Below are 57,671 nucleotides of genomic sequence, written 5' to 3'. Positions count from 1 at the left end.
CTGGTACTTCCAGCTGGTCCTGGGCTGGTCGCCGCTGCGTGCCGGTCTCGCGGGACTGCCCGGTGGCCTGTCGGCGGCGGTCGGCGGGGTGCTGGCGGCCGGGTTGATCACCCGATGGGGCCGGGCCAGGGTGGTGGCGCTGGGCCTGGCGATGGCCGCCGCGGCCTTCGCCTGCTACAGCCGGGTCGGGCTCGACACCCCCTACCTCTACTTTCTCGTTCCCATGATCGTCTGCGGGGTGGGCATCGGGCTGACGTTCGCGGTTACCAACGACACGGTGCTCGCGAGCGTGCCCAGGGAGCGGGCCGGTGCCGCGGCGGCGATCTCCGAGACCTCCTTCGAACTGGGCGGCGCGTTGGGCATCGCGATCTTGGGCAGCATCCTGACCGGTGTCTACCGGGGCGACCTCCGGCTCCCGGCGGGGGTGCCGGGCGAGGCGACCGCCGCCGCGGCGGAGTCGCTGCCCACCGCTCTGAGGGCCGCCGCGGCGCTCCCGGCCGAGCTGGGGGAGGTCGTCGCCGAGGCGGCCAGGCGGGCCTTCGTCACCTCGGTCGGGGTGACCTCGCTCGCCGCCGCGGTGCTGATCGCGGTCCTCGCCGCGGTCTCGCTCGCCGGTCTGCGCGGCGTGCCCGACGTGATCCCCGAAGAACTCCTTTCCGAACCGCGTAGCTGACCTGTAAGGCGCACGGATCAGGTGGGTGCCGCGGCCCGCCACAATGGGAGCGATTTCACTCGTGGCAGGAGAGCCGTGGAATCAGGAAAGGGGAAGCGGATGGGATGCGTGCTTGTCACCGGGGCCTCGCGGGGGCTCGGTGCCGCCATCGCCGCGCGGCTCGCCGAGGACGGCTGGACCGTCGCCGTCAACTACGCCCACGACACCGCGGGTGCCACGGCCGTCGCCGAGCGTATCTCCGCGGCCGGGGGCCGGGCGTGCGTGGCCCGCTTCGACGTGACGGACGAGGAGTCGGTACGCCGGGGGATCGCGGAGGTGACCGAGCAGGCGGGGCCGGTCGAGGTCGTGGTCAACAACGCGACCGGCCCCCAGCCGCTGGTTCCCCTCGCCGAGCAGACCTGGGAGCATCACCTCGACCAGCTCCGGTTCTTCGTCAAGGCGCCGCTGCTGATCCTGCGGGCCGTGCTGCCCGCGATGCGCGAGGCCGGCTCGGGCCGGATCGTCAACGTGGGCAGCGAGGTCGTCGATCTGGGCAACGTGGAGATGGGGCACTATGTCGCGGCCAAGGCGGCGATGCACGGCCTGACCCGTTCCTGGGCCAACGAACTCGGGCGGTACGGCATCACCGTCAACACCGTCGAGCCCGGCTGGATACCGGTGGAGCGCCACGAGGGAATGGACGTCGAGGAGTACCGCGCGGGCCTGCCGCTGGGCCGGATGGGGGTGCCCGCCGAGGTGGCCGACGCGATCGCCTTCCTGGCCTCGCCCGGCGGCCGTTTCATCACCGGCCAGCGCCTGGCGGTCAACGGCGGCAACACCATGTCCTGAGACCCACGGGTCACCGCCGTCCCGTCCCCAGGTCACGTCGATCCCGCTTCCGGCCGGCACTCGTTCCCGGCCCGCGGTTCACGTGTCCCCCCGGCCGCCCCCGGCGCCCCCTGTCCGAGCCGTCGCGAGGGCGTCGGCCATCGGCCCGTGTCCTGACGAGTCGCCGGCCCGCCCGGCTCGGACAATGCCCGGCCAAATCTTGAGAGCGCTCTCAGAAGGGTGGAGTTTGGGCCGTCCGGCCAGGGGCGATGTGGCTGTATCGCGTTGTGAACGGCCTGGTGGGCGGGGTTTGCGAGCCGTAGGTCAGGTATCGAACAGGTGTTCAATCGAGAGAGCGCTCTCGCGAAACTATTGACTCGGCAGCGTCACAGCGTCAGGATCTGCGAAGTGCGGACTCGGGGGCCGCCACGACCGTCGCTGTGCCTGGAGAACGGACCTTCGATGATCAGACCCTTCGCCCGGCAGGGCGCCAACCGAAGCCGGCTCGCGGTGCTGGCGAGCCTCACAGTCCTGGCGGCCGGTGTCGCCGGGATCCCGAGCGCGGGCGCCGAGACCGCGACGGGCGGCCGGCAACCGGTGATCGGCAAACCGGCCCTGGACGCCCGCGGCTGCGCCCGCATCGAGAAGAAGCTGCCCACCCTCGCCGAGTGGCCCAAGGTCGACAGCGCCATCGGGCAGAACCGGTCGGACGAGAAGCGGGTGGCGAAGATCCTCGCGGGCATGACGCTCGCCGAGAAGGTCGGCCAGATGACCCAGCCGGAGATCACCGCGATCACTCCCGACGAGGTCAAGCAGTACTTCATCGGCTCGGTGCTCAACGGCGGCGGCGCGTGGCCCAACCGTGACAAGCACGCCGCGCCGAAGGCCTGGCTCGACCTCGCCGACGCCTACTGGAATGCCTCCGTCTCCACCCGGACGAAGATCCCCGTCATCTGGGGCATCGACGCCGTCCACGGAAACAACAACGTCTACGGCGCGACGGTCTTCCCGCACAACATCGGCCTGGGCGCCGCGCAGGACCCGTGCCTGGTGCGTGACATCGGGGCGGCGACCGCCAGGCAGATCCGCGCGACCGGCCAGGACTGGGCGTTCGCGCCCACCCTCGCCGTGCCCCTCGACGACCGGTGGGGCCGTACCTACGAGGGCTTCTCGGAGGACCCCCGGATCACCCGCGCGTACGGCTACGAGGCGGTCAAGGGACTGCAGGGCAGGCATCCGCGCGGTATCGGCTCCGACGGCGTCATCGCCACCGCGAAGCACTTCATCGGTGACGGCGGCACCGTCAAGGGTGTGGACCAGGGCGTCAACCCCTCGTCCGAGGCCGAGATGATCAACGTGCACGGCCAGGGCTACTACAGCGCGCTCGCGGCCGGCGCCCAGAGCGTGATGGCGTCGTTCAACAGCTGGACCAACGCCGACCTCGGTATCAACGAGGGCAAGCTGCACGGCAGCAAGCGAGCCCTCACCGACATCCTCAAGCAGAAGATCGGCTTCGACGGCATCGTCGTCTCCGACTGGAACGGCATCGGCCAGGTCGCCGGGTGCACCAACGCGAGCTGCCCGCAGGCGATCAACGCGGGCATCGACGTGGTCATGGTGCCCAACGACTGGAAGGCGTTCATCGCCAACACGATCGCCCAGGTCCAGAGCGGTGAGATCCCGATGGCGCGCATCGACGACGCGGTGACCCGCATCCTGCGCGTGAAGCTGCGCACCAACGTGCTCGACGGGCCGAAGCCCTCCAAGCGCGCCTTCGCCGGTTCCACCGACGCGCTGCAGGCGAGGAAGCTCGCCAGGGAGGCGGCGCGCAAGTCGCAGGTCCTGCTCAAGAACAACGGCAAGGTCCTGCCGCTGGCCGCGAACTCCAAGGTCCTCGTGGTCGGCAAGAGCGCCGACAGCCTGCAGAACCAGACCGGCGGCTGGACCCTCACCTGGCAGGGCACCGGTAACGTCAACGCCGACTTCCCAGTGGGCACGACGATCCTCGGCGGCCTGCGCGAGGCGCTCGGCGCGGCCAACGTCACCTTCAACGAGACCGGCGAGGGCGTCGATCCCTCAGCGTACGACGCGGTCATCGCGGTGATCGGCGAGACGCCGTATGCCGAGGGCGTCGGGGATCTCGCGCGGCGCTCGCTGGAGGCCGCCAAGATCTACCCCGCCGACCTCGCCGTGCTGGAGCGGGTCAGCGGCAAGGGTGCGCCCGTCGTCACCGTCTATGTCAGTGGCCGGCCGCTCTGGGTCAACAAGGAGCTCAACCGCTCCGACGCCTTCGTCGCCGCGTGGCTGCCGGGTACCGAGGGCGGCGGCGTCGCCGACGTGCTCGTCCGGGGCAGGTACCGCGACGGTTTCACCGGAAAGCTGCCCTACTCCTGGCCCAAGAGCGCCTGCCAGACGCCGCTCAACGCGGGCACCGAGGGCTACGACCCGCTCTTCCCGCTCGGCTACGGCCTGCGCGACGGCCAGACGGGGGCGGTCGGCACGCTCGACGAGACCGCGCCCGAGTTCGGCTGTGGCGGGCAGGGCGGCGGCGGTGAGGCGAGCGAGGATCTGGAGATCTTCAACCGGACCGACATCGCGCCCTACAAGAGCTTCATCGGTTCGGCGGAGAACTGGGGCGGCACCGAGATCGGTGCCGACGGCCAGGCGTCGCACGCCGAGATCTCCGTGGTGCAGTCAGACGTCAACGTGCAGCAGGACGGTCTGAAGGCGACCTGGAGCGGCACGGGCCCGGCCCAGATCTACCTGCAGGACCCGGCGGGCGGCTCCGATCTTCGGGGCTATCTCAACTCCGAGGCGGCTCTGGTCTTCGACACGATCGTCCACCAGGCCCCGGCCGCCAGGACCGTGCTCAGCGTGCACTGTGTCTATCCGTGCTTCTCCGAGGTGGTGGCGACCTCCCTCTTCCAGGGACTCCCGGCCGGGAGCAAGGCGACGGTCAAGATTCCCATCGCCTGCTTCGCCGCGGGGGGCCTCGACCTTGAGGTGGTCAACACCCCGTTCCTCGTCTACACCGACGGAGCCTTCTCCGCCTCGTTCGCCAACGTCCGCTGGGTGCCGAAGGCGGCCAACGACCCCGACGCCAAGAAGTGTGAGGACCTGACCTAAAGACCGGACAAGGTTGCCGGGCAGGCTATGAGCCCGGAAGTCACGATCAGCTGAGGCCGGAGGGGCGTCCCCCTCCGGCCTCTGTGCTTCCTGGAGAACACCAGGTGTGAGTACCGGAGGGCAGGGCGAGTCTCACGAATTGGGAACTACGCCGAACTGACAGGACGTTTCACCGCGTCTCGCACAATCGTGGTCCGCATCGTGGCATTGAGGTGACGGCGATCATTGTTCTACACCAGCACGATCGGCTCGCCGACCTGGCCCGACCTGGCCGCACCGCTGTCCGGTGGTCCACGGCTTGAGAACCGCGCCCGTCCTCTATCGCATGACGGAAGCCGAGGGTTCAATGATGTCTTGAATCCAACGGCGGCACTGTGTAACAAGTGAAGCCGGGTTCCCGGAAAGATTTGGTCAAGATTCCCAAGACGAATGAGTCGAGACAGGGGGGAGGCGCTTAAAAAACGGGCACAACCACCTCGTTAACCCGTAAAGCGGAGGTACAGCCCTGGTGAGAAGATCGAGGGCCGGGTTCGCCTTGGTTTCCATGGCGGTTGTTTCCGCCATGGCCGGCGGGCTCACGGGATGTGCACGTGCGGAGTTCACCTACGTCCGCCACGACGACGGGCAGACATACTTCAAGGTTCCGGCGGCCTGGCAGAAGGTCGACCAGACGGCGCTGGACAAGGCGACCATCGGAGCCGACCTCGAATCGGCCACCGCGCAACTGCGCAAACAGCTCATCTGGTCGACCGCCTACGACGCCCACAGCAAGCCGTCTCCAGATCACCTGCTCGGCTACGGCACCGAGGACGAACCATTCGTCTTCGCCCGGATCGCCAAGCTCCTCCCCGAGGAGCAGGACGCGCTCTCCCTGAACAGCATGCGCAACTCCGTCCTGCCCGTCACCGAGACGATGCGCAAGGAGTACGCGGAGATCCCCGGCTACCCGCTGAAGGACTTCGAGCTTCTCGCCGACGAGGTGCTCCAGCCCGGAGACGGCCTGCGCGGGGTGCACGTGCGGTTCAACTACGCGATCGAGGGCGCCGGGACGGAGACCTTCGACCTCACCTCCTATCTGGCCCCGGACGGCAAGCAGATCTCCACCCTGCTGATCCGCTGCTCGGCCGCCTGCTACCGGAAGCGCGCCGGGGAGTTCGACAGGATCGCGCAATCCTTCAAGGTCAAACGACTCACCGGGTGAGGAGAAGCCCGTACATGAAGTCACCTCCGCAGCCCCCCACCTTCGAAGGACTACGGGCCCCCGGCTCGGGTCCGACGGACCCGCATCCCGACAAGCGTAAGAAGATGCCGTTCTGGGATCGGATCAAATTCCTCCTCATCCTGACGATCATTTACTTCATCCTGGTATGGAGTGAGATGGCCTCATTCGAGGGCATCATGACGTTCCAGGATGCAATGATCACCACCGCTCTCGCGGCGCCGTGGATCTTCTGGTTCCTGGGCGCCGAGTTCCTGCGCCAGCTCCACTTCTTCGTCAGCGAGCGCTCCGCCGGATACAACCGATTCTGGACGCGCGGTGTGTTCGGCGGCTTCGAGCGCTGGACCCACCGCCGCTTCTCCGACTGGAATCGCTTCAGGATGGCACGTGCCATCAAGTGGCTGTTCTGGATCGCGGTGCTCGCACTCATCCTCGGCGAGGTGCTGGACACCTCTCCCGCGCTCGCGTTGTTCCAGGCGCCCGCGCTGCTCTGGCAGGCGCTGCCGTACATGGCGCAGCTCGCCTTCGCGTTCTTCTTCATCGCCTTCCAGTTCATCGGCCTGTTCTGGCTGCTGTCGCGGGGCGGCGTGGAGACCTACTTCCCCGACGACATCAAGACCCGCTTCACCGACGTCTGGGGCCAGGACCACGTCGTCGAGCGGGTCAAGGAGAACATCGTCTTCCTGGAGCGGCCGGACGCGATCGAGGAGCGCGGTGGCTACGTGCCCAGCGGCCTGCTGCTGTGGGGCCCGCCGGGCACCGGCAAGACCCTGATGGCCGAGGCCGTGGCCGGGGAGACCGGCAAGCCGTACGTGTTCGTCGACCCCGGCGCGTTCGTCAACATGTTCATGGGCATCGGCATCCTGAAGGTGAAGTCGCTGTTCAGGAAGCTTCGCAAGCTCTCGCTGCGGTACGGGGGCGTGATCGTCTTCTTCGACGAGGCCGACTCCCTCGGACGGCGTGGCTCGCTGGCGCAGCAGGGGCCCAGGGGCGGCCCCGGATTCTCCCCGCACGCCGCCGGGTGCCACGGATTCGGCTACCTCAGCGAGGACACCCGCTGCTTGCTGACCCGCAAGGGCGCGGCGGAGCAAAAGGAACCGGACACCGGCCGCAGCCGCTTCATGATGGGCGGCATGGGCGGCGGGGGCGGCGACCCGGGCACGCTGCAGGCGCTGCTCACCGAGCTGTCGGGCCTGAAGAAGCCCCGGGGCATCGTCAACCGGCATGTGCGAAGGCTCTTCGGCATGCGGCCCAAGCCGCCGCCGAAGTACCGGATCCTGGTCATGATGGCCACCAACATGCCCAACTCGCTGGACGAGGCGCTGCTGCGGCCGGGCCGCATCGACCGCATCTACAAGGTGGGCTACCCCTCGAAGGCGGGCCGGGTCCGTACCTACCGGGGCTACTTCGACAAGGTCGACCACGAGCTGACCGACGAGCAGCTGGACAAGCTGGCGACGATCACGCCCTACGCCACCGGTGCCACGATCAAGGACCTGGTGAACGAGTCGCTGATCACCGCGATCCGCGACGGCCGGGAGGTCATCACCTGGTCGGACGTGACCAGGGCCAAACGGCTCAAGCAACTCGGGCCGCCCGAGGACGTGGAGTACATCGAGCGCGAGCGGCACGCGGTCGCGGTGCACGAGGCCTGCCACGCCGTGGCGGCCTACCGCACCCGCTACCACCTCGAGATCGACATCGCCACGATAGAGAAGGGCGCCGACTATCTCGGCATGGTCGCGAGCATCAAGCCCGAGGACCAGTTCACCCGCTGGAAGTCCGAGCACGAGGCCGACATCATGGTCTCGCTCGCCTCCCTGGCGGGGGAGCGGATGTTCTTCGGCGAGGACAACTCCTCCGGCGTCTCGGGTGACCTGTTCTCCGCGACGTACCTCACCGCGCTGATGGAGGCGCACTGGGGCATGGGCCGCGGGGTGACCTCGGTGCCCGCGCTGCAGGAGCTGGAGATCATGGGCGGCAAGTCGATGCCCAAGCCCGGCGGCGGGGGGATCGGCTTCACCAAGGTGCCGGGCGGCGGGCAGCCGCTCGCCCCCGACGTGCTGGGCGAGCGCATCGAGTTCAACCTGGTGCGCCTGCTGGACCGGACCGAGGAACTGCTGCGGGAGCACCGGAGAGACGTCCTGTGCCTGGCCCACGCGCTGGAGACGCACAAGACGCTCAACGGTGACGACGTGGTCGCGATCCTGGAGCGGAGGCCGGGGCCGCTGGTCGACGGCTCGGTCTATCTCTCGGACGACTTCTACGCCGAGATCGAGGAGTATCACCTGGAGGCGGCGCGGGCGCATCGCGAGCACAGCCACGTGTCGCGCACCCTGCCCGTCCCGGCGGCCCTGCTCAGGCTCGAACCCGCCGTCGCGGTGGTGCAGGGAGCGGTCGTGCAGGGAGCGGTGGTGACGGGCAACGGCCGCGGCGCCACGATGTCGGCCGGGCCGGCCCCGGCGGTCGCGGCCGAGCCGGACTTCGTGCCGTGGGGTGACGGCGGTCCGGTGCCCCGGCTGTCACCGTCACCGCCCGTGCCGTTGCCGCAGCCTCCGCCGTCCGGCGTTCCCGCGCCGCGGGGCGGGCGGCTGAGGATGGTGCTCCTGGTCGTGGCCAGCCTGGTGGCGCTGGCGGCCTTCACCCTGCTGGGTGTGTACACGCTCAATGGCGGGAGTGTCGTGATGGGCGAGGCGGGCTCGCCGGAGTCCGGCACGCTCCCGGTGGTGCTCGTCGCCGTACTGGCCGCGATCGTGGGAGCGGGCATCGTCGCCGCGGTCACCCGGGGATCGCAGGCCGCCAGGGCCAGGGCCGAGGCCCAGCGTGACAGCGCCGTGGAACGGGCACAGTTGCTCGCCGCGGCGATGGACCCCGAGGTCGCCATGCGGGTCCTCGGCTACAAGGGCACCGATGAGCGGCCCCCGCGCTGACGGCTCCGAACACGCACAGCCCGCCGGGCCGAGGCCGCGGGCGGGCTGTGCGGCCGGGAGGTTCCGGGGGAGCCGGTGAGCCGGTTCCCCCGGAGGCCCGTCAGTCGAACTCGCCGTCCTTCACGCCGCCGACGAAGGCGTCCCACTCGCTCGGGGTGAACGCCAGAGCCGGGCCGCCCGGATCCTTGGAGTCGCGGACGAGGTAAAGCCGATCGGCGTCGGCCTTGTGTCGGGCGACGGCCGGATCACCGGGGACGACCGCCACCTCCACGCAGTCGCCTCCGTTGGTGCTGCGACCGCTCTTACGCCACTCGGCGTCGGACAGATCCATCGTGGACCCTCGCACTTTGTCTTCCTTCTACGGCTAGGGGGAGGAAAACCTTCTCGCCATCTGGGCGATGAAGGCCGCCGACTCCTCCTGGTCGAGTGCCATCTCGCAGAGGCTCTCGAACATGGAGGCGTATCGGCTGACCTGCTCCGGGTCGTCCGGCACGAGCCCGCTCGAGGCCTGCTCCAGATAGAGCAGGTCGGGAACCTCGGGCTCGGGGAAGCTGAGCAGGCAGAACTTGCCGTCCATCGCCGCATGCGCCCCCGCGGAGAACGGGGCGACCCGGATCTCCACGTTGGGCAGCGCGCCGAGGTGGACGAGATGTTCCAACTGCTCCGACATGACGTCGCGCCCGCCGATCTGACGCCGGATCACTGCTTCGTCGAGCACCGCGACGAGGTGGATCGGGTCACCGGGTCCGTGTAGCAACCGCTGGCGCGAGATGCGTACGGAGACCGTCTCCTCGACCTGGGAGGGGGTCTGGACAATGGAGGTCGCCTCGATCACCGCGCGTGCGTACGGTTCGGTCTGCATCAGGCCGGGAACGACGAGCGGCTCGTACGAGCGCACGAGCGACGCCTCCGCCTCCAGCCCGATGTAGGAGTCGAAGCCCGGTTTGAGGGCTTGGCGGTGGGGGTGCCACCAGCCTCGCCGCCGGGCCTCCACGGCCATCTGGATCAGGGAGTCACGTGCCTCCCCGGTCACGCCGTACACATCGGTGAGGGCCGACACGTCCGAGGGGCGGGGACGGGTCAGGCCCGTCTCGTATCTCCAGACGGTGGTGTCGGTGGAGCCGATCCGCTCGGCCACCTCCACCCGTGTCAGCCCGCTGTCCTTTCGCAGACGGTTCAGTTCAGCCATCAGGCGGCGATGACGGGCCGTGGGGCTGCGTCGAGAAGCCACGCATCTACCTCCCTCCGTCCTTTGATAGCAAATCTGTGGAATCTCAACATGAGGTATTGCAGTCCTTGATAGAACAGTTCACCGTGAGTGAGTGTGCCATCTCAGACGGCGATGTGCATGGAATCAACAACCCTCTCCTAATCAGGAGGGGGCTTGAGGCGCGGTGATGCGCTTCGAAGCCCCGCGTTGACCAGCCCTGGCCATCACGAACTGGAGGTGTGATCCAGATGGCTACGTTGAACACAAGAGCGCAGACCGACCTTGGGGTGCTTCCTCAGCTCCAAGCTCTCGAATCCGTGGGAGCAGACACGCCCGAGGGTGGGCACGAAACGGCTCACGGACACCGCCCGGCGGCGGTATCTGGTGTTCGACCTGGGCGAGGGGAGATCGAGCGGACCGGCACCCGGTCCGCTCGGCGTCACCCCGAGGGCGCTTCGGTGTCCGAGGGAGCGAACCGTGAGGTTCACCCGGCCGTGTTCGTCCTGGACGCCCGCGGCCACCCGCTCGACCCCTGCCACCCCGCCCGCGCCCGCCGTCTGCTGGCGGCCGGGCGGGCGGTGGTTCACCGCCACACCCCGTTCGTCATTCGTCTCAAAGATCGCGATGCGGCGACCTCGGCCATCGAAGGCGTGCGGGTCGGCATCGACCCTGGCAGCAAGCACACCGGCCTGCCCGTGTCCACCGCCTCCGGTGGCCGAACGAAATGGAACCGTTCCCGTACCGGCGCCGCCAAGTCGCACACGTTGGACGCGCTGCACGTCGGCCACCTGGGAGGCGTCACCGCCTGGCCCTCGGCGGTCCTGGTGGTCAAGGCGACCGGGCGCGGCAGCTACGCCCGCACCCGCACCGACCGCTACGGCTTTCCCCGGCTGCGGCTACCCCGGACCAAGCGGGTCAAGGGGTTCGCCACCGGCGATCTGGTCCGCGCCGTCGTACCGAGCGGCAAGAAGGCCGGGGTCCACCTCGGCCGCGTCGCGATCCGCAGCACCGGCAGTTTCAACATCACCACCCGGCACGGCCTCGTGCAGAGCATTGGCCACCGCCACGTCCGCCTGCTCCAGCGAGCCGATGGCTACGGCTACACCACCCACCCGGAAACGCGGCACCGTGCCGCGTTTTCTTCCCCGCCTGAAGGCGGGGGTCTCCACGCTGGAGGTATCTGATGACGACCGGACGGCAGGCCGTCTCACCTCGATCCACGGTGACCCTCAAGGGGGTTCCGGAGTCGGTGTCGATGGCGCGAAGCCGGGTCAGGGAGCTGCTGGGTGAGGGACACCCCGCGTCCGACGACGTCATTCTCCTGGTGAGCGAGGTGGTGACCAACTCCGTGCTCCATTCGGGTTCCGGAGGGGGCGGGGAGGTCGCGATGACCGTGGCGGTGGGATCGGCCGCGGTGCTGGTCGAGGTCTGTGACGCCGGGTCCGGCGCGTCGATGCCGCACGTGCGCAACGACCCCGAGGCGGAGGGCGGGCGAGGCATGTTCCTGGTGGACCTGCTCGCCGACAACTGGGGCATCCAGGACGACGCTCCCGAGGGCGCCAGGACGCTCTGGTTCGAGGTCGTCTTCTGATCTCGGGACGAAGGGTGTGCGGCTCCTAAAATTTGGGCCTTTGCTAATCAACCTCCCTGCCTGACTCTCGGTGGAGGCACGCGACAAATCCCTAGAGTGCGTGCCTGAGGAGGACGCAGGTGAGACGCCGTCTGATCGTGGTGTTCGCCGCTTTGGCGCTGTTATGTCTTGGTGTGAATGGGGTGGGCGCCTCGGCCGAGCCACAACCGAACAGCCAGTACAAGGTCCAGGGGCCGAGCACCTCCCAGCAGCGAAGCGCGATCGCGGCCACCGGTGCCGCGATCGATCAGGTCGATGCCGACTCGGTCGTGGTCACCGCCAGCGAGGCCGAGGTCGCCGAGATCAGGAAACTCGGCCACACCGTCACGAGGATTCCCAGGTCCTTATCCCCGACCGGGGCCGAACAGCGCCTGGACTTCCCCTCGGCCGACTCCGGCTACCACAACTACGCCGAGATGACCGCCGCGGTGAACCAGATCGTCGCCGACCACCCGACGATCGCCCGCAAGATCAGCTATGGCACCTCGTACGAGGGACGCGACCTGATCGCCGTCAAGATCAGCGACAACGTCAACACGGACGAGAACGAGCCCGAGGTGCTGTTCACGCACCATCAGCACGCTCGCGAGCACATGACCGTCGAGATGGCGCTCTACCTGCTCAACCTGTTCACCGACGGCTACGGCACCGACAGCCGCATCGCCGACCTGGTCAACACCCGCGAGATCTGGATCATGCCGGACCTCAACCCCGACGGTGGCGAGTACGACATCGCCACCGGCTCCTACCGCTCCTGGCGCAAGAACCGGCAGCCCAACTCCGGCTCGTCGTACGTGGGCACCGACCTCAACCGCAACTGGGGCCACCAGTGGGGCTGCTGCGGCGGCTCCTCCGGCTCCACCTCCAGCGACACCTACCGGGGTTCCGCGGCCGAGTCGGCTCCCGAGGTCAGGGCGGTGGCCAACTGGGTGCGCAGCCGGGTCGTCGGCGGCGTGCAGCAGATCAAGTCGCACATCGACTGGCACACCTACGGCGAGCTGATCCTGTGGCCGTACGGCTACACCTACAACGACACCGGCCCCGGCCTGACCCAGGACGACCGCGACGCCCACGCGACCCTGGGCCAGAACATGGCCGCCACCAACAACTACACCCCCCAGCAGGCCAGTGACCTCTACATCACCGACGGTTCGATCGACGACTGGATGTGGGGCGTCTACAAGATCTTCAGCTACACCTTCGAGATGTACCCGACCGGCTCCTCGCCGGGCTTCTACCCCCCCGACGAGCAGATCGTCCCGCAGACCACCCGCAACCGCGAAGCCGTGCTCCGCTTCCTGGAGTACTCCGACTGCGTCTACCGCATCGTCGGCAAGGAGACGCAGTACTGCGGCACCGGCGTCCCGCCGGTGACCGTCTACTCCGACGAGTTCGAGACGGCGGCCGGCTGGACGACCAACCCCTCGGGCACCGACACCGCCACCTTGGGCCAGTGGGAGCGCGGCGTCCCGCAGGCCACCACCTCCAGCGGCGCCAAGCAGCTCGGCACCACGGTCAGCGGCACCAACGACCTGGTCACCGGCAGGCTCGCGGGCACCGCGGCGGGCGACCACGACATCGACGGAGGAGTCACCAGCATTCAGTCACCGGCCATCACCCTGCCGTCGACCGGGACGCTGAACCTGTCGCTGTCGTGGTATCTGGCGCACGGTTCCAACTCCTCCACCGCCGACTTCCTGCGGGTGAAGGTCGTCGGCTCCACCACCACCCAGGTGTTCCAGCAGCTCGGCGCGGCCGCCAACCGCAACGGCGCCTGGGCGGTCGCCACGGCCAACCTCTCCGCCTTCGCGGGCCAGACGGTCCGCATCCTGGTCGAGGCCGCCGACGCCTCGGGTGCCTCCCTGGTGGAGGCCGGCATCGACAACGTCAAGATCACTCAGCAACCCTGACCTCCCTCGGGGCGCCTTCGCGAAAGGGCGCCCCGAGCCCTTCACCGGCAGGCTCGATGCCGGTCAGGCGCGGCAGATCAACTCGCCGTGGAGCAGCGACAGCCAGCCGTCCCGCTCCGCCGCCCAGGCGCGCCAGCCCTCCGAGAGGCGGCGCAGGTCCTCCTCGGTGCTGCCCGAGGCGAGGGCCTGGCGGGCCATGTCGGACTTCAGGATCCGCTCGGCCCACATGCCACCCCACCAGACACGGTCCTCGGGTGTGGCGAAGCACCAGGTCGAGGAGGTGGCCGAGACGTCGGTGAACCCCGCCGCGTGCGCCCAGGAAAGCAGCCGCCGCCCCGCGTCGGGCTCGCCGCCGTTGGCCCTCGCCAATCTCAGGTAGAGGTCCAGCCACTCGTCCAGTTCGGGCATCTCGGGAAACCAGGTGAACGCGGTGTAGTCACTGTCGCGTACCGCGACGATCCCGCCCGGCCTGCAGACCCGCCGCATCTCGCGCAGCGCCAGCACGGGATCGCCGACGTGCTGGAGCACCTGGTGGGCGTGGACGACGTCGAAGGTGTCGTCGGGAAAGCACAGCTCGTGCACGTCCGCCACGGAGAACTCGACGCCGGAGCGCCCGCGCCGCTCCACCTCCGCGCGGGCCAGTCCGAGCGCCTCCTCGCTGGTCTCGGCCGCGGTGACCGTGCCGGGCGCGACACGCTCCGCCAGGTCGGCGGTGATGGTGCCGGGCCCGCAGCCCACGTCCAGCAGCGTCATGCCCGCTCTCAGGTACGGCAGGAGATGGGCCGCCGAGTTCTCCGCGGTGCGCCACCGGTGGGACCTGAGCACCGACTCGTGGTGTCCGTGCGTGTAGACGGCGCCCTTGCCTGTCATGGGAGACCCCTCCTTCTGTCCGCCGATCCCGACCGTAGCAGGAATCTCATATTTCAAGAAGAATCATCTCATTATGTGGTCTCATTGTGTGGTCGTAACGGATTGCGCACCTTTTCATCGCTTGCTGTAACGAGGGAGGGCGCCCACACTCAGATGGGATGTTCGCTGACACAATGGGGGTGATCCTCGTGCACGAGGAGTTCAGCGCTCACGAGACCTGGCCACTGGGGTGCACGCGCTGCGGGCACCTCTGGCAGGAGGAGTACCTCGTCCGCCACCTGACCGACGGACACGGACACGACGTCGTGCTCTGGCTGAGGTCGGGCGTCATGGTCCAGCCACCCTGGTCGGGGCTGAGCTGTCCCGCCTGCGGCTGTGACGGTGTCCGCGTCCTCCCGGCGGGTGCGCATCTCCGGGAGGGCACCCCGCCCCCTGCCGTTTCCACCCCCGGCTCCGTCCCGGCTCTGGACCCCGGTCTGACGACGATCCCCGCGGTGGGAGCCGGTGCCTCGCCCGCCAAGCCCCGGCCGCGCCGCCGCGTGTCGCAGCCGGTCCTGCTGTGCTCCCTCATCGCGATCGCGTTCCTGCTCTTCACCAGCTTCGAGCTCTTCGAACACGTGCTGCCCCGCCACTGAACCCGCCGCCACGGACCGCCGGACCCCGCCGTGGGGCGGGGGCCGGACGGTCACCGGGTGTCAGAGGCGGAAATCCAGGTCGGGGACGATTTCGGCGACGTCCATCTGGGCCTTCTGCAGCCTGCCCGAGTAGTCCCAGTTCATCGCCTGCCAGCGGGTGAACTGGTCGAGAACCCACATCCCCGACTGGCGGCTGCCGTTGCCGGATCTGCCGTTGCCGCCGAAGGGCAGATGAGCCTCCGCGCCGGAGGTGGAGTTGTTGACGCTCACCATGCCCGCGCCGATACCGGCGCGGAAGTGGAACGCCGACTTCGGGTCGGTGGTGTAGATGGAGGAGGAGAGCCCGTAGCCGGGAAGGTTGGCCAACTCGACGGCCTCCTCCAGCGTGCCGAAGGGGGTCACACCGACGATGGGGCCGAAGGTCTCCTCAAGGAAGAGCCGGTCGCCGGGGCGGACGCCGTCCACGACCACCGGGTGGTAGTAGAGGCCGCCCTCCCCGGTGAAGCCGGCGCGTGGGTTGTCCGGGGTGATGCGGCCGGTGGGACCGGAGACGACGGTGTGGTGCGGCTGGATCCAGCCCAGGTACTCCTCGTAGCGCGAGGCGAACCTCTCCTCCAGCAGCGGGCCGCAGAGCACGTCCCCTGCGGGGTCGCCGATCGCCGCCTCCGCCACGGCGCGCGCGTACCGGCGGAGGAACTCCTCGTGGACGCTCTCGTGCACGATCACCGTGCCGAGTGACGTGCAACGCTGCCCGGCGGTGCCGAAGCCCGCGAACAGCGCGCCCTCCACGGCCAGGTCCAGGTCGGCGTCCGGCATGACCACCATCGGGTTCTTGCCGCCCAGCTCCAGGCAGGGGGACTGCAGGTGGCGCCCGCACAGCTCGCCGACGGCGCGGCCCACCGCGGTGGATCCGGTGAACCCGACCTTGTGCACCGTGCCCTCGGCCAGCGCCGACTCCAGGCCCTCGAACGTGGTGGCGCCGTCGGCGAGGACCAGGTTCAGCACGCCGTCGGGCAGCCCGGCCGCCGTGAACAGCCGGTAGAGCGCGTGCGCGGAGGCCGCCGCGTACTCGGCGGGCTTCCACACCACCGCGTTGCCGCACAGCAGCGCCGGGACCAGGTACCAGGACGGCACCGCGACCGGGAAGTTTCCCGCCGTGATCACCGCGGCCACTCCCACGGGGACCCGGAAGGTGAACAGGTTCTTGTCCGGCATCTCCGAGGGAACCGTCTGCCCGTACAGCCGCCTGCCCTCGCCGAGGAAGAAGTCACAGGTGTCGACGATCTCGCGTACCTCGCCCAGCGCCTCGGCGTACGGCTTGCCGATCTCGCGGGTGACCAGGCGGGCCAGTTCCTCGGCGTTGGCCTCCACCAGCCGCCCGATCGAGGCGATCACCCGCCCCCGGACGGGCGCGGGAACCCGAGACCACTCCCGCTGGGCCGCGGTGGCCGTGCGGCACGCGGCGGAGAACGTGCTCGCGTCCGCCAGCCGGACCCGCGCGACCACCTCGTTCAGGCGAGCCGGGTTGACCGACTCGTAGGCGGTGCCGTTGGACGCTTCTTTTCCGCCGATGACGGAGACGATCTCGCTGGTCACCTTCGACCTCCCGGTATGGACCTGTGACCGCATTCTCCCCGCGAAGGGCGAGGCCGTCACATCAGCCGGAAGTCGGCGAAGTCGAACCCCGGGGACACGACACAGCTCACCAGCACGGCCTCGTCGCCGGCGGGGCGGGCGGCCTGCCAGGTGCCGCCGGGCACCACCGCCTGCGGGACCTGGCCCTCCTCCACCAGCGGACCCAGGGTCACGAAGTGGGCGGGCTGGCCCTCGTGGCCGCCGAGGGTCAGGGTCAGCGGGCCGCCCCGGTGCCAGAGCCACACCTCGTCGGAGGCGACCACGTGCGGGCGCGACTCCTCACCGGGTCCCAGCAGGAAGTAGATCCCCGTCGCGGTGGCCCGCGCTCCGGTGTACCCGGGCGGGGTGAGGTCGACGGAGGTTCTCCAGGTCTCGCGGAACCAGCCACCCTCGGGGTGCGGCAGCAGGTCCAGGGTCTCGGCGAGCGGAGGACGGGAAGGGGTCGTCACCGCACCGATTCTAGGGACCCCGCTCCTCGGACGGACCGTGCGCACCGCCGTATTGCCGACGTGGGGGTGCCGGACGGTGCGGGCGTCCCCGCGGCGGAAGCCGTCTGGACGGCCGGCGGGGCGGGCGGGCGAGGGTACGTGGGTACCGGGCGCGACGAGGGCTGCCGATCGGTGCGGGAGTCACCGGGATGACGGAGATCGTCCTGCGGGGTGAGTGGTCCGGATTTGTCGGAGGGGTTGGCTAGGTTCGGTCCGTGATCGAACGGTGGAACCGGGATCAGGTGCTGGCGCTCGCGCCCGACGCCTCGTCCCAGAAAGCGGCCGGGACAATTTCCTCCCCCAGAAAGTGGTCGGGGACCGGAGTCACCGCCGACGCGGTGTGGGGTGAGTGCGCGGGCAGCGGCTCCAAGCCCTACCGGGCCTGCGTCGACCTGTCCGAGCCCGCCTACCGATGCACCTGCCCCAGCAGGAAGTTCCCGTGCAAGCACGCTCTCGGCCTGCTGCTCCTGTGGTCGGCCGACGGTGTCCCCGCCGCGGAGGAGGTCGCCGACTGGGTGGGTGAGTGGCTCGACGGGCGGCGCGACCGCGCGGCCAGGGCGGCGGAGGCCGGCGCGACCCGCGCGGCCAGGTCCGCCGAGGCGGCTCCCGCCGACGGTCGCCGGGCCGCGCTGCGCGAACAGCGCGTGAGTGCCGGCCTGGCGGATCTGGAGCGCTGGCTCGCCGACCAGGTCAGGCAGGGCCTCGCCGGGTCACGGCGCCACGACCACTGGGACGACCTGGTCAAGCGCCTGATCGACGCCCAGGCGCCCGCCGTCGCGGGCTCGCTGTCGCGCCTGCCCGCCGTGCTGGACGGCGATGACTGGCCCGCCCGCCTGCTCAGCGAGTACGCGCTGCTGCACCTGCTCTGCGTGGCCCACCGCAACCTCGCGACTCCGGACGGCGACGGGACCGACGAAGGGACCGGTGACGGCCCGGGGGGCGTGCCGGAGGTCGCGCCCGCGGGGCTCCTGGAAAGGGTGCGCGACCGGGTCGGTTTCTCGGTGACGAAGGAGGAGGCACTCGCGGGGGAGGTCGTCCGCGACCTGTGGGACGTGCTGGGACGGCGCGACGAGGAGCACGACCGGCTGATCGCGCGCCGGGTCTGGCTGCGCGGGCGCCAGACGGGCAGGGCGGCACTGGTGCTCTCGTTCGCACCGGTCGGACAGGCTCTCGACGCCTCGCTCGTCACCGGCACGACCATGGACGCCGACCTGGCGTTCTACCCCGGCTCGACCCCGCTGCGCGCGGTGGTCGCCGCCCGGCACGACGCCGCCCCGGCCGGTCCGCCGCCCGGCCAGAGCATCGAGCGGGCACTGGACGAGGTGGCCGAGGCCCTGGGGGGCGATCCCTGGCTCGACTCCTGGCCGCTCGTGCTGGAGGGGGTGACCCCCGCGGGGAGTGGTTCGCGACTCCTGGCCGGGCCCTCCGGGGGGCTGCCGCTCCACCCGTCCGCGGGAACCCCGTGGCGGCTGGTCGCCACTTCGGGCGGCCGTCCGCTGACCGTCGCCGCCGAATGGACCCCGAGGGGCCTGTGCCCCCTCACGACCTGGGATGAGGAAGGCCGGGTGATCGCCCTGTGAACGCCTCCGCCGACTGGGAGGAGCTGGTGTCCACCGCGCTCGTCGGGACCGACCGGCGCCCGCTGCCCGGGGAGGGGACGAGCGAGGTCGAACTGCTCGGGCGCGCGGCCGTGCACACGCTGCGGATGCGCGCGGGGCGGCGGCCGGTCGCCCCGGGCGAGCCGCCGAGTCTCGCGGCGCCCGAGGAGCAGCCGGAGGTCTCACGCGCCGCGGGCGACCGGCTTGCCCGCGTTCTCGGTGGTGAGCAGCCGAGACTGCTCACCGAGTGGCTGGAGACCGCGGCCGGGCGTGGCTACCGCCTCTCGCCCCACCTGCTGCCCGAGCTTCTCGACCACGCGGTCAGGGACAGGTCGATCCGGCCGTATCTCGGCGTCCTGGCGGGTAACCGGGGGCGCTGGCTGGCGGGGCTGAACCCGGCGTGGGGTTTCCTGCTTGAGGAGGTCACGGGAGTGGCCGTGACCGGCCCCGCGACCGACTCCGCGACCGACTCTGGGCCGACCTCGCAGGTCTGGGAGTTCGGCACCTCGGGTGACCGTCGCGTTCACCTGGGCGAGTTGCGGGCGGCCGATCCGGCGAGGGCCAGGGAACTGCTCGCCGCCACCTGGGAGAAGGAGAGCCCCGACGACAGGGCGGCGTTCCTGGAGGCTCTCACCACGGGGTTGTCGCTTGAGGACGAGCCGTTCCTGGAGTCCGCGCTCGACGACCGCCGCCGCGAGGTCCGCCACCAGGCGGCCGACCTGCTCACCCGGCTCCCCGGATCGCGCCTGGCCCTGCGCATGGCAGAGCGCGTCGCCCGATATCTCACCGTCGCCGGCGGTGAGATCCACGTCGACCCGCCGGTGACCTGCGACAGCGCCATGGAGCGCGACGGCATCCGGGCGAAGACGCCCCGGGGGGCGGGCGAGCGGGGCTGGTGGCTGCAGCAGGCCGTGGCCCGCACCCCGCTGGGCGTCTGGCCCCGGCTGCTCGGCCGGTCGCCCGGGGAGCTGGTCCGGATGAGGATCGTCGACTGGAACCGCGAGGTCATGGCCGGCTGGGTCAGGGCCGCGGTTCTCCAGGAGGACCCGGAGTGGGCCCTGGAGCTCTTCGCCTGGGACCCGATCGCCGACCTGCTGGCCGCGCTGCCCCGCGACAGGCAGGAGATCGTCGCGGCCGACTTCGTACGGCGGCACGGCCTGGACGGCCAACTGATCATGGTTCTCGGCGGGGCCGCGGCCCCGTGGGGTCCGGCCCTGGCCACGGCGGTCCTCCAGAAGATCATCGATGTGTCCGGCACCCAGCCGTGGAACCTCGGCGAGCTGACCAAGCTCGCCGGTGAGCGCATCGATCCGGCACTGCACGACATGGCCGGGCGGCTCTCACCGGAGCCGTCCATCCAGGAGGTCGCAGCCCTCCTGCGTTTCCGTGACGACATGTTGAAGGAGCTCACTCAGTGACAACGGTTCTGCGGGCCCACGCCGAAGACCAGTACGCCGAGGAACTGGCGGTCCTGGCCAAGGGCGACGACCGGGTCCGCCCGCCGGGCTGGAAACTGTCGCCCTGGGCGGTGACCACCTACATCCTCGGTGACGGCGACCAGATCACCCCCAAGTACATCGGGCCGCGGCGCATCGTCGAGGTGGCCGTGGCGACACTCGCCACCGACCGCGCGCTGCTGCTGCTCGGCGTGCCCGGCACCGCCAAGACCTGGCTCTCGGAGCACCTGGCCGCCGCGATCAGCGGTGACTCCACACTCCTCGTGCAGGGCACGGCGGGCACCGCGGAGGAGGCCATCCGCTACGGCTGGAACTACGCCAGGCTGCTGGCCGAGGGGCCGTCCATGGAGGCGCTCACGCCGAGTCCGGTGATGCGGGCGATGGCCGAGGGGCGGCTGGCCCGGGTGGAGGAGCTGACCCGGATGCCCTCCGACGTCCAGGACGCGCTGATCACCGTGCTGTCGGAGAAGACGTTGCCGATTCCCGAGCTCAACCGGGAGGTGCAGGCCGAGCGCGGTTTCAACATCATCGCCACCGCCAACGACCGTGACCGCGGCGTCAACGACCTGTCGAGCGCACTGCGCCGCCGGTTCAACACGGTCGTGCTGCCGGTGCCCGCCACCGCCGAGGAGGAGGTGGACATCGTCTCCCGCAGGGTCGGCCAGCTCGGCCGCTCCCTGGAGCTGCCCGAGACCCTCACCGGGCTGGAGGAGATCCGCCGCGTCGTCACGGTCTTCCGGGAACTGCGCACCGGTGTCACCGAGGACGGCCGCACCAAGGTCAAGTCCCCCAGCGGCACGCTCAGCACCGCCGAGGCCATCTCCGTCCTCACCAACGGCATCGCGCTGGCCGCGCACTTCGGCGACGGGGTGCTCCGCCCCTCCGACGTGGCCGCGGGCATCGCCGGCGCGGTGATCCAGGATCCGGTCTCCGACCGCGTCGTCTGGCGCGAGTACCTGGAGACCGTGGTGCGCGAGCGCCAGGACTGGCGCGACTTCTACCGGGCCTGCCGTGACGCGGGCTGAGGCGGCGACCCCCCGGAGGGGATCGCTCCCGATCTCCGTCCCGGGCTCCGGCCCCGCATCGGATGGTACGCCGGTGATCAGGCCGCGCGGTCGCCATCGCGCCATGCCGCCGGTCGGTGAGACGGCTTCCTCACCTGGCCTCGGTCCCGTATCGGGGGGCATGCCCGAGGCCACCCCGCGCGGTCGTCATCGCGTCACGCCGCCGGTGCCACCGATCGGTGAGACGGCTTCCTCACCGGTCAAGGGGCGACGATGAGCGTCTCCGTGCTGGGGATCCGGCATCACGGACCCGGGTCGGCGCGGTCCCTGTGCGACGAGCTTGACCGCCTCAAGCCGGACATCGTGCTCATCGAGGGCCCGCCCGAGGCGGACGAGCTGGTCGAGCTGGCCCGTGACCCCGACCTCCGGCCACCGGTGGCGCTCCTCGCCCATGTGCCGGGCGAGCCGTCCACCGCCGCGTTCTGGCCGTTCGCGGTGTTCTCCCCCGAGTGGCAGGCGCTCCGCCACGCCGTCGGGGCGGGCATCCCGGTCCGCTTCTGCGACCTGCCGGCCGCGCACAGCCTCGCCTCCCGCCCCGGCGCGACCGGCGACGCCGAGCCGCGGCCAGGAGAGGAGCCGGACACGGGGGTTCCCGGCTTCCATCGTGAGGCGGCGGATGACGCCGTACAGGTCGATCCGATCGGGGCCCTGGCCCGCGCCGCCGGATACGACGACCCGGAACGGTGGTGGGAGGACGCCGTCGAGCACCGCGGCGACACCCCGTTCCACATGATCGCCCAGGCCGTGGAGGCGGTCCGCGAGGGACACGTCGCCGACGGGTACGAGGCGCGGCGCGAGGCCTTCATGCGGCGCACGATCCGCAGGGCGATCCGGGACGGCTTCGAGCGGATCGCCGTGGTCTGCGGAGCCTGGCACGTCCCCGCGCTGGCTGGCACGGCGGGTGAGGGAGCGCCCTGGGGAGCCGGGCTGCCCACCGTGAAGGCCGACGACGCGCTGCTCAAAGGGCTGCCCAAGGTCAGAGCCGAGATCACCTGGGTGCCGTGGACGTACGGGCGGCTGGCCTCCTGGAGCGGGTACGGCGCGGGTGTGACCTCCCCTGGCTGGTACCACCATCTGTTCGCCTCCCCGAACCGCCCCGTCGAGCGGTGGCTGACCGGGGCGGCCGGGGTGCTCCGTGAGGAGGACCTGCCGGTCTCCTCCGCCCACGTCATCGAGGCGGTCCGGCTCGCCGAAAGCCTGGCCGTGCTCAGGGGACGGCCCCTGGCCGGGCTGGCGGAGGTCACCGAGGCGGTCAGGGCGGTGCTGTGCGAGGGCGACGACCTGCCGGTGGAGCTGATCCAGCGGCGCATGGTCGTGGGGGAGCGGCTCGGCCAGGTGCCGGACAGCACCCCGATGGTCCCCCTCCAGCGCCACCTGCGCGAGGAGCAGCGGCGGGTGAGGCTCAAGCCCGAGGCGCTCGACCGTGAGTACGACCTCGACCTGCGCAAACCCCTCGACCTGGAGCGCAGCAGGCTGCTGCACCGGCTCCGCCTGCTCGGCGTCGGCTGGGGCACTCCCCAGGAGAGCCGGAGCAAGGGCACCTTCCGCGAGTCGTGGTCGCTCGCCTGGCGGCCCGAGTTCGACATCGATCTGATCGAGGCGAGTTCCTGGGGCACGACCGTGCCGTCGGCGGCCGCCGCCCGCGTCCGCGACCTCGCCGATGGGGGCGGGACCCCCGGCTCGGGGATGCCGGGCCGGGTCGGCGGTGCGGCCGGGACCGGGGGACCGTCCGGCGGCGGGGCGTCCGGCGGCGTCACGCTGGCCGGGCTCACCGGCCTGGTGGAGCACTGCCTGCTCGCCGACCTGCCGGAGGCGTTGCCGCACGTGCTCGACGCCCTGTCGGCGCGGGCCGCGCTCGACGGCGACGTCACGCACCTGATGGCGGCGCTCCCGGCGATGGTCCGCGCCCAGCGATACGGCGACGTGCGCGGTACCCCAGCCACCGGCCTGACCGCCATCGCCTGGGCGATGCTCACCAGGATCTGCGTCGGCCTCGGTGGCGCCGTCACCGGCCTCGACGACGACGCCGCCCGTGACCTGATCCGTCACATCGACGCCGTCCACACCGCCGTCTCCCTGCTCGAAGCGGTGCCCGCCGGTCCTGGCCTCTTCGGTGGTTCACGGGAGACGGGGGCTCAGGGTGATCCGGGCGCCTCCGCCGGTTCCGTGGGCCTGGACGGTCCGGCGGGCGCGAAGGAGGCGAGGAGCACCGGAGCCTCAGGAGGCGCTGCCCACCCGCAGCAGGAGTCTCCGCAGGGACGGTGGCTGGTGGCGTTGCGCGGGGCCTGCGGCCGCGGCGACCTGCACGGGCTCATCGAGGGCCGGCTCACCAGGATCCTGCTGGACGCGGCCGACCTCGACACGGCCGAGGCGGGCCGTCGGATGTCGCTGGCGATGTCGGCGGGGCACCCGCCGGCCAGGGCGGCGTCCTGGATCGAGGGGTTCCTTTCCGGGGGCGGGCTGCTGCTCGTCCACGACTCCCGGCTGCTCGGGCTGGTCGACGAGTGGCTCACCGGACTCGCCCCGGAGACCTTCGTCGACGTGCTGCCCCTGCTCCGCAGGACGTTCGGCGCCTTCGCCGCGCCCGAGCGGCGTTCGATCGGCTCGCGCGTCCGCTCTCTCGGCTCCGGCGGCGCGGATCGGGCACCGGACGCGGAGGAGTTCGACGAGGAACGCGCGGCGGCGGCCGTGCGGACCGTGCTGGCGATTCTGGGAAGGACGGGGAGCAGCGATGGATGAGCGGTTGCGCCGCTGGCGGATGGTGCTGGGCGGTGACGCCGACGGCACCGGGTGCTCGCTCGCCGGAACCGACGCCCAGATGGACGGGGCACTGGCCGCGCTGTACAACGGCGCCGGCGCCGGCGCGGGGGCGGCCGAGCGGAGCGGCGGCCTGGGCGCCTCCGCGCCCAGGGTGGCGCGCTGGCTGGGTGACATCCGGTCCTACTTCCCCTCGACCGTCGTCCAGGTCATGCAGAAGGACGCCGTCGAGCGGCTGAACCTGACCCGGCTGCTGATGGAGCCGGAGATGCTGGAGGCCGTCGAGCCGGACGTGCACATGGTCGGCACCCTGCTGTCGCTCAACCGGGTGATGCCGGAGAAGGCGCGGGAGTCGGCCAGGGCGCTGGTCGGCAAGGTCGTCTCCGAGTTGGAACGGCGGCTGGTTCAGAAGACGAAGGCCGCCGTGACCGGTGCTCTGGACCGCTCGGCCAGGACCCACCGGCCCAGGCGGGTCGCAGATATCGACTGGGACCGCACGATCCGCGCCAACCTGAGGAACTACCTGCCGGAGCGCAACACCGTGATCCCGTCCAGGCTGGTCGGATACGGCAGGAGGCAGCGGGCGGTCCAGCGAGAGGTGGTGCTCTGCATCGACCAGAGCGGATCGATGGCCGCCTCCGTCGTCTACTCCAGTGTGTTCGGCGCGGTGCTCGCCTCGATGCGCTCGCTGAAGACCTCGCTGGTCGTCTTCGACACGGCGGTCGTCGACCTCACCGACCAGCTCCACGACCCGGTCGAGCTGCTGTTCGGCACCCAGCTCGGCGGCGGCACCGACATCAACCGGGCCATCGCCTACTGCCAGGGCCTCATCACCCGCCCCAACGATTCGATCTTCATCCTGATCAGCGACCTCTACGAGGGCGGCGTGCGGCAGGAGATGCTCCGCAGGGTCGCCCAGATGACCGCGGCGGGCGTCCAGGTGATCGTGCTGCTCGCGCTCTCCGACGAGGGCGCGCCCTTCTACGACCACGACAACGCCGCGGCGCTCGCGGCCATGGGGGTGCCCGCCTTCGCCTGCACCCCCGACGCCTTCCCCGACCTGATGGCCGCGGCGATCGAGCGCCGCGACATCGGCCAGTGGGCCGAGCGCCGGCTGGAGCGCACCGCCACCTGATCCCGTCCTGGTGAAGGAGGCAAGGCCACGGGGGCCCACCTTCGCCAGGACGTCAGGGGCCGAACCCGGACCGAGGGCGGCACCTCGACCCGGTGGCCGGGCACCCGCCGACGGATCAGCCGCCGTCGCGCGCGGCCGTTCTGGGCGGCTCTTTGCCCGGTGGCCTCTCGCCGGCACGTCGAGCCACGGTTCTCCTCAGGAACGTTCCTGGTAGACGTCGGGGATGCCGTCGTGGTCGCGGTCGACGGTTTCGGCCTCGTGGATGCGCCGGTAGACGCGGTTGCGCAGGCGAAGGATCACCGTCGCGGCCAGCGCCGCGATCAGGGAGCCGGTCAGGACCGCCACCTTGACGTAGGCGTCACGCTCGCTGCCGGCGCCGAAGGCCAGCTCCCCGACGAGCAGGGAGACGGTGAACCCGATACCGGCCAGGATGGCCAGCCCGGCCACATCCACCCAGGCCAGGTCCTCGTCCAGATGGGCGTGGGTGAAGCGGGCCACCAACCAGGTCGCGAGCATGATCCCGAGAGGCTTGCCGACCACGAGCCCGGCGACGACACCCACCGCGATCGGGTCGGTCAGGGCGGTCGCCAGACCGCTCAGGCCGCCGAGGCTCACCCCGGCCGACATGAACGCGAACACCGGCACGGCCACCCCGGCCGAGATCGGCCGCAGGCGATGTTCGAAGTGCTCGGCCAGGCCGGGCCCGGCCTCCGGACCACCGGCGCGCTCGCTGCGCAGGACCGGCACGGTGAAGGCCAGCAGCACGCCGGCGACGGTGGCGTGCACGCCCGAGGCGTGCATCAGCGCCCAGGTGGCGGCGGCCAGTGGCAGCAGCAGCCACCAGGCGCGTACCCGGCGCTGTACCAGCATGGCGAAGACCGCCAGCGGCACCAGCGCGCCCAGCAGCGGCAGCACCGACAGGTGCTCGGTGTAGAAGAGGGCGATGATGATGATGGCCACCAGGTCGTCGACCACGGCCAGGGTGAGCAGGAAGGTGCGCAGCGCGGTGGGGAGAAACCGGCCGATGACCGCGAGCACGGCCAGGGCGAACGCGATGTCGGTGGCCGTCGGGATCGCCCAGCCCCGCGCCGCGCCGGAACCGGCACCGAGGGTGAGCAGCAGGTACAGCACGGCCGGGACGATCACCCCGCCGAGTGCGGCCGCGACCGGCACCGCGGCCCGCCGCACCTGGCGCAGGTCACCGGCGACGAACTCGCGTTTCAGCTCCAGGCCGGCCACGAAGAAGAAGATCGCCAGCAACCCGTCGGCGGCCCAGGTCGCCAGGCTCAGATCCAGGTGCAGCGCCGCCGGGCCGATCCTGAAGGCGCGCAGCGCCTCGTAGGTGCCCGACCACGGGGAGTTCGCCCAGATCATGGCGGCCACCGCGCCGGCCAGCAGCAGCGCTCCACCGACGGTCTCCTCGCGGAGGATGCCGGCGATGCGGCGGGCCTCGGGCCACGAGCCCAGGCCGAGCAGGCGGGAGGTGCCAGGCGGGGTTTCGGTCATCGGTGCTCCGTTTTCGGGGTCGGGTCAGTCACTGCCGACCAGACTTCCCGGCGCACCACCGGCCACTGTACCCGCAGGGAGATCGGTCCTCCCCGCGGGGGTGCCGCCGCCCGATCCCAGTTCTCCGGCCAGGTCGCCGGGTTCTACGGGGTCTGCCCGCCGACCGGTTCCCCGATCTCGTCGCCCGGATCGACGACCTGATGGACGCCAACGGCACGGAGTGATTCGAGTTCGGGCTCGACCTGCTCCTGGGAGGTCTGGTCTCCCGCATCCGGGACGCCGGTCCTACGACCAAGGACTGAGGTAGAAGTCCGATGCAGGGGACGGGGCGCCGGGCGTACCGTCGGCCCATGATTACCATGACGGGCGAAAAGCGTGCTGACGGGATATTCGCCTCGCGGCACCGTGCCCTGACCGTCGGGATGGTGGCGCTCATCTCCCTGGTCGCCTTCGAGTACCTGGCGGTGGCCACCGCCATGCCGGTCGTGGCCGACGAGTTGGACGGCCACGCGCTGTACGGGCTGGCGTTCAGCGGGGCGATGGCGGCCGGGGTGATCGCGACGGTACTGGGTGGCCGGTGGGGCGACGTCAGGGGGCCGGTGGGGCCGCTCTGGGCCGGCGTGGCGCTCTTCGCCGCGGGGCTGGTCGTGGCCGGGGCGGCGCCGACGATGGACGTGTTCGTCGTGGGCCGTTTCGTGCAGGGCTTCGGCGGTGGCGTCTTCCAGGTCGCGATGTACGTGCTGGTCTCGCGGGTCTACCCGGCCGAGATACACCCGCGGGTGTTCTCGATCTTCGCGACGGCCTGGGTGGTGCCCTCCATGGTGGGGCCGGTGATCACCGGCCTCGTGGTGGAGTACGCGGGCTGGCGCTGGGTCTTCATCGGCGTGACGGTGATCCTCCTCCCCGCGGCGCTGCTGTTCTGGCGGGGGCTGGCCGCCGCGCCCATGTCGGAGCGGCCGCAGACCGGCCCGCGCTCCTCGATCGCGCGACGGCTGGGCTGGGCGGTGCTGGTCGCGGTCGGCGCGGCACTGATGCAGTACGGCGGCGCGGCGCGCGGCGCCGGGTTGGTCCTGCTCGTCGTCGGTCTGGGCACGCTGGTCGCGGCGCTGCCCCGGCTGCTCCCGGAGGGAACTCTGCGCGCGGCCAGGGGTCTGCCCGCGGTGATCTCGCTGCGGGGCATCGCGGCGGGCGCGGTCATCGGCGGGGAGGCGTTCCTGCCGCTGATGCTCAACCAGGAGCGCGGCCTGTCGCTGACCATGGCCGGGCTCACCCTGACCGGTGGCGCGCTGAGCTGGTCGTTCGGCTCGTGGGTCGTGGGCCGCCGGAGTTTCGACCGGGTCCTGGTGCTGCGCTGCGGCTCGGCGCTGATCGCCGCTGGACTCGTGCTGATGGGCCTGACCGTCTTCGCCGTCGTCCCGGTCGCCGCCGCCTTCCTCGGGGAGATCGTCCTGGGGCTCGGCATGGGCATCGTGTACCCGACGCTGTCGGTGCTCGTCCTGGAGTTGTCACCTCCGGGGCAGGAGGGGGAGAACAGCGCGTCGCTGGGGGTCGCGGAGTCGGTGTACACGGTCGTCTCCGTCGCGGTCGCCGGCGCGCTCCTGGCGGCACTGGGCGCTTCGGCCGTCGCCTACCTGCTCTGTTTCGGGCTGGCGGCGTTGATGGCGACCACCGGGGTCCTGGTCGGCGCCCGGGTCAGAGCCGACGCCTCTGTCCGGGGCTGAGCTCTTCTTGGGGCACCCCTTGCCCGACCTGAGTTCTCTTTGCGCAGAAAGCGCCGGAAATATCGGAAAAACCAGACCAAAACCCACCCCTACCGGCAGGAGGCATTCGCGGGCCGCCGTGGCACCATGGAAGAGCACCGTTCCCGGTGGTGTTGAGAGGAGTCCCGCCTTCGGGCGGGATTCGTGTTTTAGGAGCGAATTCCCCGGGTTCGGAGAGGTCAAGGAGGGGTCATGCCGCGTGTCCGTGAGCTTGAGGTGTTCCGGTTGGTCCTGCCGTACGGCAGGCGGCCGGAGAGCATCCTCGTCCGGCTCACCGACTACGGGGGCATGACCGGGTGGGGCGAGGTCGTCGACGCCGACCCCAAGACCTGGGTCGCGCTGGAGGAGGGGCTCGCGCAGGCGCTGATCGGCGTCGACTGGGAGCACCCCGACGAGCTCGGCGCCGTACCCGGCGGATCCGCCGCCGACATGGCCTGCTGGGACCTGTGGGCGAGGATGCGCGGAGTGCCGCTGGCCCACGCGCTGGGCGGTACCCGTACCTCCCTCATGGCCACCGTCAGGATCGGCGCCGACCGCAACCTGGAGAGCCTGGTCGCCCGGGTGAACCGGCATGTCTGCGCCGGGTACGCCCATGTCACCCTGGACGTCCATCCCGGCTGGGACATCGAGCCGCTGCGCGCCGTCCGCCAGGCGTACCCCGCGCTGGGCATCGCGGTGGACGCCCGCAGTGCCTACCGCGACGTCGCCGCCCTTGAGGCGCTGGACGCCTACACGCTCTCCGCCATCGAACGTCCCTTCGCCGGTCCCGCCGGTCTGGCCGACCACGCCGACCTGCAGCAGCGCGTCGCCGCCCCGGTCCTGCTCGAGATCGCCTCGGCCGCGGAGCTGGGCGAGGCGATCGCCGCGAGGGCGGGCAGGGCGCTGCTGCTCCGCCCGTCGGCCCTGGGCTCCCTGCGCGAGGTGCGGCGGGTGCACGACCGTGCGGTGCGCGCCGGATGGGAGATCGCCTGCGCCGGAGGCCGGGGCACCGGGCTGGCCCGCGCGGCCACCGTCGCCGCGGCCAGCCTGCCCGGCTGCACCCTGCCCTGCGACGTGGCCGAACCGCCGCGCAGCGCGCAGATCGTCGACCCGCCGGTCGGCGCCTCCGGCGGCGTGGTGGCCGTGCCACTCACCCAGCCGGGCCTGGGCCACCGCATCGACGAGGCCCGCGTCCGCCGCCTGGCCAAGGAGTCGTACTCGGCGTAGCGCGACGTTCCCGGCAGCCCTGCTCAGCCGCAGCCTTCGGTGATGCCCTTGGGCGCGGTCGGGTCCGGCTTCGCCGTGCTGCTCGCCTTGGGGAGGGGGGTGCGGGAGGCCGTGGCCTGGGGGGTGGTGGTGAGGGGACGCCTGGTGACGGCCGAGGAGTGCAGGGCCTTCGCGGTGACCGTGCGGATCCTGCTCCAGTCGGGGTAGCCGGTGTTGATCAGCGGCGGGACGAACTGGACGCTGGTCACCTTCGCGTTCTTGACCTTCAGCGCCAGCGGGACCAGGTGCTCCAGCATCGGGCGCGGGATATCGGTCCGCAGCAGTTCCTTGGTGGCCAGCGCGACCTGGTTGAACCGCGACAGCACGGTCGCCGGGTCCGCCTGGGAGAGCAGGGCGCCCAGCACGCACCGCTGGCGTCCCATCCGGGTGTAGTCGTCGCTGTTGGTGCGCGAGCGGGCGAACCACATCGCGTCGGCGCCGCGCAGCTTGCGGGTACCCGCCTTGACCAGGCCCTCGTCGTACTTGCCGAAGACCACGTCCTGGGGCACGGTCACCGTCACTCCGCCGATCGCGTCGATCAGCCGGGCGAAGCCCCACATGTTGGCCAGCGCATACCAGTCGATCTTCAGGCCCAGCGTGTAGCCGACCGTGTCGATGAGCGTCTTCGCTCCCTGTTTCTCGCGGCCCCCGAAGATCTCCGGGTGCGCGTCGGCGTACTCCCAGACGGCGAAGAGCAGGTCCTCGCGCGAGCCGTCCGGGTTGGCCGGGAGCCTGAATCCGCCGGGGAAGCGCCTCGCCATGGGGGAGCCGGGGACGAAGCGGACGTTCTCCAGGTTGCGCGGCAGGCTCAGCAGCACGGTGTTGCCGGTTTCGACGTCCACGCTGGCCACGTTGATGCTGTCGGTCCGCACGCCCACCCGGTGGGTGTCGGCGTCCCCGCCGAGCAGCAGGATGTTCACCCGGTCGCGGCTCGCCCACGGGTCGTCCTCGCCACCCCCGCCGCTGGTGGGGCGTGAAGTGGACGGGGCACTGAAGACGTCGTCCAGTGCCGACTGCGAGACCGCCGCGTACTGCCCGAGGAGGCCGAACGGCAGCAGTACGGCCACCGCGAGCGTTCCCGCCAGGACCCCGGCGACCGCCTGCCCGGCGCCGGGCAGCGTGCCGGGGTTCATCACCACGAACGAGTGCACGACCAGGACGAACCAGGCGACGCCGAGCGCCAGGGAGGCCACCGTGACGCCGGTCAGCCAGGAGGAGGAGACCAGCTGCCCGGCGAGGTCACCGAGGTCGGAGGTGAGCGCGACCCAGAGCAGGGCCAGCAGCAGCGCCGCGTACGCGCACAGCAGCGCCAGCCCGGTCCTTCGCCATCCGGCGCGCAGATGCGCGGCGCCCGGGGCGATGGCGGCCAGCGCCGTCCAGCCGATGACCGCACCGACGCCGGGCGGCTTTGATCTGTCCCGCAATTGCTCCCCGTTTCCTCGCGCTCGACTCGGACTTGACCGCCGCAGGGAGATGGTAGGGGGGCGAAACCAGGTCGCGGGCGACAAGTCGGTGAACAACTCGGGAAGCCGGCAAGGCTTTATCCTGTGATTTTGACTGGAATAAGATTCGGTCATGGCTTTCACCGAGATCGAGTACGGCGTGGCTGACGGCATCGCCACCATCACCCTCGACCGCCCGCACCGCCTCAACGCCTTCACCCACACGATGCGCATCGAGCTGATCGACGCCTTCGACCTGGCCGACGCCGACGACGAGGTGCGCGTCGTGATCGTCACCGGCCGGGGCCGCGCCTTCTGCGCGGGCGCGGACCTCGGGGGTGGCGGTGACACCTTCGACCACGGCAGGAGCGAGGAGATGTTCGGTGGTGGGGACACCGTCGACGGCTCGCCCCGCGACGGCGGCGGCACGGTCGCGCTCCGGATCGCCAGGTCGCTCAAGCCGGTCATCGCCGCGATCAACGGCCCCGCCGTGGGTGTCGGGGTGACGATGACGCTCCCGATGGACATCAGGATCGCCTCCGACACCGCCAGGTTCGGCTTCGTCTTCGCCCGGCGCGGCATCGTGACCGAGGCCGCCTCCAGCTGGTTCCTGCCCCGGCTCGTCGGCATCTCCCAGGCCATGGAGTGGGCCGCGACCGGCAGGGTCTTCCCCGCCGCCGAGGCGCTCCAGGGGCGTCTGGTCTCCAAGGTCGTCGCCCCCGGCGAACTGCTCCCCGCCGCCCACGCGCTGGCCCGCGAGATCGCCGACAACACCTCCGCCGCCTCGGTCGCCGCGATCCGGCGGCTCATGTGGTCGGGCCTGTCGGCCGCCTCCCCCTGGGAGGCCCACCGAGCCGACTCGATTCTGATGCGCGACTTCGGCTCCGCGCCCGACAGCGTCGAGGGCGTCACGGCCTTCCTGGAGAAGCGGCCGGCGAAGTTCCCGATGAAGGTCTCCCACGACCTCCCCGCCGCGGTCCCCTCCTGGCCGGACAACCCCTACGAACGTCCCTGACCCTTCGGGTCTCGCCGTCAGGTCAGGACGCGAGAGGTGGCGTGGGCGGAACGGGAGCCCGCCGAGATGTCGCGCCGGCGATCAGGACGTCACCAGGGGAAGGCGAACAGGCCGTAGTAGGCCGCGGCCACCAGGAGCAGGGCGGTGCCGCCGAGCACCCCGGCGATCGCGAAACTCTGCGGACGGGAGGGCTCCCAGCCCTCCCGCAACCCCGCGACGACGGCCGCCACGCCCGTGACCTCCTGCAGCAGCATCAGCAGCGCCAGGATCCTGATGACCAGCCACCCGGTGAGCACCGCGGGCCACGCCCCGGCCTGGTTGACCGAGAACAGCACGAGCAGTGTGATGAACGCCGCCACCGAGACGAGCAGCCCGGCCCCGGTCCACGCCATCCGGCGGAACCGCCGCCGGACCGGCGGCCAGATCCGGGCGTTGGCCTCCGCGGCGGGTGACCGGCCGCGGAGCCGCACCACCATCTCGGCCACCGGGCCGACCACGTAGCCGACCGCGGCCAGGCAGAGCGTCAGCCCGATGACGGTCCCCCCGGCGTACCAGGGTGCCGCGGGAACGTCGCTGGCCTCCAGGCGCTGGATCGGCGTGGCGCCGGCGATGCGCACCGCGGGTCTGGCCGTGCCGGGCAGGCCCAGGACCCAGTTGGCCAGCGTCTGCAGGTAGCCGGGCGCGAACGGGCCGCCGTGCACGCGCATGCCGTGGTCGGCGCGGTCGAGGTAGCGGATGGTGTAGTCGCTGTTGCCACCCTCGGTGAGCGCGCCGGTCAACGCCATGCTGCTCTCCACGAACGGGATCGAGGGATCGCGCGTGCCGTACAGGGCCAGGACCGGTTGCCGCATCCCGCGCAGCGCGGGCAGGCCGTCGTAGCGCAGGAAGTTCATGTCGACGGCGCCCATGGCGCGGGTGAGCAGCTCGCGTACCCCGCTGGGCGCGTACAGCCGTTCGAGCTGCTCGCCCAGTGCCCAGGTCACCTGCCGCATGGGGGAGACGTTGGGGGCCGACACCAGCACGGTGAACCCGACGGCGCTGCTCCTGGTGGCGGCGATGGGCACCACCCAGCTGCCCTCGCTCACCCCCCAGAGCCCCGCTCTGGCCGGGTCGACGTCGTCGCGGACGAGCAGCTCCTCCAGAACGAGCAGGGCGTCGCGGGCGAGCAGGCCGAAGTCACGGTTGCGGAAGTCGTAGCCCACGGTCCGCTTGTCGTAGACGAGGGTGACGATCCCGGCCCTGGCCAGCCACTCGGCCTGGGTCGTGAACTCTCCTCTGACCCCGGGCCCGGCCCCCTGCACGAAGACCAGCGCCGGGTGGCGTCCGGGGGCGACCGGCGCGCGGATCGTCGCCTCGAGCGGTGTACCGTCCTCGGCCGTGACGGTGATGTCCTGCATGGTGATCCGCCTGGTCGCGACGACCGGCCTGACCTCGTCCGGCGGCTGGGGAGGAAGGGTCTGGAAGACCGGGTCGGCGCGGAGTGGGGTCGGGTCGAACGGCGGCGGCAGGGTGTAGCCCACCGTCGCGAGAACCACGAGGATCAGGCCGGAGGCGACGCTCAGAACGCCACGGCCGGCCTGGTTACCGATCCGATCCCCGATCGTCACTCGCCTCCGTGATCGTCGTTTCCCGGTATCGTTCCCTCCGATCTTCAAGCGTACTCATGGACGAAAACCCTGAGCGGAACGGGCGATCCGAGTGATGTGAGTGGCCACATTTGTCGTTGAGTCCTGTTAGCTTCGTGCGACATGCGGGTGCTGCACACATCGGACTGGCACCTGGGCCGCTCGTTCCACCGGGAGAGTCTCCTGGCCGCCCAGGGTGCCTTCGTCGACCACCTGATCGAGACCGTCAGATCGGAGCGGATCGACGTGGTCGCGGTCTCCGGCGACGTTTACGACCGGGCGCTGCCCTCGGTCGACGCGGTCGAGTTGTGCAACCAGGCGCTGCGGCGGCTGGTCGACACCGGGGCGCGCACCGTGCTGATCAGCGGTAACCACGACTCGGCGCGCCGTCTCGGCTTCGGCGCGCACCTCATCGACGCGGCAGGCGTCCACCTGCGCACCGACCCCGAGCGGGTCGGCGAGCCGGTCGTCGTCGACGACGTCGCCTTCTACGGCATCCCCTACCTGGAGCCCGAGCTGGTGCGCGCCCCCTGGGAGCTGCCCGAGCGCACCCACACCGCCGCGATCGGGCACGCCATGTCCCTGATCCGCGCCGACCTCACCCGGCGCGGACCTCGGTCGGTGGTCCTCGCCCACGCGTTCGTGACCGGGGGACGGGGCAGTGACAGCGAGCGCGACATCAGCGTGGGAGGCGTCGCGCACGTCCCGGTGTCCGCCTTCGACGGTGTCGACTACGTGGCGCTCGGCCATCTGCACGGTCGCCAGCGGATGAGCGAGACCGTCCGCTACTCCGGTTCCCCGATCGCCTACTCCTTCTCCGAGGCCGGCCAGGTGAAGGGGTCCTGGCTGGTCGACATCGGCCCCGGTGGGTACGAGCGCGCGGAGTTCGCCGAGGCCCCGGTGCCCAGGCCGGTCGGCCGGCTCACCGGTCGCATCGACGACCTGCTGGCCGCACCCGAGCACGCCCGCTACGAGGACCACTGGCTCCAGGTGACGCTCGTCGACCGGATCCGGCCCAAGGGCGCGATGGAGCGGCTCAGGTCCCGCTTCCCGCACACGCTCGCCCTGTCCTTCGAACCCGAGGGCGGGGTCGGTGAGACCGCCACCCGGCCCAGGGTGGCCGGGCGCCCCGAGATCGAGGTCGCCCTCGACTTCGTCCGCGAGGTGCGCGGCGAGGCCGCCGACCTCGCCGAGACCGAACTGCTGCAGAGGGCCGTCGAGGCCTCCCGCGCGAAGGAGGCGATGGCGTAGATGCGCCCGCACCGTCTGTGGATCACCGCCTTCGGCTCCTTCCCCGGTGAGGAGCAGGTCGACTTCGACGCCCTCGCCGAGGCGGGGCTCTTCCTGATCCACGGCCCCACGGGGGCGGGTAAGACCACGGTGCTCGACGCGCTCTGCTACGCCCTGTACGGCAGGGTGCCGGGCAGGCGCGACAGCGCCAAGAGCCTGCGCTGCGACCACGCGCCCCCGGGACGTGGGCCCAGCGTGGCACTGGAGGTCACGATCAGGGGGCGCCGGCTGAAGATCACCCGGTCGCCCGGCTGGCAGCGCCCCAAGCTCAGGGGCACCGGCACGACCAGGGAGAACGAGAAGGCACTGCTCGCCGAGTTGGCCCCCTCGGGGGAGTGGGTGGGGCTGACCAACCGGGTCGACGAGGCGGGGGAGTTCATCGGCGCCCTGCTCGGCATGAACGCCGAGCAGTTCCTCCAGGTCGCGATGTTGCCCCAGGGGGATTTCGCGAAGTTCCTCCGTGCGGACGGGGAGGACCGGCGCAAGGTCCTGGAGCGCCTCTTCTCGGTGAAGGTCTACGCCACCGCCGAGTCCTGGCTCGCCGACCGGCGCACCGAGGCGTTCCGCGAGCAGCAGGCCCTCCGCAAGGAGGTCGACTTCGCGGTGAAACGTCTTGAGGAAGCCGCGGGGTCCGCGCTCTCGGCCGCGTTGACCGAGGTCTCGGTGGAGGCCTCAGTGGAGGTCTCGGTGGAGGATGACCCGCTGGGATGGGCCCACGCGGTCGAGGAACTCGCGGCACGGGAGGTCACCCGGCTGAGCGGTGTGGGCCTTGGCAGCGAGGCCGCCGTACGGCAGGCGCGCGAGAGCCTGGAACGTGGCACCGCGCTGGCCGACCGGCGCCGCCGCCACGCCGAGGCGCTGACCAGGAGCCGGGCGCTGGAGGAGACCGCCGAGGAACGGGCGGACCTGGAGACCCTCCTGGAGGAGGCGGCGAGCGCCGACCGGGTGCTGCCGCTGATCCAGGGCGCCGAGCAGCGCGCCGAGGCCGCGACCAAGGCCCGAAGCCTGGCCGCCGACGCCGTCGCCCGCGCACTCCCTCTCCTCGATGCCACCTCCGACGTCGTCCGCGACGACGCCCGGGACCAGGCGGACGTCGACGCGGACCGCCGTCACGCCCTGCTCGGCCATCTGGTCGGGCTGGAACGCGATCGCCGGAGCGAGATCACCCGCCTGGGCGAGCTGCGCGCGGAGGAGTCACGCCTGGCGGAGATCGTCCAGGAGCGGGAGAGGACCGCTCGCGAGATCGTCGAGCTGGCCGCCGCGCAGGCCGTGGCCGACTCCCGCCTGAAGGTCGTCCCCGAGCTCCGGCGGGAGGTGGACGAGCGTCTCACCGCCGCCCGTCTGGACGCCGCCCGCATCCCCGCCGCCGAGTCGGCGGTCGAGGGCGCCGCCACCCGCCTCCGGGCGGCCGAGCAGCGCGACCGCCTCGCCGCCGGCCTGGCCGCGGCCCGCACCGACCTCGCCGCCAGGCTTGCCGCTCTCCCGCCAGGGGGCCGCGATGCCCTCGCCACTCCCGAAACCCATGACCCGCTCGGAGCGGGGCTTCCCCCCGGGAGCGGTGACACGCTTCCGGGCGAGGCCCCTGACGTGCTCGGGACCCGTCGCGAGGGCGCCGGTCCGTCCGCCGAGCCCGGTGAGGTCCGCGAGGTCCTCGCCGCCCGGGAGAGGGAGTGCGGGCGAGCGCTGGCCGGGCTGGAGGGGCTGCGGGTCGAGGAGGTCCGGCTGGCCGAACTCGACGGGCTGATCGCCGTACTTGACGGTGAGCTCGCGGCGGCGGCCCGGCAGGAGGCCGAGGTCCGCGAGCGCCGGGAGGGGCTGCCCGCCGAGGCGGCGGAGGCGACCGTACGGCTGAACGAGGCCAGGGCCGCCGGGGCGGGAATGCCGGTTGCGCGGGCGCGTGCCGAGGCCGCCACCGCGGCGCTCACCGCGGTACGGCGCCGCGAGGCGCTCAGCGCCGAGCTGGAGGTCGCGCGCGCCGCTCAGGTCGAGACCACCGACCTCGCGCAGACGCTCCGCGACCGTTACCAGGACATCCAGCGGTCCAGGATCGAGGGCATGGCCGCCGAGCTCGCCGCCAAGCTCACCCCTGGCGACCCCTGCGCGGTGTGCGGTTCACCCGACCACCCCGCTCCCGCCGCCCCGGCCGACGAGGCGCACACCGCCGAGGACGAGCGCGCGGCCCAGGGCGCCTACGAGGCGGCCCAGGAACGGCGCCGGGGCGCGGAGACCACGGTCACGGTGCTGCTCTCCCGCTTCGACGAGGTCCTCGCCGTCGCGGGGGAGGAGACCGGGGAACGGGCGGAGGACACCCTCGCCGAGGCCGAACGGGAACTGGCGGCGCTGACCTCTGCGGCAGGCGCCGAGGACGCCCTCGCCACCGAGGTGGAGCGGATCGCCGCCGAGCTGGACGACGCGAGAACCCGGATCGAGGAGATCGCCCGGCGGCTCGCCGAAGGCCATGCCCGCCTGGCGGGATGGCAGGCCGAGCGTGAGCGCCTGACCGCCCGCCTGGACGGGGCTCGGGGCGACGACCTCACGGTCCAGGCCCGCCGCGACCGCCTGGCGGCGGAGGCCGAGGGTCTCTCCGCGGCCCTGGCCGCCGCCGTCCACGCCGTCGAGATCACCGCGGCCCACCGGGAGGCGAGTGCCCGGAGCGACCTGGCCTTACCGGACGCCACGGGCGAGCTCGCCGAGGCGGAGGGAGTGCTGGCCGCGCTCCGGAAGTCGGCCGAGGCCGAGCCGGCGCTGGCGGCGGAGGCGGCCGGGATCGCCGCCGAGTCCGAGCGGCTCCGGGAACGCTCGCGTGAACTCGCCGTCGACCTGGCGGCCCGCCGTACGGACGTCGAAAGGCTCGGCGCCGACGCCGAGCGGCTGGCCGGGCGCATCGACGAGGCACGCGGCCAGGACCCGACGCTGACCGCCAGGCTGGACCGGCTGGCCGACGAGGCGGAACTGCTCAGGGAGGCCGTCGAGGCGGTCAGGGACGAGCGGGTCAGCGCCGCCGAGCTGGTGACCGCCCGCGACCGGGCGCTGAGCGCCGTCGTCGAGGCGGGCTTCCTCGGGCTGGACGACGCCCGTGCGGCGGTATGCTCTCCCGCCGACCGGGAGGAGAAGGCCGCCCGTCTCCACGAGCTCGCCACGGAGAGCGCCGCGGTCGCCGCGATGCTCGCCGACCCCGAGCTGGTCGTCGCCGCCGCCGAGCCGGAGCCCGACCTGTCGAGCCTGCGCGAGGCGCGGGACGGGGCCGACGCCGCCCACGCCCGCCTGCTCTCCGAGCGGAGCCAGGCCGAGGGCCGGCTGGCCCGGCTGGCCGCCCTCCGCACCGAGCTGGCCGCCTGCCTGGAACGCTGGCGGCCCGCCGACGAGCAGCACCGCCTGGCCGACCGGCTCGCCGCCCTGACCGGCGGGAACTCCGCCGACAACCGGTGGAGGATGCGGCTCTCCTCATACGTGCTCGGCGAGCGCCTCAGCCAGGTGGTCGCCTCGGCCAACGAGCGGCTCGACCACATGTCGGGCGGGCGCTACCTGCTGGAGCACAACCGCGACCGCTCCGCCGGCGACCGGAGCAGGTCCGGCGGCGGGCTCGGCCTGCACATCCTGGACAGCTGGACCGGCGTCGGCCGCGACCCGGCGACCCTGTCGGGCGGCGAGAGCTTCATCACCTCCCTGGCCCTGGCCCTCGGCCTGGCCGACGTGGTCACCGCCGAGGCCGGGGGAGTCGACATCGGCACGCTCTTCGTCGACGAGGGCTTCGGCACCCTGGACGAGGACACCCTCGACGGGGTGCTCGACATCCTCGACGGCCTGCGCGACAACGGCCGCGCGGTCGGCATCGTCAGCCACGTCGCCGAGCTGCGCACCCGGGTCCCCGCCCAACTGCACATCCGCAAGGAGCGCCGCGGCTCGACGGTCCGGTTGTGGCGCATGGAGACCGAGTGACGCGACAGGGCACACCCGGGCCGTTTCCGCCAGCGCGTCGCGCCCTGGCTGTACTGATTTGACCAGTGCCAACCCGAAGGCGTCGCCGGACGGGGCTCCTCGTCCTCCTGGCCGACTCCGGCGACGGAGGAACCGATCCGTCCTTTGAGATGAGAAGAGCGGAATGACGGGAGACCGTCACGTTCCGTTCTGTGGGAGCCCGGGGGGAAACTCCCCAGGGCGACCCGACTACGGTTTCCAGAGCAGTTGCCGAAGAAATCGGTGAGGTCCCTCCGGGCCCTCCCGAGCGGTCAGGAAATCCGCCGAGCCCGCTTCCCCGAATGCATCAGCCATAGCCCTGCGAGGAAGGCCCCGAACCCCAACATGAGCAGCGTGATGGACAACTCGAACGGCCAATCCATCGTCATCGGCTGCAACGCTGCGACGAACGCGAAGAGCGACACCAGCAGCTGCCCCCAGCCGTAGCGGTAAGGCTCAGGAGCCTCACGCCGCCGGAAGGCCCAGCCGGGGACTCGCTTGGTCAGTAGTGCGTAGATGCCCAACGCCGTGTTGAGGCATCCGAGCCCTAGTAGGACCCACTGCATCACTCCAAGGACCATCGGGTCAGCTCCTTCGCAGTCCTGGAAATATCGCCCGCCTGAGAGTAGCTCGCCGAATTGCGCTCGGGGCTTGATCGACAACGGAACGGTGGATGGCGGCAACCCCACCCGTGTCGGCTCGCTAACGCCACTGGCCGTTCCGTTGTCGATCAAGCCCCGGTGCTCAACCCTTCAAGATCATCTTGATGTGGGGTTTGGGCTTATGGGGGCTGACCGCCTTCGAGCTGAACTCAGAAATCGGCTACGGCTTGGACCGGCCGAAGATTACCGCTACGGCCCTCACCCCGCGCGGAGCCGCGCCAGGTGGTAGTCGAGCAACGCCGCGACCTCCTTGGGCGTGTAGTGCCCGACCAGGGTGGCGTTCACGATGCCCTGCGCGAAGGCGTACAGGATGCTCGCCTCCTTGCCGGCATCCAGGTCGGTGGCGAGTTGCCCGGCGGCCTGGGCGGCCCTGATCTGCTCGGCGAAGAAGGACAGCAGGGCCGGGTACCCGATCCGCATCGCGGCCGCCTGGTCCTCGGACACCACCGAGCTCGCCTGGAACGCCTGCCCGATGCGGTTCAGGTAGCTGCGCTCCTCGTCCAGTGGCAACAGCTCCAGCACGGTCGCCCGCAGCACGTCGAGCGGCGTGGACCGGTGCGCGGCCACGGCCGCCACCCGGTCCCCGATCCAGATCTTGATGCGCTCCAGCGCCAGCAGCAGCATCTGGTCCTTGGTCGTGACGTAGTACTGCACCGCCCCCATGGACATCCCGGCCTCGGCGGCGACCTCCCTCAGGCTGACGCTCTCCATGCCCTTGTCATGGATGACGCGGTGCACGGCCTCGGCGATGTGCCGCCGCCGGGCGTCATGGTCGACGATCTTCGGCATATCCCGCCACTTTCTCATGCGAGTGCATGGTAAAAGCCGTCGTTTCCTTTTATCATGCAACTGTATGACAAACCGAAGACGACGGAGGCGATCCGGATGCGGGTTCTGATCATCGGAGTCGGCACGCGGGGGGACGTGGCGCCCTACACAGGACTGGGGGTGCGCTTACGCGAGGCCGGGCATGACGTGACGATCGCCGCGCACGACCCGTACGCGCCATTGGTGACCGACGCGGGCCTGGAGCACTTCCCCCTTCCCGGAGACCCGCTCGTGCTGGCCGGACGCTTCTCCATCAGTGCCTTCAAGGAATACCGTGAGCAGCTCATAGAGGGTCTGGCCGAGATCGGCGAGCAGAAGGCCGATCTGCTCCTGCTGGGCATGGCGGGCGCGCCGGGCTATCACGTCGCCGAGGCGATGGGCGTGCCGAGCATGGGGGTGCACCTGCAGCCGATCGATCCCACGGGGGATTTTCCGCCGGTCATGAGCCTGTTCCGCCGGTCGCTTGGGCCGTGGGGGAACCGCAGGGCGGCCCGGCTCGCGTTCGAGGTGCCCGCCGCGGGCCCGCTGCTCGCCGGGGTAAGCACGAGGATGCGGGCCCGGCTGGGGCTGCCCCCGATGACCCCACGCGCCCTCTACCGGCGCAGGGAGAGCACACACTGGCCGGTCTTCCACGGGTTCAGCCCGCTGGTGCTGCCGCGCCCGGCAGACTGGCGGCCGGGGCTGGAGATCACGGGTTACTGGTGGCCGTCCCGGCCACGGGGCTGGCAGCCGGACCCGGTGCTGTGCGACTTCCTCACGTCGGGCCCTCCGCCGGTCTTCATCGGCTTCGGCAGCCTGGCCGGCACGCGAGCCGAACAGCACACGGAAGTCGCCGTACACGCGCTGCGGCGGGCCGGACTGCGCGGCGTGCTCCAGACGGGTCTGCAGGGCCCCCTCTCGGACGACGTTCTCGCGGTCGGCGACGTGCCGCACGACTGGCTGTTCCCCCAGATGGCCGCCGTCGCCCACCACTGCGGCAGCGGCACCACCGGGGCCGGGGTACGGGCGGGGGTGCCCGCCGTGCCTGTACCGGTCATGAACGACCAGCCGTCGTGGGCATCCCGGCTGGTGGCACTCGGCGTCGCTCCGGCCGCGATCCCGTTTCGCAGCCTGACGCCCGCACGGCTGGCCGCCGCACTCACCACCGCGGCCACCGACTCGGCCTACCGGCAACGCGCCCAGGCCCTCTCGGTCCGGGTCTCGGCGGAGGACGGCGCGGCGCCCGTCGTCGAGGCGGTGAACCGGCTCCGGGCCACCCGCGGGCCCGGTCGCCGACCAGGGTGACAGGTCGGACTGGATATCCCGCCACGGGTGCGGCGACAAACGTCGAGCCTCACGTCCCCGATGAGACGCGGCGGAACCATGCGACGGACATCCGCCTGTTGCCGGACTTCCCGTAGTGAGCAGCGCAAAGACTCACGATCAGGTGACGCGACGACAGGTCCGGGTAAAGCCGCAGGCCGGCGTGGTAGGGCGGGGGACTTGAACCCACGACCCACGGATCATGAGCACGCGCCCCCGGTTCGATCCCTCGGCGCCGGGGGTGCGTGCGTTTCACGGGGTCACGCGTAGAGGAAGTAATAGCGGTACCGGCCGTCCCACTCGCATGAATAGCTGTCCCACCAGCCCTGGGTGATGCCCTGGGTGCCGATCCGCTCGCATTCCGAGTGGTCCCTGAAGACGCCGGCCAGCCTCTCGGCGTGCGCCGGGGTGGCGCCGATCGTCAGCGACACTCCGAGGACCATGACGGCCGAGACGAGAACAGCGCGTACCTTTCGCATTCGTCCTCCTGCGATTGGGGAGATCATGACGGTGGACATTATCACTCATCACGCGCCAGGAAGATTGTCGCGCCCGAATCGGTCGCGGGAAGGAGCTGAAACTTTCATCGGCGTTGTCGTGGGGGCGCATGTTTCGCGGGTGTTTACCGTCGGTAAAGCCGGCGTCGCTTTCCGGGTCGCCTGTTCTCGGAGGGTTCCGGCTGCTGTCCAATTCCAGACGTGGCGGCCTTGAAAGACCTCGTGGGTGCGTATCCGACTGCCTGTGCATGCCATGGATGATCTGGACTGTCTTCGTACTATGTGATCTATAAGTACGATTTATGTCGCTTTTCCTGTTCAATTGGAACGATGTAAAGAAAACTTTGACCATCGTCACTTACGTGTCATATTGTCTCCCCGCCCATATCGATGGAAGCCGCGACACTCGAGCAGGACGTTGTTCTCGCAGGCGCTACGGTCGGCGTGCCGATCGCGGCTGCCCCGGCACGGGAGAAGACACGGACGGCCACCGGGGAAGCGGCGATCATCCGACCGACCGGAGTCGCACCATGCAAGCTCGAATCCGCACGGCCATGATTGTCGGCATGGCGATGACCCTGCTGGCCACCGTCGGTGTGTCAGTGGCCTCCGCGCCACCGGCTCACGCCACGCAGGTGATCACTGACATCGCTTACGCGGCCCCGCAACCGACCGGTAGCAGGGGGCATCTGCTGGACCTCTACCTGCCGTCCACCGGCATCACGCCCCGGCCACTGCTAATCTGGCACACCGGCTCGGCGTGGACGAGCGACGACGGCAAGACCGGCGCGGACGCGATCGCGGCCATTTTCAACCCGCTGGGCTTCGCGGTGGCCGGCGTCAGTGTCCGGTCCAGCGCCCAGGCGATTTTCCCGGCCCAGGTGCACGACATCAAGGCGGCCATCCGCTGGCTGCGTGCGAACGCCTCTGCGTACCAGATCGACCCCAATCGCTTCGCGATCATGGGCGACTCCTCGGGCGGCTGGCTGACGGAGATGGCCACCCTGTCCGGCGGCGTGGCGGCGATGGAGGGCACCGTCGGCACGACCGGCGTCTCCAGCGCCGTGCAGGTAGGACTCGCCTTCTACGGCCCGACCGACTTCCTGCAGATGAACGCACAGAACCTGCCGACCGGCGGGCTCGACCACGACTCTCCCGCCTCCCCGGAATCCCTCCTGGTCGGCTGCCCGATCCAGACCTGCCCGGCCACGGTGGCCCAGGCCAATCCGATGACCTACGTCGACGGCAACGACCCGCCGCTGATGTTCCTGCATGGCCAGGCCGACTTCCTGGTACCGCACGGGCAGAGCGTCCTGCTCTACAACAGGATCAAGGCTCAGTGCGGCAACGCCACGTTCGTCTCGGTGCCCGGCGCGGATCACATGATGCCCCAGATCATGGACCCCGCCCAGTACGGCATGCAGACCGTCCGCACCACCACCAACTGCGCCGAGACCGTCGGCACCGGCACGTTGAACCCCACCTGGGCCAACTTCGCGACCTTCCTGCGCGGCGGGCTCAAGATGGGCACCTCCTGCGAGGTCATCTACGTCACCGAGGCATGGAGCGGCGCTTTCAACGGCAGAGTGGTCATCAGGAACACCGGCACGACCCTCATCGACGGCTGGACCCTGACGTGGGCCTGGTCGGGCAACCAGCAGATCATGACCGGCTGGGACGCCACAGTGACCCAGGTCGGCACCCAGGTGACCGCCCGCAACGTCGGCTATAACTCCTACATCGGCCCCGGATCCAGTCAGAGCCTCGGCTTCTCGGCGACCGTCACCGGGACGAACAATATTCCGGCCCAGTTCAAACTCAACAACATCGTCTGCACGAGAGTGCCCGCCTGAGACGACGCGCCGGGCCTGAGCTGAATGGCGACGGCCCGGCACCGTTCTCTCGTCGTCCAGAATTACATTCGGAGAAACCGCGGCGTGGAGCGGAAAGACGCATTTCCAGAATTCAACACGTTCCGTCGAGTCCTGATCACGGAATGTCGCCGACCGGGTCGCTCGCGTTCATATTGCTTTATTCGACGGTCCGCCCCTAGTCTTGCCCCGGACGGCCCGCCGGCCTATTTCCTGTTGTTTTCATTGGCCGGCCGGGGGCCGCTTGATATCCCGGGACCCGAAATAAATCGGATAAGCCGCCTTTCGCTGCCCGAAGGCCGTTGTCCGGGATCGTCGACGAGTTAGGGGACGTGTGCGTACATCCAATATGTTCGTCAGGAGTCTTGGCGTTTATGTGCCTGACAGTGTGAGCGTCGAGCAGGCGGTTCGTGAGGGCTGGTACCCGGCTGAGGAGGTCGAGAGGTTCCAGCAGATCGGTGCGGCGGTGGCCGGCGACATGCCCGCGCCCGAGATGGCGCGGCTCGCGGTCCTGGACGCGTACGACCGCTGGGGTGAGTCCTCCCCGCGCGATCTCGACCTGCTGCTCTACCCGTCGGTCTGGCACCAGGGCCCGAACGGCTGGCAGCCCCAGCACTACCTGCAGACGCACCTCCTCGGCGGGAACGTGCCGGCGTTCGAGATCCGGAGCGGCTGCGTAGGGATGATCAGCTCGCTTGAGCTGGCGGCGAGCTATCTGCAGGCCGACGCGGACCGGGAGACGGCCATGGTCGTCTCCTCGGACAACCACGGCACCCCGCTGGTGGACCGCTGGCGGATGACCCCCGGGGCGCTGATCGGCGACGCCGCGGCCGCGCTCATCCTCGGCAAGGGGTACGGCATGGCCGAGCTCCTGTCGGTGAACGTGACGGTGATCCCGGAGGCCGACGCGGTCAACGACGGCGCCTACCCCCTGTTCCCCCCGGACGCCACCATCGGCAGGGGGCTGAGCTTCGGAGACCGGCACGAGGAATTCCGCCAGCGGCTGCTCAAGGCGCAGGGAACCGGGATCCACCTGACGATCCAAAAAACGATGATGCAGCAGGTCGAACAGACCCTGGACGAGGCCGGGATCGGACTCGCCGACATCACGCGGGTGGCGTTGCCGCACGGCCGCCGCGAGGACCTGGACGGGCAGATGTCCTGGCTGGGCATCGAGGAGGATCAGACGACCTGGGACTACGGGAGGCGTGTGGGCCACTGCGGCGCGGTGGACCAGTTCATCGCCTTCGAGCATCTGATCGCGACCGGTGGCCTCGTGGCCGGCGATCACCTGCTCATGGTCGGGTTCGGCTCCGGAACGTCCGTCGCCGCGGCGGCGTTCAGGGTCCTGTCCACCTCTCCCGTCACGAGAGGGGCACGCGCATGACCGAGCTCACGCGAAGGCTGGTCGACTTCATCCAGGAGAACCTCGTCCTGGACGGCGACGACATCAAGGTCGACGAGACGACCCCGCTCCTCGTGTCGGGTCTCCTGGACTCCCTGCGGACGGCGCGGCTGCTGAACTTCCTCCGGAGGGACATCGGCGTCCCGATCCCCGCCGCGAAGCTCGACCCCGAGAACTTCCGGGACGTCGTGACCATCGTGGCGATGGTCAGAGAACTCGAATCCGTCTAGCCGGGGCGAGGGCAGAGTCATGCGGTACGCGGACACGTACATCAGCGGAGTGGGAGCCTTCCTCCCCCGGACCGTCGTCAGCGTCGAGAAAGCCGTCGCCAAAGGCTGGTACCCGGCCGAGGAGGCCGAACTGCACAACCTGGCCGGGACGGTGGTGGCCGGTGACGTACCGGCTCCGGAGATGGCCCTGCACGCGGCGCGGAGCGCGCTCAAGCGCAGCGGGCGGGCGCCGGCCGACCTGGATCTCCTCCTGTACGCCTCGACCTGGCACCAGGGACCGGACGGCTGGCCCCCGCACTCCTACCTGCAGCGTCATCTCGTCGGCGGGGACGTCCTGGCCACCGAGATCCGGCAGGGCTGCAACGGGATGTTCATCGCCCTGGAACTCGCGGCCGGCTACCTGGACGCCGCTCCCGGCCGGCAGGCCGCCCTGCTGGTCGCCGCCGACAATTACGGCACCCCGCTGATGGACCGGTGGCGGATGGGCCCCGGCTACATCGGCGGGGACGCCGCCGGCGCGCTCGTGCTCACCAAGGAGACGGGTTTCGCGCGCCTGATGTCGGTCTGCACGACGACGGTGGCCGAGGCCGAGGAACTGCACCGGGGCAGCGAACCCCTGTTCCCCCCGGGCGTCACGGTCGGCCGCCGGATGAGCTTCGCGGCCAGGAACGAGCAGTTCCGGCAGCAGGTCATGCCCAAGGGCGAGGCCACCACGGCGCTGTTCAAGATCCAGCGGGCGTTGATGGAGGTCGTCGAGCGCGCGCTGGCCGAGAGCGGGATCGAGGCCGGCGCTCTCGCCCGGGTGGCGTTCATGAACTACTCCGAAGAGATCGTCGAACAGCGGTGCATGGCCATGCTCGACCTGCCGATGTCCCGCTCGACCTGGGACTACGGCCGCACCATCGGCCACTGCGGGGCCAGCGACCAGGTCCTCTCTCTCGACCACCTGCTCATGAGCGGGCAGCTGGGCCCCGGTGACCACATGCTGATGCTCGGCACCGGGCCGGGAGTGACCGTCTCCAGCGCCGTGATCAAGATCATCGACAATCCTCAATGGGTCTGAACCGAAGGGAAACGAACGCAGATGGTCGACAGTCCGAGCGGAGTCCGAGCGGAACCGGTGGCGGTGATCGGGATCGGATGCCGCCTCCCCGGCGACGCCCGCTCACCGGACGAGTTCTGGGACCTGCTGCGCGCCGGCCGGAACACGACCCGGCCGCTGCCCGCCGAACGCTGGCGCCGGTATGAGAACCGGAGCCCCGAATACGCCGCCGCGCTGCGCGACGCCGTGCGTCACGGCAGCTTCCTGAGCGACATCGAGGGCTTCGACGCGGAGTTCTTCGGCCTGTCGCCCCGCGAGGCCGAGCTGATGGACCCGCAGCAGCGGATCCTGATGGAGACCGCCTGGGAGGCCCTGGAGAACGCCGGCCTGCCGCCGCACGAGCTGGCCGGCACCGACGCCGGGGTGTTCGTCGGGGTCTGCACGGCCGACTACGGCAGCCGTCTGCTGGAGGACCTGCCCCAGATCGAGGCGTGGACCGGGATCGGCGCCGCGACCTGCGCCGTCGCCAACCGCATCTCCTACTCCCTGGACCTGCGCGGACCCAGCATGGCGATCGACACCGCCTGCTCGGCGTCGCTGGTCGCGCTGCACCTGTCCGCGCAGAGCCTGCGGCTCGGCGAGAGCGACATCGCCCTCGCCGGCGGCGTCAACCTGCTGGTCACCCCGGGCCAGACCGTCACGCTCGGCACAGCCGGAGCCCTGGCCCCCGACGGGCGGTCCAAGTCGTTCGACGCGTCGGCCGACGGCTACGGACGCGGCGAGGGCTGCGGCGTGGTCGTGCTCAAGCGGCTGTCCGACGCGCAGCGTGACGGTGACCGGATCCTCGCGCTCGTCATCGGCAGCGCCGTGAACCAGGACGGGCACACCAACGGCATCATGGCGCCGTGCGGGGAGGCTCAGGAGCACGTGATGATCCGGGCCTGCCGGCAGGCGGGCGTCGCGCCGTCCACCGTCGACTACATCGAGGCGCACGGCACCGGGACCCGGCTCGGCGACCCGCTCGAGGCGGGTGCGCTCTCCTCCGTGTACGGCACGCCGCGGCCCCCCGGCGACCCGTGCCTCATCGGCTCGGTCAAGTCCAACATCGGTCACCTCGAAGGCGCCGCCGGCATCGCCGGCGTCATCAAGGCGGTGCTCGCCCTCGACCGCGGTGAGATCCCCCCGAGCGTGCTGAGCAGCCTGAACCCGGCCATCCCGTGGGAGGCCTCGGGCCTTCGCGTGGTGACCGAACGATCGGCCTGGCCGGAGCGCGACCACCCCCGCCGGGCGGGCGTCTCCAGCTTCGGGTACGGCGGCACGGTCGCGCACATCGTGCTCGAACAGGCTCCTGCGGCCCAGGAGGCGCCCCGGGGCGAGGGGACGGGGGAGCGGCTGTTCCCGCTGTCGGCCGCGTCGGAGCAGGCTTTGCGGCAGTACGCGGGCAAGCTCGCCGATCACCTCGGCAACGGGCTCGACCTGGCGTCGGCGGGGCACACACTGGCGCTCCGGCGCACCCATCTGGCCCGGCGCGCCGTCGTGATCGGGGCGGACCGGGACGAGCTGGCGGCCAACCTGCGCAGGCTCGCGGAGGACGTGCCGGCCGAGACCGTCCTCACCGGTGACGTGCTGCCCGAGCTCGGTCCCGGGCCGGTCTGGGTCTTCTCCGGGCAGGGCTGCCAGTGGCGCGGGATGGGGCGGGAGCTGCTCGCCGTGCCGGAGTTCGCGTCCCTGGTCGACGAGGTGGAGTCGATCTTCGTCGAGGAGATCGGCTTCTCTCCCCGGCAGGTCCTGGCCGACGGCGATCTCGACACCATCGACCGCGTGCAAACCATGATCTTCGTGATGCAGCTGGGCCTCGCCAGGCTCTGGAACGCGTACGGGGTCGCTCCGAAGGCCGTCATCGGCCACTCCGTCGGCGAGATCGCGGCGGCGGTGACGGCCGGTGCGATGACCGTCGCCGACGGCGCCCGCCTGATCTGCCGCCGCTCCCGGCTGCTGCGCCAGGCCGAGGGCAAGGGGGCCATGGTGATGGTCGACCTGTCCTTCGAGGAGGCGGCGGAGAGGCTGGCCGGCCGTACCGACCTGGTGGCCGCGATCTCGTCGGCCCCCGGCTCCACCGTGCTGTCCGGCGACGTCGCCGCGGTCGAGGCGGTGGTGAACGAGTGGCCGGCCGAGGGCATCGTGGTGCGGCGGGTGACGTCGGATGTCGCCTTCCACAGCCCGCACATGGAGCCTCTGGCCGTCGAACTGGCCGCCGCCACCGCCGATCTCTCGTTCGGGGCGCCTCGCATCCCCATGTACACGACCGCGCTGGCGGACCCCCGGTCGACGCCTGTCCTGGACGGCGCGTACTGGGCGGCGAACCTCCGGGACCCCGTGCGGCTGGCCGCGGCGACGACGGCCGCGGCGCAGGACGGCCACCGCGTGTTCCTGGAGATCTCCCCCCACCCCGTGGTCGCGCACTCGGTGACCGAGACGCTCTCGGAGAGCGGGTTCGAGGACGTGTTCGTCGGCACGTCACTGCGCCGGAACCAGCCGGAGTCGCCGACCTTCCTCATCGCGCTGGGCACGGCGCACTGTCACGGCGTCGATGTGGACTGGAGCCGGCTGCAGCCGTCCGGCGGCCTGGCCGATCTGCCGCCGTACGCCTGGCAGCACCGCCGCCACTGGCGCGAGGGGTACACCGAGGACGGCAACCGAGGGCACGACGTGCACTCCCACACCCTGCTCGGAGCCGGGACCGGCCTCGCGGGCAGCCGGACCCGGGTGTGGCGGACCAGCCTGGAGGACGCCAACCGGCCCTACCCGGGCAGCCACGCCCTCAACGGGGTCGAGATCGTGCCCGCCGCCGTGCTGGTCAACACGTTCCTGCACGCGGTCGAGGACGAGGACGTCACGCTCACCGACGTGGAGATGACGCATCCGCTGATGACCGCGGCACGCAGGCAGATCCAGGTCGTGCACGAGCCTCCGGCGGTACGGCTCGCGGCCCGTACACCGGCCGGCCCCGACGAGCCGGAACCCGCCTGGCTGGTGCACGTCACCGCGGACGTGGCTGCTCCGGGCCAGGTGAAACCCGACGTGCTGCCGGACGCCGGCGCTCTCACCCCGATCGATCCCGGGTTCGTGCACAGGCGGCTGGCCACCGTCGGCGTGCCCTCGACGGGCTTCGACTGGACGATTGAGACGTTGCTGAGCGGAGACGGCGTGCTGCGGGCCACGGTCCGCACCGAGGAAGCGGGGAGCTGGGCGCCGGCGCTGGACGCGGCGATGTCCGTGGCGCCCTGTGTGTTCCCCGGCGATCCGGTGCTGCGCATGGTCGTGCACATCGACGAGATGGTGCTTACCGGCACGCCACCCTCGACGGTGATCATCAACGCGGCCGTGGACCCGGCCGCCGACGACACCGTTCGGGCGCTCCTGGCCGACGTGGACGGCCGGGTGGTGGGACACCTTGCGGGACTCCGCTATCCGGTGATCGACGCGCCCACCTCGGCCGAGGAGGATCTCCAGGGGCCCGCGGAGTCGTTCGCCGGCCTGGCGCCCGAGGACCTGCGCGAGCGCGTCCTGCCCGAGATCCGCGCGGAGATCGCGGCTGTGATGAGGCTGGCCCCTGAGGACCTGGCGACCCGGCGTCCCCTTGTCGAGCAGGGGCTGGACTCGGTGATGACCATCATGGTCCGGCGGCGCCTGGAGAAGCGCTTCGGCCGCCGTCTCCCCGCGACCCTGCTGTGGCAGCAGCCCACCATCTCCGCGATCGCGGACCACCTGGTGGAGCTTCTCACGGCTCCGGGACCGGAGGCGGCGGTGGAGACCGTTCCCGAGAGCATGCCCGCGATCGGGGGCTGAGTCGGAAAAGGGGCGGCCGTACAGGTCCTCAGAGCACTCTGGTCATGAACGCGCTGTTCGGATCGGGTCCGTAGCCCGCGAACGGGTCGCAGTACTCGAACCCGAACCTCTCGTACAGCTTCCTGGCCGGCAGGAAGAACTCGGCCGCCCCGGTCTCAAGGCTCAGCCTGGTGAATCCCATGCGCCTGGCCTCGGTGACGATGTGCTCCAGGAGGAGGGAGGCGATTCCGCTCCGCTTGCGCGTCGACGTGGTGCGCATCGACTTGACCTCCGCGTGGTCCGCGTCCAGCCTCTTGATCGCGCCGCAGCCGACCAGGACGTCACCGTCCAGGACCGACCAGAACGTGATCTCGGGCCTGCGCAGGCTCTCCAGGTCAAGGGCGTGCTTGCTCTCCAGCGGAGTGATGGAGCGCATCTCCTGGACGTGCTCGTCGAGGAATCCAGCGATCTCCGGACCGGAGAGGTCGTCAACTACGATCTTCAATTCCACGCCCATCCCTTCGTGGAGACATTCGCTGTCTCAGCCGAGGACCACGAAACCACGGGGTGGGCGCCGAGGAGAACCACAGCCGTCTTGAGGGGACTCATGGGCCGGCCCGGGGCCGATGAGGAGTGCGGCGGTTCTCGCGCACGCCGCGGTGCCGGTCGGTGGCGCGTTCGACGAGTGGTCACCGGCGGCGGCCCGCTTTGGGGAGGTCGTAGGTCGCGTAGGGGCAGCTGCCACCTGAGCTCCACTGGGAGTCCATCCCAAGTTATTGCAAGTTAGTTGCAAGTGATAGAAGTTCTCTTGTGACAAAACTTCTCAAGAAGTCCGCCACGCTGTGCGTCGTCCTCGCTCTGGCCGGTGCGGCCTGTTCCGCCCCGCAGGGGCCGGCCGACCCGCCGGATGACACGTTCGTCATCGGCCTGAGCTCGGAATTCGACAATTTGAGCCCGGTGCTCGGGTTCTCCCCTGACGGGGGATCGTTGATCTTCGACGGGTTGATGAGCCGGGCATCCGACCTGACGATCAAACCCGCGCTCGCCGCTGAGCCGCCCACCGTCTCCGAGGACGGGACGACCGTCACCTTCACTCTGAAGGAAGGGGTGAAGTTCCACGACGGCAAGCCGCTGACCAGCAAGGACGTGGAGTACACCTACGAGGCGCTGCTCGATCCCGCCAACAACTCCACGATCAGGAGCGACTATTCGGCGATCAAGGATGTGGCGGCTCCCGACGCGCGGACCGTGGTGTTCGGTCTCCGGTACCCCTATGCGCCGTTCGTGCAGCGCACCACGCTCGGCATCGTGCCCACGGGCACGATGGAGAAGACCAGGCCGGTCGGCAGCGGCCCCTACCGGTTCGTCTCCTGGACGCCTGGAGACAAGATCGTGCTGGAGGCGAACAAGGAGTACTGGGGTGGCGCTCCGGCGATCTCCAGGTTGGTGCTCGCCTTCGCCCCCGACGACAACGTGCGCGCGACCCGGGTCCGGGCGGGCGAGTTCGACGCCACCGTGCTGCCGCCGAAGGCCGCCGTCGGCCTGCGCGGCCGGCAGGACGTGACCGTGTACGACGTACCGAGCGCCGACTATCGCGCGATCGTGTTCCCGATGACCCAGCCGGTGACCGGCGACCGGGCCGTACGCAAGGCGTTCGGCCTGGCCCTCGACCGGCAGGCGATGGTCGACACGATCCTGGCCGGCTCGGGCGTTCCCGCCTACGGGCCGATCTCGCCCGACATCGGATGGCACAACCCCGAGGTGACCGGTGGCACCGACCCCGAAGCCGCCGGCAAGCTGCTCGACGAGGCGGGCTGGATCATGGGGAAGGACGGCATCAGGGAGAAGGACGGCAGGAGTGCCGAGTTCACCCTGATGTATCCGGCGGGCGACTCGCTGCGCAAGGAACTCGCGCTGGCCGCCGCCTCCGACGCCAAGAGGATCGGTCTGCGGGTCGAGCCGATCGGCCTGGACTGGGACGCGATCGAGGCGCGACTGGACAAGGACGCGGCGGTCATGGGGTACGGCAGCCCGTATGACCCCGACTACGTCAACTACGAGCTGTTTCACTCCGACTTCAAGGGTCAGGGCTTCTTCAACCCGGGCCGCTACGACAACCCCGAGGCCGACAGGCTGCTGGAGCAGGGCAGGGCCTCGGGCGAGCAGGCGGAGCGCGAGCGGATCTACGCCGACTTCCAGAAGGTCATCAGGGACGACGAGGTCTATTCGTATCTGGTCTTCCTCAAGCACGTGTACGTGATCCGCGGCGACTACGAAGGGATCGTGCCGGGCGTGGACGGCCACGAGCATGCCACCGGGGGCCTGTTCGCCGGCATCCACACCTGGAAGCCGGTCGGGTGAGAGCGGTACTCAAGATGATCGCCTGGCGGGTGGCCTTCGCGGTGCCCCTGCTGGTGGCCGTCACGATCGGCATGTTCGCGCTGGCCCAGGCCTCCCCGTTCGACCCGGTCAGGCAGTACCTCGGCGACCGTGCGCTGGTCACCTCCCCGGAGGTGGTCGAGTCGATCAGGCAGAACTGGGGCCTGGACCGGCCGGTCCTTGAGCAGTACGCCACCTGGTTCGGCAACCTGGTCAGCGGCGAGCTGGGCGAGTCGCGCTCCCTGCATCGGCCGGTCAGCGAGATCATCGGCGAGCGGCTGGGCTGGACCCTGCTGGCCACCGGCTCGGCGCTGGTGCTGATGTTCGCCGGCAGCCTGGTGGTGGGTACCCTCGCCGCCTGGCGGCGCGGCTCCTGGGTGGACCGAGCGATCACCGGCGGCGCGTTCGCCAACGAGGCCGCCCCGGTGTTCTGGCTGGGGCTGCTGGCCGTCTGGGTCTTCGCGGTCCAGCTGGGCTGGCTGCCGGCGGGAGGCCTGACCGACGCGGCGTCGACCACGATCGACCCCGCTGACGTGGCCGCGCACCTGGTCCTGCCGGTCGCGGTGCTGGCGATTTCCCAGTCGTCGTGGCTGGTGCTCTACGTGCGGGAGTCGGTCATCGGGGTGCTGCGGGAGGACTTCGTGATCGGCGCGCGCGCCCGCGGCCTGCGCGAGCGAACCGTGATCGTGCGGCATGCGCTGAGGTCGGCGCTGCTGCCCTTTCTCACCCTGCTCGGTGCCCGGATGCCGGAACTGGTCACCGGCGCGATCCTGGTCGAGACGATCTTCTCCTGGCCCGGCGTCGCCGCGGCCTCGGTACAGGCGGCGCTGGCCGTGGATTTCCCGCTGCTGGCGGCGCTCACCCTGCTGGGCACGGCGGCGGTGCTGGTCGGCAACCTGCTCGCCGACATCGCCTACACCGTGGCCGATCCGCGGGTGCGCACCTTGGGGGTGGGCTGAATGCCGGTGAGGTTCGCGGCCGGCACCCTGGTGCTGCTGGCGCTCGCCGTACTCCTGGTGCCGCCTGTCGTGCAACTCGACCAGAGCCTGGTGGACCTGCGCGCGGCCGGGCAGCCCCCCTCTTTCGCACACCCCCTCGGCACCGACGAGGTCGGGCGGGACGTGCTGATCCGGTCGATCTACGGCCTGCGCGTCTCCTTCCTCGTGGGCCTGGTGGCCGCGCTGGTCAGCATGGTGATCGGCGGACTCATGGGCCTGGCGGCGGGCAGCCTGGGAGGACTGCCCGACCGCCTGCTCATGCGGGTGGTGGACGGCTTCAACGCCCTGCCGCACCTGCTGTTCGGCATCTTCATCGTCGCGCTGTTCGCGCCGAGCGCCGCCGCCGTGGTGGTCTCGGTAGGTGTGACGCACTGGACCACGGCGGCCCGGATCGTGCGCTCCGAGGTGCTCTCGCTGCGCTCGCGCCCGTTCGTGGAGGCGGCGATCTCCGGAGGCTCGACCAGGATGCGGGTGGTCCGCCGCCATCTACTACCGCACCTTTTCCCCCACCTGATGCTGGCGACGGTGCTGATGATGCCCCACGCGATCTGGCACGAGACCGCGCTGAGCTTCCTCGGCCTGGGACTCCCGCCGCACCTGGCCTCACTCGGCAACATGATCAACGATGGGCAGCGCTCGTTGCTCACCGGCGACTGGTGGTCGAGCCTGATACCCGGCCTGTTCATCCTGGTGCCCACGCTGGCGGTATCGGTGCTGGCCCAGCACTGGCGTGACCGCCGCACCCCTCGCTGGAGATCGGAGCTGGAACTGTGACCGGCCACGGACGGCTACGGGTTCAGGGGCTGAGCGTCAGCTTCCGCATCCCCGGCGCGCTGGTGCAGGCGGTCAGCGAGGCGACCTTCGAGGTACGGCCGGGTAGCTGCCTGGCCCTGGTGGGTGAGTCCGGGTGCGGCAAGTCGGTGCTCGCGCACGCGCTGCTCGGCCTGCTGCCGGACAACGCGACCGTCTCCGGCCAGGCATGGCTGGAGCACGGCGAGGAGCCGGTGGAACTCCTCGGCGCCTCGCAGGCCGTACTGGCCAGGCGGGTGCGCGGGCGGGCGATCGGGCTCATCCCGCAGAGCCCGGCCACCCACCTCACGCCGGTGCGCACGGCACGGGCGCAACTCCAGGAGGCCATCCGCGAGCTCGGCTCGCACGCCACGGCCGATGACCTGGCGGCGCGGTACGGCCTGCGCCCGCAGGAGCTGGACCGCTACCCGCACGAGCTGTCGGGCGGCATGGCCCAGCGGGTGGCGAACGCGATCGCGCTGGCAGGCGACCCGTGGCTGGTGCTGGCCGACGAGCCGACCAGCGGGCTGGACCGGCCACTGGTGGACCGGGCGATGGCGACGCTGCGCGAGCTGTGCGACGAGGGACGTGCCGTGCTCCTGATCACGCACGACCTGCGCGCCGCCGAGCGGGTCGCCGACGACCTCGCGGTGATGTACGCCAGCCGCCTGGTCGAGGTGGGGCCGGTGGCCGAGGTGCTCGGGCGCCCCCGCCATCCGTACACGGCGGGGCTGGTGGCGGCCCAGCCGGATCGGGCATTCGTCCCCATTCCCGGGCTGCCGCCCGAGCTGACCCGGCTGCCCGAGGGGTGTGCGTTCCGGTCGCGCTGCGGCCACGAGACCGAGCGATGCGCCGTGCCGCCACCGATGGACGGCGGTGTGGCCTGCCACCACGCTCTGGAGGACAGGCATGCTTGAGGCGTCCGGAATCACCGTCAGATACGGCAGGCACACCGCGCTGGACGAGACGTCCCTGACGATCGTGCCCGGTAAGGTGACCGGCCTGGCCGGGCCGAGCGGCTGCGGGAAGTCGACGCTGGCCAGGGTCATGGCGCTGATGCTGCGCCCGGCGTCGGGCACGCTCACCGTGGACGGCACGATCGTGACGCGCTGGCGGCAGCGCGCGGCCCGCGACCTGCGCACCCGGGTGGCCCTGATCTACCAGCAGCCCAGGCTCGCGGTGGACCCGCGTCTCAAACTCGCCGAAGTGATCGGTGAGCCGCTGACCGCGAACGGCCGGCCGGACGAGGGGCGCGTCACCGAGCTGGCCAGGGAGACAGGTCTGACCGGCGACCTGCTCACCCGATGGCCGCACGAGGTCTCCGACGGGCAGTTGCAGCGGGCCTGCGTGGCCAGGGCACTGACCTTGGAACCCCGCTACCTGATCTGCGACGAGATGACCACCATGCTGGACGCCTCCACGCAGGCACACCTGGTCGGGGTGGTGAACGCCTACCGGGAGCGTACCGGGGCCGGAGTGCTGGCGATCAGCCACGACCCGATCCTGCTGGATCGCTGGGCCGACGAGACCGTCGGTTTCGCCGGGCACGGTGATCTGCCGCCGTCATGAACGCGATCTTGTACGCGGCGCGCACGGGCATCCCCTCACCGGGGGAGCGCGGGTTGACCGATCGTCACGATGATGGTGGGATCTTGTGCCAGCGTCGCGGTGCACCCGGCAAAGAGATCGCCGAGGGCATGGAGGCGCCGGAACACTGGACGACCTTGGAAACACCCGATGGACGCCTGCTGGCGTTCGGCAACCAACTGATCGAAGTACATCTCTGGCTCCGTGAGGAGCTCGACGCGCTCCGCGAGAATGTCGAGGCCCACCTCGACGGCGGCGCACGGCCCCGCGAACTGCGGGCCCACTGCCTGACCTTCTGTTCCGCCCTGAACCGGCACCACACCGGCGAGGACGACGGCGCGTTCCCCACGCTCGCCGAGGAGTTTCCCGAACTGCGCCCGGTGCTGGACGAGCTGCGTCGCGACCACCGGCTGGTGGAGGACTCCCTCAGGAGACTGGAGGCGCTCGTCGGCGGCCTGGACCAGGAGACGGATCCGGTCAAGGTGCGCGGCGAGCTGGACAGCCTCGCCGCGCTGATGGAGACGCACTTCGTCTACGAGGAGAAACGCATCGTCTCGGCGCTCAACGCGCTGAACGTGCCGGGCTGGGATCGCTCCCGGCCCGGCTTCCTGCTCACCGACGACGAGGAGCGCTGATCGTCCCGTCCTGACCGGATAGGGAAGGACACGGAGTCGCTCCCGCTGTCCTCGCTCCGGCACCACGATCGTGCGGGCCGTCCTTGTCCGGAAAGCGACTCTATTGAGTTGGCTCGCCGGCACGGGCGGCCCGCACGGCCGGCTCGGAACGGACTCACGGAGAGATCCGTCCCGGGCCGACGTTTTTAGTAGTAGAGATAAAGGGCGAAGCGGGAGCCTTCGAGATCGCACCTGTAAGCCTGGACGATGCCGCCGTTGGTAATGGCTTGGAAACCGGTTCTGTTGCAGTCGTTTCTGTACTGGTAGTAGTCCGCGAGGTGCCAGGACGGGGCGGCCTGCGCGGAGGCCGCCGTGGTGGTGGCTGCGGCGGGGCCGACCATGGTGCCGAAGACGAGTCCACCGGCTATCAGCGCCGCTGTGGCCAGACGACGAGCTTTCATTTTCTTCCTGCCTTTCGTGAAGAAGCACCTGCCAGCCGAAAGGCGACTCCACTGAGAATCGCTTCCCGAGCACGTGCGATGTCCTGTCGGCAGAGTGTGTGATCATGCTTGGGAAACGCTTGCGAGCCGCTAGGAAGGCTGGTGGGACCTGTTCTGAGGTCAAATCTTTAGACGGGGTGAAGGATTCGGACCTG

44 protein-coding genes (1 of these 44 cut by a window edge) are annotated in these 57,671 nt (G+C 70.7%); 31 read left to right on the top strand and 13 right to left on the bottom strand.

Going from position 1 to position 57,671, the window contains the following annotated elements; genetic code table 11:
• From ACQP0P_RS31620 to ACQP0P_RS31600, 5 genes are all read left to right on the top strand, one after another.
• Window positions 1-673, top strand: the 3' end of a protein-coding gene (locus tag ACQP0P_RS31620; RefSeq protein ID WP_433361597.1) for an MFS transporter. The gene continues 872 nt to the left of window position 1, outside the view; only the last 673 of its 1,545 coding nucleotides appear in the window; the start codon falls outside the window, past its left edge; its stop codon occupies window positions 671-673.
• A 75-nt stretch (window positions 674-748) separates the two neighbouring features.
• A complete protein-coding gene (locus tag ACQP0P_RS31615) occupies window positions 749-1,501 on the top strand; it encodes an SDR family oxidoreductase (protein WP_433361594.1) in 753 nt (250 codons plus the stop codon).
• 441 nt (window positions 1,502-1,942) lie between these two features.
• Complete coding sequence (locus ACQP0P_RS31610) at window positions 1,943-4,606, top strand: glycoside hydrolase family 3 N-terminal domain-containing protein (protein ID WP_433361591.1); 2,664 nt, start codon at window positions 1,943-1,945, stop codon at window positions 4,604-4,606.
• Between the two features lie 544 nt (window positions 4,607-5,150).
• The gene (locus ACQP0P_RS31605; protein WP_433361588.1) at window positions 5,151-5,807 is read left to right on the top strand and encodes a hypothetical protein; all 657 of its coding nucleotides are present in this window, start codon (window positions 5,151-5,153) and stop codon (window positions 5,805-5,807) included.
• A 14-nt stretch (window positions 5,808-5,821) separates the two neighbouring features.
• Window positions 5,822-8,755, top strand: a complete 2,934-nt coding sequence (locus tag ACQP0P_RS31600) for an AAA family ATPase (protein WP_433361585.1) — start codon at window positions 5,822-5,824, stop codon at window positions 8,753-8,755.
• Window positions 8,756-8,855: 100 nt separating this feature from the next.
• Here ACQP0P_RS31600 and ACQP0P_RS31595 read toward each other — a convergent pair whose 3' ends face one another.
• Both ACQP0P_RS31595 and ACQP0P_RS31590 read right to left on the bottom strand, forming a co-directional pair.
• A complete protein-coding gene (locus ACQP0P_RS31595) occupies window positions 8,856-9,086 on the bottom strand; it encodes a DUF397 domain-containing protein (protein WP_433382206.1) in 231 nt (76 codons plus the stop codon).
• Between the two features lie 33 nt (window positions 9,087-9,119).
• Window positions 9,120-9,944, bottom strand: coding sequence for a helix-turn-helix domain-containing protein (locus ACQP0P_RS31590; protein ID WP_433361582.1), 825 nt, complete (start codon window positions 9,942-9,944; stop codon window positions 9,120-9,122).
• Between the two features lie 479 nt (window positions 9,945-10,423).
• Here ACQP0P_RS31590 and ACQP0P_RS31585 point away from each other — a divergent pair, with 479 nt between their 5' ends.
• The 3 genes from ACQP0P_RS31585 to ACQP0P_RS31575 all read left to right on the top strand — a co-directional run bounded on the left by ACQP0P_RS31585 (window position 10,424) and on the right by ACQP0P_RS31575 (window position 13,505).
• Window positions 10,424-11,149 carry an RRXRR domain-containing protein gene (locus ACQP0P_RS31585; protein ID WP_433361579.1) on the top strand — a complete coding sequence of 242 codons (726 nt, stop codon included), beginning with the start codon at window positions 10,424-10,426 and terminating at the stop codon, window positions 11,147-11,149.
• The gene (locus ACQP0P_RS31580) at window positions 11,149-11,556 is read left to right on the top strand and encodes an ATP-binding protein (RefSeq protein WP_326641744.1); all 408 of its coding nucleotides are present in this window, start codon (window positions 11,149-11,151) and stop codon (window positions 11,554-11,556) included. The genes ACQP0P_RS31585 and ACQP0P_RS31580 overlap by 1 nt, the downstream gene beginning before the upstream one ends.
• 119 nt (window positions 11,557-11,675) lie before the next feature.
• Window positions 11,676-13,505, top strand: coding sequence for a M14 family zinc carboxypeptidase (locus tag ACQP0P_RS31575; protein ID WP_433361575.1), 1,830 nt, complete (start codon window positions 11,676-11,678; stop codon window positions 13,503-13,505).
• 63 nt (window positions 13,506-13,568) lie between these two features.
• Here the strand turns inward: ACQP0P_RS31575 and ACQP0P_RS31570 are convergent, their stop codons facing one another.
• A complete protein-coding gene (locus ACQP0P_RS31570) occupies window positions 13,569-14,375 on the bottom strand; it encodes a class I SAM-dependent methyltransferase (protein ID WP_433361572.1) in 807 nt (268 codons plus the stop codon).
• Window positions 14,376-14,533: 158 nt separating this feature from the next.
• Between ACQP0P_RS31570 and ACQP0P_RS31565 the strand changes: the two genes are divergently transcribed.
• Window positions 14,534-15,010, top strand: coding sequence for a hypothetical protein (locus ACQP0P_RS31565; RefSeq protein WP_433361569.1), 477 nt, complete (start codon window positions 14,534-14,536; stop codon window positions 15,008-15,010).
• 60 nt (window positions 15,011-15,070) lie between these two features.
• On the opposite strand, the gene ACQP0P_RS31560 is transcribed toward ACQP0P_RS31565, so the two are convergent.
• Together ACQP0P_RS31560 and ACQP0P_RS31555 are read right to left on the bottom strand one after the other, a co-directional pair.
• Window positions 15,071-16,606, bottom strand: coding sequence for an aldehyde dehydrogenase family protein (locus ACQP0P_RS31560; protein WP_433361567.1), 1,536 nt, complete (start codon window positions 16,604-16,606; stop codon window positions 15,071-15,073).
• A 56-nt stretch (window positions 16,607-16,662) separates the two neighbouring features.
• Window positions 16,663-17,094 (bottom strand): cupin domain-containing protein, encoded by a 432-nt coding sequence (locus tag ACQP0P_RS31555; protein WP_433361564.1) that lies wholly within the window; start codon window positions 17,092-17,094, stop codon window positions 16,663-16,665.
• Window positions 17,095-17,348: 254 nt separating this feature from the next.
• Between ACQP0P_RS31555 and ACQP0P_RS31550 the strand changes: the two genes are divergently transcribed.
• The 5 genes from ACQP0P_RS31550 (at window position 17,349) to ACQP0P_RS31530 (ending at window position 25,144) form a co-directional block, all read left to right on the top strand.
• Window positions 17,349-18,713: an SWIM zinc finger family protein gene (locus tag ACQP0P_RS31550; RefSeq protein ID WP_433361561.1), complete on the top strand. Its 1,365-nt coding sequence runs from the start codon at window positions 17,349-17,351 to the stop codon at window positions 18,711-18,713.
• Entirely contained in the window at window positions 18,710-20,149 is a 1,440-nt protein-coding gene (locus tag ACQP0P_RS31545) for a DUF5691 domain-containing protein (protein ID WP_433361558.1), read from the top strand. Before ACQP0P_RS31550 ends, ACQP0P_RS31545 begins: the two co-directional genes overlap by 4 nt.
• Window positions 20,146-21,213, top strand: coding sequence for an ATP-binding protein (locus ACQP0P_RS31540; protein ID WP_343980120.1), 1,068 nt, complete (start codon window positions 20,146-20,148; stop codon window positions 21,211-21,213). The genes ACQP0P_RS31545 and ACQP0P_RS31540 overlap by 4 nt, the downstream gene beginning before the upstream one ends.
• Window positions 21,214-21,465: 252 nt before the next feature.
• The gene (locus ACQP0P_RS31535) at window positions 21,466-23,991 is read left to right on the top strand and encodes a DUF5682 family protein (RefSeq protein ID WP_433361554.1); all 2,526 of its coding nucleotides are present in this window, start codon (window positions 21,466-21,468) and stop codon (window positions 23,989-23,991) included.
• Window positions 23,984-25,144 (top strand): VWA domain-containing protein, encoded by a 1,161-nt coding sequence (locus ACQP0P_RS31530; protein ID WP_433361552.1) that lies wholly within the window; start codon window positions 23,984-23,986, stop codon window positions 25,142-25,144. The genes ACQP0P_RS31535 and ACQP0P_RS31530 overlap by 8 nt, the downstream gene beginning before the upstream one ends.
• A gap of 195 nt (window positions 25,145-25,339) precedes the next feature.
• Here ACQP0P_RS31530 and nhaA read toward each other — a convergent pair whose 3' ends face one another.
• A complete protein-coding gene (nhaA, locus tag ACQP0P_RS31525; protein ID WP_433361550.1) occupies window positions 25,340-26,650 on the bottom strand; it encodes a Na+/H+ antiporter NhaA in 1,311 nt (436 codons plus the stop codon).
• A gap of 350 nt (window positions 26,651-27,000) precedes the next feature.
• Between nhaA and ACQP0P_RS31520 the strand changes: the two genes are divergently transcribed.
• Both ACQP0P_RS31520 and ACQP0P_RS31515 read left to right on the top strand, forming a co-directional pair.
• Window positions 27,001-28,371 (top strand): MFS transporter, encoded by a 1,371-nt coding sequence (locus ACQP0P_RS31520; protein ID WP_433361547.1) that lies wholly within the window; start codon window positions 27,001-27,003, stop codon window positions 28,369-28,371.
• Window positions 28,372-28,602: 231 nt separating this feature from the next.
• The gene (locus ACQP0P_RS31515; protein WP_433361544.1) at window positions 28,603-29,616 is read left to right on the top strand and encodes an enolase C-terminal domain-like protein; all 1,014 of its coding nucleotides are present in this window, start codon (window positions 28,603-28,605) and stop codon (window positions 29,614-29,616) included.
• Between the two features lie 23 nt (window positions 29,617-29,639).
• Here ACQP0P_RS31515 and ACQP0P_RS31510 read toward each other — a convergent pair whose 3' ends face one another.
• Window positions 29,640-31,079, bottom strand: a complete 1,440-nt coding sequence (locus ACQP0P_RS31510; protein ID WP_433361541.1) for an LCP family protein — start codon at window positions 31,077-31,079, stop codon at window positions 29,640-29,642.
• A 151-nt stretch (window positions 31,080-31,230) separates the two neighbouring features.
• Between ACQP0P_RS31510 and ACQP0P_RS31505 the strand changes: the two genes are divergently transcribed.
• On the top strand, window positions 31,231-32,112 hold the full coding sequence (locus ACQP0P_RS31505) for an enoyl-CoA hydratase-related protein (RefSeq protein WP_433361539.1): 882 nt from the start codon (window positions 31,231-31,233) through the stop codon (window positions 32,110-32,112).
• 89 nt (window positions 32,113-32,201) lie between these two features.
• Here the strand turns inward: ACQP0P_RS31505 and ACQP0P_RS31500 are convergent, their stop codons facing one another.
• Complete coding sequence (locus tag ACQP0P_RS31500; RefSeq protein ID WP_433361537.1) at window positions 32,202-33,719, bottom strand: alpha/beta hydrolase family protein; 1,518 nt, start codon at window positions 33,717-33,719, stop codon at window positions 32,202-32,204.
• A gap of 141 nt (window positions 33,720-33,860) precedes the next feature.
• Between ACQP0P_RS31500 and ACQP0P_RS31495 the strand changes: the two genes are divergently transcribed.
• Window positions 33,861-34,988: an exonuclease SbcCD subunit D gene (locus ACQP0P_RS31495; RefSeq protein ID WP_433361535.1), complete on the top strand. Its 1,128-nt coding sequence runs from the start codon at window positions 33,861-33,863 to the stop codon at window positions 34,986-34,988.
• Window positions 34,989-38,966, top strand: a complete 3,978-nt coding sequence (locus tag ACQP0P_RS31490) for an AAA family ATPase (RefSeq protein ID WP_433361533.1) — start codon at window positions 34,989-34,991, stop codon at window positions 38,964-38,966.
• 290 nt (window positions 38,967-39,256) lie between these two features.
• Here ACQP0P_RS31490 and ACQP0P_RS31485 read toward each other — a convergent pair whose 3' ends face one another.
• Window positions 39,257-39,565: a hypothetical protein gene (locus ACQP0P_RS31485; protein ID WP_433361531.1), complete on the bottom strand. Its 309-nt coding sequence runs from the start codon at window positions 39,563-39,565 to the stop codon at window positions 39,257-39,259.
• A gap of 279 nt (window positions 39,566-39,844) precedes the next feature.
• A complete protein-coding gene (locus tag ACQP0P_RS31480; RefSeq protein WP_433361528.1) occupies window positions 39,845-40,453 on the bottom strand; it encodes a TetR/AcrR family transcriptional regulator in 609 nt (202 codons plus the stop codon).
• Window positions 40,454-40,489: 36 nt separating this feature from the next.
• Here ACQP0P_RS31480 and ACQP0P_RS31475 point away from each other — a divergent pair, with 36 nt between their 5' ends.
• Window positions 40,490-41,758: a glycosyltransferase gene (locus tag ACQP0P_RS31475; protein ID WP_433361525.1), complete on the top strand. Its 1,269-nt coding sequence runs from the start codon at window positions 40,490-40,492 to the stop codon at window positions 41,756-41,758.
• A 278-nt stretch (window positions 41,759-42,036) separates the two neighbouring features.
• On the opposite strand, the gene ACQP0P_RS31470 is transcribed toward ACQP0P_RS31475, so the two are convergent.
• Window positions 42,037-42,255: a hypothetical protein gene (locus tag ACQP0P_RS31470; protein ID WP_433361523.1), complete on the bottom strand. Its 219-nt coding sequence runs from the start codon at window positions 42,253-42,255 to the stop codon at window positions 42,037-42,039.
• A 584-nt stretch (window positions 42,256-42,839) separates the two neighbouring features.
• Between ACQP0P_RS31470 and ACQP0P_RS31465 the strand changes: the two genes are divergently transcribed.
• From ACQP0P_RS31465 to ACQP0P_RS31445, 5 genes are all read left to right on the top strand, one after another.
• Window positions 42,840-44,126: a cellulose binding domain-containing protein gene (locus tag ACQP0P_RS31465; RefSeq protein ID WP_433361521.1), complete on the top strand. Its 1,287-nt coding sequence runs from the start codon at window positions 42,840-42,842 to the stop codon at window positions 44,124-44,126.
• A 394-nt stretch (window positions 44,127-44,520) separates the two neighbouring features.
• Window positions 44,521-45,531: a ketoacyl-ACP synthase III family protein gene (locus ACQP0P_RS31460; RefSeq protein ID WP_433361519.1), complete on the top strand. Its 1,011-nt coding sequence runs from the start codon at window positions 44,521-44,523 to the stop codon at window positions 45,529-45,531.
• A complete protein-coding gene (locus ACQP0P_RS31455; RefSeq protein WP_350927935.1) occupies window positions 45,528-45,779 on the top strand; it encodes an acyl carrier protein in 252 nt (83 codons plus the stop codon). The genes ACQP0P_RS31460 and ACQP0P_RS31455 overlap by 4 nt, the downstream gene beginning before the upstream one ends.
• A 19-nt stretch (window positions 45,780-45,798) precedes the next feature.
• The gene (locus ACQP0P_RS31450; protein ID WP_433361517.1) at window positions 45,799-46,842 is read left to right on the top strand and encodes a ketoacyl-ACP synthase III family protein; all 1,044 of its coding nucleotides are present in this window, start codon (window positions 45,799-45,801) and stop codon (window positions 46,840-46,842) included.
• Window positions 46,843-46,863: 21 nt separating this feature from the next.
• Window positions 46,864-50,670 carry a type I polyketide synthase gene (locus ACQP0P_RS31445; RefSeq protein WP_433361514.1) on the top strand — a complete coding sequence of 1,269 codons (3,807 nt, stop codon included), beginning with the start codon at window positions 46,864-46,866 and terminating at the stop codon, window positions 50,668-50,670.
• Between the two features lie 28 nt (window positions 50,671-50,698).
• Here the strand turns inward: ACQP0P_RS31445 and ACQP0P_RS31440 are convergent, their stop codons facing one another.
• Window positions 50,699-51,154 carry a GNAT family N-acetyltransferase gene (locus ACQP0P_RS31440; RefSeq protein ID WP_433361511.1) on the bottom strand — a complete coding sequence of 152 codons (456 nt, stop codon included), beginning with the start codon at window positions 51,152-51,154 and terminating at the stop codon, window positions 50,699-50,701.
• A 305-nt stretch (window positions 51,155-51,459) separates the two neighbouring features.
• Here ACQP0P_RS31440 and ACQP0P_RS31435 point away from each other — a divergent pair, with 305 nt between their 5' ends.
• From ACQP0P_RS31435 to ACQP0P_RS31410, 6 genes are all read left to right on the top strand, one after another.
• Window positions 51,460-53,010: an ABC transporter substrate-binding protein gene (locus ACQP0P_RS31435; protein WP_433361508.1), complete on the top strand. Its 1,551-nt coding sequence runs from the start codon at window positions 51,460-51,462 to the stop codon at window positions 53,008-53,010.
• Window positions 53,007-53,987 carry an ABC transporter permease gene (locus ACQP0P_RS31430; RefSeq protein ID WP_433361506.1) on the top strand — a complete coding sequence of 327 codons (981 nt, stop codon included), beginning with the start codon at window positions 53,007-53,009 and terminating at the stop codon, window positions 53,985-53,987. Before ACQP0P_RS31435 ends, ACQP0P_RS31430 begins: the two co-directional genes overlap by 4 nt.
• Window positions 53,988-54,800, top strand: coding sequence for an ABC transporter permease (locus ACQP0P_RS31425; protein ID WP_433361503.1), 813 nt, complete (start codon window positions 53,988-53,990; stop codon window positions 54,798-54,800).
• Complete coding sequence (locus tag ACQP0P_RS31420; RefSeq protein WP_433361500.1) at window positions 54,797-55,732, top strand: ABC transporter ATP-binding protein; 936 nt, start codon at window positions 54,797-54,799, stop codon at window positions 55,730-55,732. The genes ACQP0P_RS31425 and ACQP0P_RS31420 overlap by 4 nt, the downstream gene beginning before the upstream one ends.
• Window positions 55,725-56,384, top strand: coding sequence for an ABC transporter ATP-binding protein (locus ACQP0P_RS31415; RefSeq protein WP_433361497.1), 660 nt, complete (start codon window positions 55,725-55,727; stop codon window positions 56,382-56,384). Before ACQP0P_RS31420 ends, ACQP0P_RS31415 begins: the two co-directional genes overlap by 8 nt.
• A gap of 83 nt (window positions 56,385-56,467) precedes the next feature.
• Window positions 56,468-57,037 (top strand): hemerythrin domain-containing protein, encoded by a 570-nt coding sequence (locus tag ACQP0P_RS31410; protein ID WP_433361494.1) that lies wholly within the window; start codon window positions 56,468-56,470, stop codon window positions 57,035-57,037.
• A 185-nt stretch (window positions 57,038-57,222) separates the two neighbouring features.
• Here ACQP0P_RS31410 and ACQP0P_RS31405 read toward each other — a convergent pair whose 3' ends face one another.
• Window positions 57,223-57,477 (bottom strand): hypothetical protein, encoded by a 255-nt coding sequence (locus tag ACQP0P_RS31405; protein ID WP_433361491.1) that lies wholly within the window; start codon window positions 57,475-57,477, stop codon window positions 57,223-57,225.
• Window positions 57,478-57,671: the final 194 nt, after the last annotated feature.

It is taken from the genome of Streptosporangium sp. CA-115845, from assembly GCF_050943795.1.
Taxonomy (GTDB): Bacteria; Actinomycetota; Actinomycetes; order Streptosporangiales; family Streptosporangiaceae; genus Streptosporangium.
Note: the sequence above shows the minus strand (reverse complement) of the source record. Positions and strands in the feature narration are given on the sequence as shown.

Bases quoted from the DNA above. Each gene is read 5' to 3' on its own strand.
- ACQP0P_RS31610 (WP_433361591.1), top strand. From the start codon at position 1,943: ATGATCAGACCCTTCGCCCGGCAGGGCGCCAACCGAAGCCGGCTCGCG.
- ACQP0P_RS31605 (WP_433361588.1), top strand. From the start codon at position 5,151: ATGGCGGTTGTTTCCGCCATGGCCGGCGGGCTCACGGGATGTGCACGT.
- ACQP0P_RS31600 (WP_433361585.1), top strand. From the start codon at position 5,822: ATGAAGTCACCTCCGCAGCCCCCCACCTTCGAAGGACTACGGGCCCCC.
- ACQP0P_RS31595 (WP_433382206.1), bottom strand. From the start codon at position 9,086: ATGGATCTGTCCGACGCCGAGTGGCGTAAGAGCGGTCGCAGCACCAAC.
- ACQP0P_RS31590 (WP_433361582.1), bottom strand. From the start codon at position 9,944: ATGGCTGAACTGAACCGTCTGCGAAAGGACAGCGGGCTGACACGGGTG.
- ACQP0P_RS31580 (WP_326641744.1), top strand. From the start codon at position 11,149: ATGACGACCGGACGGCAGGCCGTCTCACCTCGATCCACGGTGACCCTC.
- ACQP0P_RS31570 (WP_433361572.1), bottom strand. From the start codon at position 14,375: ATGACAGGCAAGGGCGCCGTCTACACGCACGGACACCACGAGTCGGTG.
- ACQP0P_RS31565 (WP_433361569.1), top strand. From the start codon at position 14,534: ATGTTCGCTGACACAATGGGGGTGATCCTCGTGCACGAGGAGTTCAGC.
- ACQP0P_RS31535 (WP_433361554.1), top strand. From the start codon at position 21,466: ATGAGCGTCTCCGTGCTGGGGATCCGGCATCACGGACCCGGGTCGGCG.
- ACQP0P_RS31530 (WP_433361552.1), top strand. From the start codon at position 23,984: ATGGATGAGCGGTTGCGCCGCTGGCGGATGGTGCTGGGCGGTGACGCC.
- nhaA (WP_433361550.1), bottom strand. From the start codon at position 26,650: ATGACCGAAACCCCGCCTGGCACCTCCCGCCTGCTCGGCCTGGGCTCG.
- ACQP0P_RS31520 (WP_433361547.1), top strand. From the start codon at position 27,001: ATGATTACCATGACGGGCGAAAAGCGTGCTGACGGGATATTCGCCTCG.
- ACQP0P_RS31515 (WP_433361544.1), top strand. From the start codon at position 28,603: ATGCCGCGTGTCCGTGAGCTTGAGGTGTTCCGGTTGGTCCTGCCGTAC.
- ACQP0P_RS31505 (WP_433361539.1), top strand. From the start codon at position 31,231: ATGGCTTTCACCGAGATCGAGTACGGCGTGGCTGACGGCATCGCCACC.
- ACQP0P_RS31495 (WP_433361535.1), top strand. From the start codon at position 33,861: ATGCGGGTGCTGCACACATCGGACTGGCACCTGGGCCGCTCGTTCCAC.
- ACQP0P_RS31490 (WP_433361533.1), top strand. From the start codon at position 34,989: ATGCGCCCGCACCGTCTGTGGATCACCGCCTTCGGCTCCTTCCCCGGT.
- ACQP0P_RS31485 (WP_433361531.1), bottom strand. From the start codon at position 39,565: ATGGTCCTTGGAGTGATGCAGTGGGTCCTACTAGGGCTCGGATGCCTC.
- ACQP0P_RS31480 (WP_433361528.1), bottom strand. From the start codon at position 40,453: ATGAGAAAGTGGCGGGATATGCCGAAGATCGTCGACCATGACGCCCGG.
- ACQP0P_RS31475 (WP_433361525.1), top strand. From the start codon at position 40,490: ATGCAACTGTATGACAAACCGAAGACGACGGAGGCGATCCGGATGCGG.
- ACQP0P_RS31470 (WP_433361523.1), bottom strand. From the start codon at position 42,255: ATGCGAAAGGTACGCGCTGTTCTCGTCTCGGCCGTCATGGTCCTCGGA.
- ACQP0P_RS31465 (WP_433361521.1), top strand. From the start codon at position 42,840: ATGGCGATGACCCTGCTGGCCACCGTCGGTGTGTCAGTGGCCTCCGCG.
- ACQP0P_RS31455 (WP_350927935.1), top strand. From the start codon at position 45,528: ATGACCGAGCTCACGCGAAGGCTGGTCGACTTCATCCAGGAGAACCTC.
- ACQP0P_RS31450 (WP_433361517.1), top strand. From the start codon at position 45,799: ATGCGGTACGCGGACACGTACATCAGCGGAGTGGGAGCCTTCCTCCCC.
- ACQP0P_RS31445 (WP_433361514.1), top strand. From the start codon at position 46,864: ATGGTCGACAGTCCGAGCGGAGTCCGAGCGGAACCGGTGGCGGTGATC.
- ACQP0P_RS31425 (WP_433361503.1), top strand. From the start codon at position 53,988: ATGCCGGTGAGGTTCGCGGCCGGCACCCTGGTGCTGCTGGCGCTCGCC.
- ACQP0P_RS31415 (WP_433361497.1), top strand. From the start codon at position 55,725: ATGCTTGAGGCGTCCGGAATCACCGTCAGATACGGCAGGCACACCGCG.
- ACQP0P_RS31405 (WP_433361491.1), bottom strand. From the start codon at position 57,477: ATGAAAGCTCGTCGTCTGGCCACAGCGGCGCTGATAGCCGGTGGACTC.